This is a genomic window from Limnohabitans sp. (assembly GCF_036804465.1).
Classification (GTDB): domain Bacteria; phylum Pseudomonadota; class Gammaproteobacteria; order Burkholderiales; family Burkholderiaceae_C; genus Limnohabitans.
The window spans coordinates 1-57,671 of record NZ_DAIRSK010000002.1; the positions used below are offsets into that span (position 1 = coordinate 1).

A 57,671-nucleotide genomic window follows, 5' to 3' on the forward strand; every position below is an offset into this window, starting at 1 on the left:
AAAAGAATTTAGTCAGAGAAACCAAACCAGAAAACATCATTATTTCAGTCGACAGAAAAGGCGATATTTTTCTTTACGACACCAAAATGAAAAACACGTCCGACCTGCTAGAGCGTATGAAAAAATTCTCAGTCCTCACGCCTCAACCCGAAGTGCAAATCAGAGGTGATGGTCAAAGTGATTTCGAATCTGTAGGCCGCGTGATGTATGCCGTGCAACGCGCAGGCATCACAAAAGTTGGCTTCATCACTGAACCACCCAGCAACTAAGGGAGATATTAAATGGCCATGAATTTAGGAACAAGTTCCAGTGACGAGCCCGAAGTGATGATTGATATGAATACAACACCCTTGATTGATGTGATGTTGGTGCTGCTGATTATGCTGATCATCACAATCCCTTCACAGCTTCACTCAGTGAATTTAGACATGCCGACGCCAACAAACGCAGTCAAGAAAACGGATCCCATTGTGATCAAGATCAATGTAGACGATCAAAATACCATTTCTTGGAACGGCAAACCTATCAGCAGCAGAGCAGAGCTTGACGAAAAACTAAACTTAGCATCACAACAACAGCCCCAGCCTGAACTGCACATTCGCTCCCACGCCAAAGCCAAATATGAGGCAGTCGCACTCGTCATGGCTAGCGCTCAACGCATGGGCCTCAGCAAACTCGGCATCGTGGGGTCTGAACAGTTTGCCAATTAATCAGTTATAAATTATTTTCAAATTTTTTTATATTGAAAATTTTATCTACATCCCAAAAATACCATTTAAAGATCTGCCGCACAACACCAAGCCACTGACACACAGGCTTGCGTAGATCATTGGATTGATGTACTTGACTTGCATACGAATTGCACATTGGTGACCCAACCATACGCCCGCAAAAGCAAATGGGATAGAGACCAAGAAATTTCTCCAAATGTCCATGTGATCTAAACCTCCTGCCGCACCTATCATGAGCAGGGCAATGCAAGACAAGGCGCTGATGGTCATCGGCATGGTGGCTCTGATCAACAAGGGGTCTATCAATCTTTGTGAAAGCCATGACATCACCACTGGCCCAGCCACGCCAAACATAGATTCAACCAATCCCATGGTGAAACCTGCACCATGACGCATTGAAGCATTCATATGCACAGCAACTGGTGCAGCCTTCACGCCCTTGCATCCAATATAAAAAACATAGAGCCCTAAGACCAGCAGCAACCAGTCCCCCTGTGTGATTCTGATGAGATAAATGCCACACATCGCACCGAATAGGACCGAAGGAAGCAAGGGCGGCAACTCTCTCCAAATGACTTTTCGAAAATTCAATCCCGAATGAAGCATGGCAGCCAGGACATCAATCAAAAGAACCCATGGAACAACCACAGAAATCGGCCAAGTAAACGCTAACAATGGAACGATGATCAAGGCTGAACCAAAGCCCGCCACGCCCAAAACAAAATAGCCAACAAATACAACTGCGAATTCATAAATCCCAGCTTCCATGGAACTCCTTGAAAGTCAAAAAAAAACGCCACCGAAGTGGCGTTTTTGTGGAAAGGCTTCAATGCCTCTGAATTACCACTTGTAGTTCACCGACAGTCCCACCGTTCTGGGGGCTGACCAGTAAGCAACTTGGTAATAGCCGCCTATGTCCATCATGTTTTGCTTGACTTGTTTATCAGCCAAGTTCTTCACCCACAACGACACATCCATCTGACCTGGGCCACCAATCGCAATTTGATCCAGCGTCAAACGTGCGTTGATGGTCGCCAAGGATGGCATCAGTGAATCAGGTGCGAAGTTGCCGGCAATCGCATTGGCTGCAGTCATCGACTTGTTGGCTGGGTAGTTGTAATGAGAAGCGGTGTAACGGTATTCAACCATGCCCTTCAAACGACCCAAATCCGTGTTGGCCAGTCGGCTTTCTACATTGAGGTTAAACGTATGCTTGGGCGCATAGCCAACCACCAAATTGCTGGCCGCATCTACCTGAAGACCACTGATGCCAGTGCTCATGTACTTGTCAAACTGTGCCTCTAAATAACCATAACCCAGTTGAACTTTGGTGTCCTTTGTGACTTTCATGGCACCTTCAAATTCGATGCCTTTGTAGGTGGACTCCCCTGCGTTGGTCACAGTGGGTGAGGTTCCGCCCACTGGCAAATATGAAACTTGCTGGTTTTGCAGCTTGGTCAAGAAGGCCGTGACAGCATAAGAGGTGGACGCATCTGCCCCTTTGACACCGACCTCATAGCTTGTTGACTTCTCTGGGCTGAATGGTTTTTTAGCTTCAGCCAATGTGGGTGCCTCGAGAGGAAATCCACCACTTTTGAAACCTTTGGCGATTCGGCCAAATACCATTTGGTTGGGATTCAACTTATGGCTCAAAGCAACAGTGGGCGTTAGGTCATTGAATTTAGCTTTCTCGTTGACGTCGCCTGGTGCCATTCCAGCTTGCCAAACAGGCGCTGCCATTGGATAAGCAACAGTGGTGCTACGCCAAATTGATCCAGACTTTTCCTCTGTGGTGTAGCGCAGCCCTGTGGTCAACACGGTGTCTTTGGCCACTGGGAAATCAGCTTGGCCATACACCGCTTGCGCTTGCGTTCCTAAGCCAAAGTTGGTTTGGCGATGTCTGATGGCTGCTGGGCTAAAACTAAAGAATCCACCAATTTGATCTTGAATGGTTGAGCCATTGTCTTTGAAGAAATACAAGCCACCCACGTAGTTCACCCCACTTTGACTACCCACCAACTGCAACTCGTGAGATTGGGTGGTGTAGTTGGTGGCTCTGATACCAGAAAATACATTCACTGAGGTTCCGTCATAGTCGCCTTGGTCGTTGTACTTCATGTTGCGATAGCTGCCCATGTATTTGATCTGGTTGCTTGGATCAATGGCGGTCTCTGCACTCCATGAATGACCCGTGACCTTCAAACCTTGGATAGGCGCAAAGGTGGACGAGGTGCTGGTTGGCACACCGCTTTGAACAGATGGCCCCATCACCAAACCAAGTCCAGGATTGAAAAAGGATGGAAAGCAACCAATGCCCGTTGCTGCAGCCGCTGACAAATACGAACAATATCCTGTCTTACTTGTTAAAGACATAGGCGTGGTGGTTTCATTGATGTCGCTGCTGTCGTAAGAATAGAACAGCTTGGTATCTTTTGACACATCAAACTTGGCATTGACTTTGTATGACTCACGGTCACGATTGCCCCATCCAATCGAATGATTGGGGTTTGCCAGCCATCCGTCTTGTTTTTCTTTGCGGGCTGCAAAAGTCAAACTCAATGTGTCATTTATTTTGGGTGTGTCAATCGAGATTTTTTGTACAGACCGACCGTAGTTTCCAATCTCCATCCCCACATTGCCAGACAGCTGACCACTTGGCTGGCGTGTGACGAAGTTAATTGCGCCACCCAATGTGTTGCGGCCAAACAATGTGCCTTGTGGGCCTTTCAACACTTCGACCCGTTCCAAATCCAACAAGTCAAACAAGGCGCCTTGGTTCTTACCCACAAAAATACCATCGACATACATGCCAATGGCTGGATCCATCCAGATGGATGGTTGCCCTGTACCGATACCCCGAATAGAGGTAGCAGAGATCAAACCTGAGACCGGTGCTGCCACCACGTTCAAATTAGGAACCGCGCCTTGCAGATCAGCCGCACCTTCAATTTTTCGGCTCTCTAAGGCTTGACCTGAGATGGCTGAGATCGCCATTGGGACATCTTGAATGCGCTCTGTTCTTTTTTGCGCAGACACCACCACCTCATCAATGGCTTGCTGTGCATAAACTTGGCTTGAGCACAAGGCGGAAATCAAGAATGGGAGTGTTCTCACTGCAAAACTTCCTGAATTTTTCATCTTCATTTTTGTCTCCTGGTTGGTAAATTTATTAGAAATTCGACAGAACGAGTTTATTTTTTTGATGGTTCAAAGCATCGTCTAAAAGGATTAGGCCCCTCCATTTGCAGGCTAGAGCAAACCCGCCCCAGACAAACCCTTATCAATAAAACCGCGCCCACATCAAAGATGCAATGGCCCCCAAACCACGTGATGGGGCTGGCATCGGCGCTACTGCCAAAGCACGGAGTGGCTAACGATCAGTCGTCGAATTGGCAGTCAAATTGGCAGTCGAATCAGTACGCGAGTTTGAGATTTTTTTTGAGCATTTTTCCCGCTGGATTGCGCGGTAACAGCTCACGTCTCACATGCACCCTTTGGGGCACTTTGTAGGCCGCCAAACGACTGGCCACATGCGCTTGGACTTGCTCAGATGTGAGGTGTTGACCAGGCGCCAAGACCACCACGGCCACCACAGCTTCTCCCGTGAGTTCATCAGGCTGGCTGAACACCGCCGCCTCGATCAAGCCAGGGTGCTGCAGCAAACAGGACTCCACCTCGGCGGCAGCAATTTTTTCACCCGCTCGGTTGATCACATCTTTGATTCGGTCAACCACTTTGAGCAAGCCGTTGTCACTCAACATGCCAATGTCACCGGTGCGAAACCAGCCGCCATCAAGACGCGGTTGGCCCGCGTCTGTTGGCCCTAAATAGCCCTGCATCAGGCTGACACCACGCACCCACAACTCGCCGGCCTGGCCTGCGGGCAGATCGGTGCCATCCAGGTCCACCACGCGCAACTCAATGATCGGCGACACAGCGCCTGCTGCATCGGGATGCTGTTGAAATAGGCGCCCTGAGGCTGCCGCGCACACCCCATTGGTTTCGGTCAGGCCATAGCCAATGCCTGACATCGAGTTGCTGTAGCGGGAGACAACATCGTCAATCAAGCGCTGGGGCAGACCAGCCCCCCCAAATCCAATGCCGCCTAAGCTGCCCTTCAAGGCCTGGTCATCAAAACCTGGCTCAGCGAGCAACTGCATGACCATCGAGGGAGCACCGTTGAATTGCGTGATTTTTTCTGCTTGGATCAACTTCAGGGCTTGCTCGGGATTCCATCGGCGCATGAACACCAAGCGACGGCCATGGCGCAAGGCTGTCAACAACTGCGCATGCAAGCCACTGACGTGAAACAACGGCACGGCTGTCAACGTGGTGGGTTGCAAGCCTCGCGCCATCATGACGGCGATCGCCTCTGGAGAGGTCATGGCCGAGATGGCACCGATGTAATCGATATTGAACAAACCCTGACAGACCGCCAATTGGGTGGACACCACGCCTTTGGCTTGGCTGCTAGCGCCCGATGTAAACAAGATCAAGGCCACGTCGCTTGGGCTAAGGTCTGGTGCCTGCACTGCGGGTGCATCAGGCGCGATCAGGGCGGCCCAATCAGCAAGGCCTTGACCGGGCAATCCATCGAGGACGACAGCACCACAAGCCATCTCGTCCAGATCATGGGCAACATGCTCAAACCGTTTGGCGTCGCAAATCAACAAGCGGGGTTGGAGGTCACGCAAATTGGCCATCAATTCTTCGCGCAAACCATAGCTGTTCAAGGGGGAAGGTACAGCCCCGACCAACGCGACTGCGGCAAACGCCACCGCCCATTCAGGTCGGTTGGGCATCGCGATGGCCACCCGTTCACCTGCCCGCAAGCCGAGTTCAGACTGAAGACGCCCTGCCAGCGCGTCGACTGCATTGAAGAACCGCTCAAAAGTCCAACGCTCATCCTCGTACACCATGAACTCGCGTTCACCATGAACCCGCCCCGCATGGATCAGCGCAGGCAAACTAGAAAAGGCATGGCGATAGGCCAGCAATTGCGCCTCACCCACCTTGACTGGGACCCGCTCGAAAGGGCCACCAGGCGCGGTCAGCTGCGCGCGGCATGTGTCAAACAAGTTCCAAAATTCAGGGGGCGAGGTGGTGGATGAATGTGACATGGCGATCAAAAACCCTTCAGACTGGCATAGCGGTTGCGGTGAAAAACGCCATCGCCCAACAAATGCTGCAACACGCGCGCACGCTTGACGATGAGGCCCAGATCAAACTCATCCGTCACGCCAATACCGCCGTGCAGTTGAATGGCCTCGTTCATGAGCTTTTCGCACAGATCCGAGGCGCGCGCCTTGGCCAAACTCGCTAAGACCGCCACGTCTGGTACCTCAGAATCGAGCGCCACCAGCGCTGCGCGCACGCAGCTTTGCAGCATTTCTAATTCGGTGTAGAGCCTGGCCATGCGGTGTTGCAGCGCCTGAAAACTGCCAATTGGCACATCAAACTGCACCCGCTCTTTGAGGTAAGCATTGGTGCGTGCAAAAGCCTCCTGCAGCAGCCCAAGCCCTTCCGCGGCCAGACAGATGCGACCTCGGTCAAGCGCGGCATCCAAGGCTTGGCGGGGCTGGCAATGGGTGCCCGCCAATCGCATGTCGTCAGAGATTTGCACCCCAGACAATTGCAAGCGCGCATAGTTGCGGCTGTCAGCCAATCGGGTGGGCATCAAGCGCACCCCAGCCAGTGTGGTGTCCACCAAAAAAAGACCCGAACGATCATGTGTTTGATCGTCGCTGGGGTCGTCTGTTTGTGCGTACACCACGAGCCATGGGGCACCCATGCCATCCATCACAAACCATTTTTCTCCATTCAACACCCACCCATCGCCCACGCGGCTCGCCATGGTCTTGGTTTTTTCGGGGTTGTGTCTGCCTTGCTCGTCCATGGCCAGCGCCATGCGCTGGCTCCCGTCCATCAGGCTGGGTAGCCAACGCGCTTGCTGGCTGGGGTTGCCCGCCCGAAGCACCAGCTCACCACACAAAACCACCGATGAAAGCAAAGGCAGGGCAGCCAAGCTGCGGCCCATGGCCTCAAAAATACTTCCAAGCCCCTTGTAGCCGACGGCCAGCCCCCCCTGCGACTCGGGGAAAACGGCTGCGGGCCAACCCAAGTCAACCACTTGTTGCCACAGACTGAGCTCAAAGCCCAACTCGCTCTGGCTGTCACGCAAGTGGCGCTGCAAGCTCAAAGGGGACTGCGCCATCAAAAACTCGATGGCGCTATCGCTCAACTGACGCTGTTCTTCATTCAGCAAAAAACTCATGCCTAGATCTCCGGTGTTTGGATCAAATGAGGGGGTGCTGGCGTGATTCACCCTGGCAGGCCAAGTACACGCTTGGCAATGATGTTGAGTTGAATCTCGCTGCTGCCCCCGGAGATGACATAGGTTTTGGACAGCAGCCAGAGGCGGCAAATGTCATGCTCGTCCGCCGTGAACTCATCGCCCTCCCAGCTCATGCCACGCTGACCCATCAGTTGCACCAAGAACTCGTACTTGGCCACCTCTTGCTCGGTCTGAACCAGCTTCATGATCGAAGCGGGCCCGCTGATATCCATGCGCGCCAGCCCTTCTTCCTTGACACGTTGGTGCGTCAAAGAAAAAGCGTGCGAGTCCATCAACAACGCCGCCAAGCGGTCACGTAACACGGGTTCTTGCAATTGGCCATCCGCATCAAACAGGTAAGGACGCGCCACCAGCAGCGCATCATGCGAGGGCGCAGCGCCTTCACTGAACTTGGACATGGCGGCACGCTCATGCTGCAGCAACTTTTTGGCAATGGTCCAGCCTTCATTGAGTTTGCCAACCAACTGGTGCGCAGGCACGCGTACATCATCAAAAAATACTTCGCAAAAACTAGATTTGCCACTGATGAGCTCAATGGGCTTGACGGTCACGCCTGGGCTCTTCATGTCAATCAACAAGAAGCTGATGCCCTCTTGTTTGCGAACATCGACATCGGTTCGCACCAAGGCATACATCCAATCCGCAGCATCTCCGTAAGAGGTCCAAATTTTGGAGCCATTGACCACGAAGTTCCCGTCCTCGTCTTGCTTGGCCGAGGTCTTCAAGCTGGCCAGGTCAGACCCCGCATTGGGTTCGCTAAAGCCTTGACACCAGCGCACCCGCCCTTGCGCCATTGGCGGGAGATGTTCACGTTTTTGTGCTTCGGTCCCAATTTCTAGCAACACGGGCCCCAACATCCAGACCCCAAGGTTGAACTGAGGTTGGCGACAGCCCAGGCTCAGCATCTGCTCCTCGACAATGCGACTCTGTTGAGGTGTCAATCCGCCCCCGCCAAACTCGGTTGGCCAGCCAGGCGCAAACCAACCCCGCTCCCGCATGCGTTCAAACCAAATACGCTGGTCTTCGTTGCTAAATTTGACCTGAGATCCACCCCACACAATCTGCTCTTGGGTAATCGGCAGTCGCATGGATGCAGGGCAATTGGCTTGAAGCCATTGACGGGTCACAACACGAAATTCTTCAATGTCTTGCATGGCGAATGGATGCCTGTTGAAAGTTCAAATGATCTAATTTTTGCGGCGTCAGTGTCTTGGTGAGGGAAAAACGGTACTCCCCATCGTCATCAAGCACACGTTGCAACAGCCCCTCGTGGCGCATCCAAGAAAGGTGGGCAATCGACTCACCCAAGGCCAACATGTCATCGACCGGTCCGCGCAACCGCGGAAACAACCAAAGCATGGCTTGAAAGGCAGTGCAAGCGCCTTTTTTTTCAAGGTGCGCGCGCAACATTGAAAATTGTTTTTCGTGATGCTGACGCAACTCTTGTGTGCGCGCATGAAGACCGCGAAACACCCTTTCGTGCGAGGGCAACACCAGGGTGTCGGGTGCCAACTGATCCAGCGTATTCAAAGAGTTGAACCACAGCTGCAGCGGATTTGCCTCGGGCTCTATGCCAGTCACCAACACATTGGAGCTGATGCGCGGCAGTAGCTGATCACCCGCAATCAAGATTTGATCTTGCGCGCAGTACAAACAAGCATGTTCGGGCGAATGCCCCTCGCCGATGACCACTTGCCAGACTCTGTGACCAATCGTGATGGAGTCACCCCCACGAAGCCTTGAGAATGAGCGCGGCAAAGGCGCCATGAACGGATCCTTGCGCATGGCCCGCCACATGGCATCCGTGCGCTCTTGCGGCATCCCTGCACGCAAATAAAACAGCGCTTGCGCCTGCGACAGCGGATCGGGTTCGGGCTGGGACAGCGCGCGCTGCATGAAGTATTCGCCGTGTGTCATGTAGAGCGCAATGTCAAAGCGCTCACACAACCAACTGGCCAGCCCCGCGTGGTCATAGTGCATGTGCGTGCAGATCAAGCCCAATATAGGCAAACCCTGCAAATGCGTGGCTGCAATATGCTCCCAGCGCTCGCGGCAAATGTCCGTGTTGAGTCCGGTATCCACCAACAACCAGCCATCCGCATTGCGCAGCAAATAAACATTGATGTGATCTAGCGCCATGGGCATGGGCATGCGCGCCCACAAAATGCCTGGCGCGACCTCGACCACCGAACCGTCACTCGCTGGGGGTGTGAATGGATAGACCAGTTCTGCCTTGGCATTCATGCCACTCACCCCAAGCCCCTTGTCTCAGTGGCGCTGAGTCGAACATACGTCTTGAGTTGGTCTTGCCTGATGAACAAAGGATCTTGCACCATGGCAGCGTCATACCCCTCACGCTGCAAATCAATCTTGCGCAGTTTGTAGTTGCCCGTCATATCGGTGGTGGGTGAGAGTCGCAAATACAGCGGTGCGGCATAACTCGGCAAGCGGTTGAGCGCCAGCGCCCAAAACTTGGCGGGATCGAAGCTAACACCTGGTTGCAGCACCAACGCCGCCATGCCCGCCCGTCCCTCGGCACCAGGCACCTTGACGCCATACACCGTGATCGCTTCAAGGCCTGGGAAGTCACCCAAGACATCTGCGACTTCAGCGGTGGATACGTTCTCGCTGTTCCAGCGAAAAGTATCCCCAATGCGATCCACAAACCAACAGTAACCGTCCGCGTCGCAACGCAGCAAATCACCCGATGACCACCATGCATCGCCCTGGCGAAAGACGTTGCGAAGAATTTTTTTCTCTGTTTCTTGTGGCGAGGTGTAGCCCTCAAAACGTCCACCCACCACATCGGGCATGTCAATGATCATGCCAATGCCTTCGCCCACCTCGTCCACATCGCACAGTTGCAAAAAGCCGTTTGCGTCACGCGGGTGGCTGTCGGTCTCGATGTCATAGCGCACCAGCCTGAGATTGGTTTTTTCCCAAAAAGGGATGCGCCCACACGAACCCACACGGTTGTCTAAGTTGATGGTGTTGGTGTTGGCCTCGGTAGAGCCCCATCCTTCAAAAATATCGAATTCACCAAAGCGCTGCACCCATTGCTCCCAGACCTCAGGGGCCATGCCTGCGCCCACCATCTTTTTCAAGGTGTGGTCACGGTCGTTGTGTTTCGGGGGCACCGTGAGCAAGAACCGACAAATCTCACCCACGTATTGACAAATCGTGACGCCGTGTTGGCGCACATCTGACCAAAACTCAGAGCGGCTGAACTTGCGGCGCAGCAACAAACTAGCGCCAGCGGCAAATGCGGTAGCCCCTGCCGACAACGAAGCTGCCCCGTGGTAGAGGGGAAGAAAACAATAAAAACAATCATCTGGCTGCACGTCCATCGTGGCCTGCATCACATCGCCGGTGATGAGCCAGCGGGCATGGCTGATGACTGCGGCCTTGGGCAAACCTGTCGTCCCAGAGGTGAAGATATAGATGGCGGCATCCCCCGCCACCAAGCCGGCACGCCACTGCGCAGGCGGATTGCTTTGCGGGGCTTGCATCATGGCTTGCTCAAAATCAAGGCTGCAGCGCTCGCGCAGCGCGGGTGATGCAGGGCACTCGGCATCGGGCCACAACCAATAACGCAAGCCCACCAGATTCTCAGTGGCCGCCCATAAGCCAAGACACTCCTCACCAATGAGGATGAGTTTGGCCCCAGTCACCTCCAGCGCATGCAACAGAGGCTTGCCGCTGATGTTGGTGTTGAGAAACACCACCTTGACCCCAAGCTTGGCCAAGCCAAGCCAAGCAAACACAAAGGCTGGACGATTCTCCATGCACAAGGCCACCACATCCCCACAACGCAAACCTAGCGCCTGCGCGGCATGCGCAACCTGGTTGATGCGGGCATTGGTTTGGGCATAGCTCAATTGCTGGGCACCTGAGCGAATGCAAGGTCGCTCGGCAAACTCAACCGCGCTGGCCTCTACCCGCTCGGCGAGCGTGTAGGTCTGTGAGGCACGGTGGCGCTGTCCTGCCTTGGCTCTTTTGTCGAGCTTGGCTTGGGTCACTTCACGCGCAACGATGTGGGTTGTTTTCACGAGGTTTACCTTTCAGCGTGGTGCGGACTTGTGGCGTTGGCTGCAAAAAAACTTAACGTACTGGACGTGGCATTTGCAAGCCAAACTGGGCAATCAATTCGCGTTGAATTTCGTTGGTACCGCCGCCAAAAGTCATCAAGGTGCAGGCACGCACTTCGTATTCAAGCTCACCGAGCAACAAGGCGGCACTGGAGCCAGCTCGCACCAAGGCGCTAGAGCCCACAATGTCAATCAAGCGTCGTAAGACTTCGATCACGCTCTCAGAGCCGTAGACCTTGGTTGCCGAAGCCAGCGCCACATCCATGCGGCCCTGCTCCAGCTCTGCAGCGATACGAAAGTTAATCAAACGCATCGCTTCAAGACGGGCATAGCAATCGGCCAGAGAGCGACGAACCCAAGCCTGGTCGACAGCCCTGCGACCTTGTTCATCCATGGCCTTCGCCCATTGCAAGACCCGACTGAATGGCCCGAACACTTTGTCAGACCATGAGCCAAGCCCCAAGCGCTCATGGTTGAGCTGAGCCGTGATGAGTTTCCAGCCGCCATGCAACTCGCCTACCAAGCGGTCCGCAGGCACTTCGACGTTGTCGTAGTAGGTGGCTGCTGTGAAGTTACCCACCGTTTGAATCAGGGTGTGAGAAAACCCGGGTGCATCGGTGTCCAAGATCAAAATGGACACGCCTTTGTGGCGTGGCAAATCAGGACTGGTGCGGGCGGCCAGCCACACATGATCAGCTGACTCGATGCCCGATGTCCACAGCTTGCTGCCGTTGACAACAAATTTGCCAGTACCCAGGTCCCCTTGCAAGGTCGCTTGGGTCTTCAGCACGGCCAAATCTGAACCGGCTTGCGGCTCTGAGTACCCAATGGCAAAAATGGTTTCCCCCGCTGCAATGCCAGGCAAAAAGCGCGCTTTTTGGGCGGCTGTGCCCGACTCCATCAAGGCGGGGCCAACGGTGCTGATGGTCACAAATGGCAAGGGGGCACCAGCGATATTGGCTTCTTCAAAAAAGATGAGTTGTTCGGTGGCGCTCAGGCCTTGGCCGCCGTGCTCTTTGGGCCAGCCGACAGCCAGCCAGCCATCGCGGCCCATTTGGCGAATCGTTTGGCGGTACTCATCACCACTTTCAGCGCCTCGCAATTTGAAGCGCAAGTCTGGCGTCATCAAGTTTGTGAAATAGTCGCGCACCTTCAATCGCAAGGCATGTTGTTGAGGGGTCAGGTCGATAAACATGTTGTTCTTTCTTTATTCGGATTCAGGCATCGCCCAAAATCAAACCGCTGGTAGGCACGCCCGTCCCAGCAGTCACCAGCACGTTGTGGACATCGGCCACTTGATTCACCGCCGTGCCACGCACTTGGCGCACGCCTTCGGCAATTCCGTTCATGCCATGGATATAGGCCTCGCCCAATTGACCTCCGTGGGTATTGATAGGCAGCTTGCCCCCGCGGGCATGGTGGCCCGCGCGAATGAATTCTTTGGCCTCGCCGCGTTTGACGAAACCAAACTCTTCAAGCTGGGGCAATACAAAGGGCGTGAAATGGTCATAGATCACAGCGGTCTGAATGTCTTGTGGCGCCAATCGGCTTTGTTGCCAAAGCTGCTTGGCCACCCAACCCATCTCGGGCAGGCCTGTGATGTCTTCACGAAAGTAAGAGGTCATGATTTGCTGGCCATCGCTGATCCCTTGCGCTGCCCCCTTGATCACCACGGGTTTTGCGCACAGGTCGCGCGCGCGCTCGACTGAGGTGATGACCATGGCCACAGCACCATCCGACTCTTGACAGCAGTCCAACAAGTGCAGCGGCTCACATATCCAACGCGAGGCTTGGTGCTCGGCCAGCGTGATCGGTTTGCCATGAAAAAACGCGTTCGGATTGGTCGCGGCAAAGTCACGTGCTGCCACAGCAATTCGGCCAAAGTCTTCGCTCGTCGCGCCATAGGTATGCATGTAGCGCTGCGCAAACATGCCCACCCACGCAGCGGGCGTATGAAAACCATAGGGCATGTACCAGCCGTAGTTGACGTTTTCAAACAAGGGTGATGAACCGAAACCATAGTTGCCGTTGCCAAACCGATACCAGCTGCGCTCATTCATGGCCCGATAAACCACAACCGTCTTGGCCACCCCCGTGGCCACCGCCATGGCAGCATGCAACACAGGGGCACAAGCTGCGCCCCCGCCGTGCGGAATCTGGCTAAAAAAACTGATATTTTTGGCTCCCAACAGACGGGCAATTTCGTACTCGGGCACTTTGTCCACGCTGTAGGAAGAAAACCCGTCGACTTCGGCAGGATCAATACCCGCATCGGCCAGCGCCTGCAAGGTGGCTTGCATGGCCAGATGGAGTTCGGTGCGTCCAGAGTTTTTAGAAAACTCCGTCGCACCCAAGCCAACAATGGCCGCACGCCCAGAAATTGAGAATTCATGCATAAAAAAATTGTTCCTGGCTAGACGTCATCAGGGCAAATACACGCGCACCGTACCGGTGACGTGTGCCCCCATCGAATTGCTACCTTTGAGCGTGATCTCGACACTTTGATCTGATGCGCGCTTGTCGGTCACTGCGCCGCTCAAACTCAGGGTGTCACCTGGGTAGTTGGGTGCCCCCAATTTGATTTTCAGTTCGACCATACGGCCGATCGGTCCCGTCCAATGGTCAATGAAGCGCTGCACCATGCCATTGGTGGTCAAGATGTTCATGAAGATATGCGGCGACCCCAGCGCCTGCGCCGCCTCCAAGTCGTGATGCCCCGCAAAGAAATCGCGTGTGGCCATGCTGCCCCCCACGACCAAAGGCACCGTGATGGGCACACTGAGTGTTTGCAGCAGCTCACCCAACTGCACTTGTTCAAACCGACGCATGGCTCACGTCCTTTGTGTCTTCACTGGCGTCATATTTCCACCCCAATGTGTCGTTGTTGGCCAGCCAGTCGCCCAACTTGGCAAGATGATGCTCAGTGCCACCCAAGGCCGCCCCCAGCGCACGCGTCCAAAACAAGAAACGGTGAATCGGGTAAGTCAGGTCGACCCCAATGCCCCCGTGAACGTGCTGGGCCATGTGTCCAGCCCGGTGGCCTGTGTCATTGGCCAATGCGCGCGTTGCCCAGGCTTGGGGAGCTGCCCCTAGCCCAGCATCAAGGCGATACACCAGTTGCCATAGGGATGTGCGCAAAGCTTCAACGGCCATGTAGCCATCCGCCATCTGGCCTGCTACCAATTGGAAACTGCCAATCACACGGCCAAATTGCTGGCGTTCGCTGACGTAATCCACCGTACGGCGTAGCTGTTGTGAGGTCACACCCAATTGCAGCGACGCCAAACTGGCAATCGCATATTGCTCGGCCCAGTCAGTCGCAGCCTGAGGCAAGACGTGCTCGCCAGACAGCGCAAAAGCCTCAAACGCCACATCTGCCAAGGCTTGGTGGTGTTGACTGACACCTGCGGTGAGCTGCACACCCGCGTGTTGAAGATCCACCACCACCAAACGTAAGGCACCTTGATCGTCAGCTGGCAGCAGCGCGTAACGGGCCATGTTGCCGAGCGGGACGGCTGCAGCCAAACCATTCAAAGTCCAGCCCTCACCCACGCGCGTGAGTCGCAAGGAAGGGCCGCACGGATGAGACAGCGCTTCGAGCGAAAGCGCCAATGGGGCTTGACCCGACAAGACATGCTCAATCACTGGTGTGAGTGCGGCACCACCAAATCGAGCCATGGCGGCGGCACCCACTTGGGTTTCCCACAAAGGCACCAGCGCCAGCGCGCGGCCTTGTTGTTCCAACACGGCCATCAATTCGGTCATGCCCAAACCCAATCCGCCATGGGCCTCGGGTACCAGCACCGTATGCAAACCCGCCGTCACGCACTGCTGCCACAAGTCTTGCATGAAGGGCGCACCGCCAACATCATGGGCGCGAAGCTGGTCGTCGCTGCCATAGTCAGCAAACAGTCCGCTGGCCATTTCAGCAAAGGCGCGCTGGTCTGGGGTGAGATCAAAATTCATGCGATTGCTCCAGGGGTAGGGGCCACGGGCCGAAATTGCGGCAGCACCAGCTCACCGTTGTTAAAGCTGTTGAATTCCACCTGAACCGCATCACCAATACGCACTTGGCCAGGCGTGACGCCGACCAACTGCGAAATCAGGCGAGTGCCCTCTTCTAGTTCGATCAAGGCAATCGAATTCGGGTGGTCAAAAGGCGGCACCTCGGGGTAATGCATCACCACAAATGAATACACGGTGCCACGGCCCGAAGATGTCACGGTGTCCCATTCAAACGAATGGCAATGCGAACACACGGGGCCGGGCGGGTGTCGCAAGGTGGCGCAGCTTTTGCAGCGTTGAATCAACAACTTGCCGTCGTTGACGCCTTGCCAGAAAAACCGCGTGTCATCGCTGATACCAGGGGGCGGGCGTTTGGCTGGCGCAGGCATGGCCGGCTTTTGTGCCGACGTCGGCGCTTGCGCGGCACGAAACTTGAAGACTCGAAAAAGCAATTGCCCAACCTCTTCATCGCCTTCGGATTTTTGCGAGAAAAACCTCATCACCAAAGTCACGAAGAACCCAGTGCCCAGTGCCGTGGTTTTTTCTGGGCTGATCGCGTCCAGACGCGTTGTGTAATAAATGCGCTCGCCTTCGAACAAATCACGTCCAAAGCTCAGCTCGGAATTGACTGCCACCACCGACGCCAGGCCATGGGCCTCCATCATTTTGAGGGCTTCATAGGGATTTTCGGTGGTCGAGCCTGGCGGGTAGTTGTTGAGCGTGAAGCCCTCCATGCACCAGACCTGCAACATCGCTGGCGGTGCTGTGACAACCTCCCCTGCCAAGTAACGGGCATCGTCCACACCCATCACCTCGCACCATTGACGAATCATGGGCGCGTTGATCTTGTCCCAAGCGTAAACCCGTCCGTACTCCTTGCCCAACAGGGCGCGGATCTCATTCATCCATTCATATTCAGCCAAAGCTGCACTCCTAAAGTATTGAGTTTGAGGATTAATTGAAGCGCTTGCATCCTCAGGATTGACTTGCATGGACTGCCGCAAGAAAAGCCGGTTTTTCACCCCCACCGTGCAACAACAGATTGGTCCCACTCATGTAAGCCGCCTGAGGCGAGGCCACAAACAGACAGGCTTGTGCAATGTCAGACGGCTCAGCCAAACGGCCTGCTGGGATGGTCGCACCCACAGCGGCAATCCCCGCTTCGTCGCCGTAATGCAAATGGGATTGCTCAGTCCTGACCAAGCCAGGGCTCACCGCTACCACACGAACCTTGGGGGCCCACTCCACCGCCAAAGACGAGGCCAGACTCAACACGGCGGCTTTGGCAGCGCCATAAGCCGCGCTCCCCGGCGAGGGGCGCAAAGCGCTGACGCTGCCAATGAAGACGATCACGCCGCCAAGGACTTGTTGTTGCATGGCCGCGTTGGCCGCTTGCGCCATGTGCAGTGCGGCTGTCAAATTCAGCCGTATCACGCCCTCGTGAAAACGGGCAGACACGGTTGCTGCATCGACAGAGGGGCTGCCGCCAGCGTTGTGTATCAGCACATCTAAACGGCTATGGCGCTGCGTGATGGCAGCCACCAATGCCTTGACTGCATCGGCCTCGCGCACATCGCAAGGCATAAACTCGGCGCTGCGACCGTGGATATGAGGAACTTGTTCTGGGGCCGTGCGCGCACAAACCACCACCGTCGCACGTTGAGCCAAAAAGCCCTCGGCAATGCCACGGCCAATTCCCTTGGTGCCCCCAGTGACCAAAACCACACGCTGATCGAAATCGGTTGTCTGTTCCATGGCATCTAATCTACTGGCTGGCATGGCTCCCAGATACGTCCAAAAGGACGATGTAGCTGAGGCCTCTTAAAATCAACATCGAAGAACCAAAAATTGCAGGATCTGCGTATGCCCCACGACTCTTCTCCCTTGCCTGCGAAAACAGAACCGTCCACCACTGAGAGCGAACTGCTGGTCGAATGCCGACAAGATGGCGTTGCCTTGGTGCGCATGAACCGTCCCAAAGCCACCAATGCGCTCAGTTTGAATTTACAAGCCTTGCTGTCGCAGGCATTTACCCAGTTAGCCGCAGACCCTGCGGTTCGCGCCATCGTGCTGACCGGAGGCGACAAGGTGTTTGCCGCTGGGGGCGACATCAAGAGCCTGGAGGGGGCTGGGCCGATTGAGATCATGCAACGGCACACTGAGCGTGTCTGGGCCCCCATCGAGCGCTGCCCAAAACCCATCATTGCGGCGGTCTGCGGCTACGCGTTTGGCGGAGGGGCCGAACTGGCCATGCATTGCGACATCATCTTGGCAGGCGAAGGGGCCCGCTTTTCACAGCCCGAGATCCTCATTGGCATCATGCCTGGCATTGGCGGCACGCAAAGGCTGGTGCGCGCGGTTGGCAAGTTCAACGCCATGCACATGCTGTTGACCGGCCAAGCCGTCGTCGCCCAAGACGCTTGCCGCATGGGCCTCGTCAGTCAAGTGTTTCCCGATGACCAAGTCCTACCCGAAGCTCTCAAAATGGCAGCCCTGATTGCCGCCATGCCACCTTTGGCGGCCATGCAAATCAAAGAAGTGGTGCTTGCAGGGGTGGACGCGCCTCTAGAAACAGCTCTCATGTTAGAGCGCAAAGCGAATCAATTGCTATTTGCGACGCGCGACCAAAAAGAAGGCATGCAAGCCTTCATAGAAAAGCGCAAACCCAGTTTTGAGGGGCGCTGACATGCGGACTTTGGGTTTGGTCCTGGCCTTTTGTCTGACCCTACTCGCAACGCCAGTGGCAACGGCCAATTCTTCAGCACAGGTGAAATCGGCAGACAACACCGCGCAACTGTGCCGCAACTACTCAGGCCTGCCAGCAGCCAAGCGATCTGAAAAAAACGCCGATCCATCGGTACCGCCAGGCATGGTGGCCATCCGTGGCGGACGCTTTTTGATGGGGTCGGAGCGCTTTTATCCTGAAGAAAAACCGCGGCGGGAGGTTGAAGTTGCCCCCTTCTACATTCAACGACACGAAGTCACCAATGCGCAGTTTGCAGCCTTTGTGAACAGCACGGGTTACCGCACGGTGGCAGAGCGACCGCTGGATGCCCAACAATTTCCACAACTGAGCCCTGAGCAGCGTCGGGCGGGCTCATTGGTATTCCAAAAGCCCGCGCAAGTCAACGGCATGGGCGACATCCATCAATGGTGGATCTGGACACCTGGGGCTTCTTGGCGAGCACCCGAGGGGCCCGCAAGCCATTTGCGCGGACGCGCCAACCACCCTGTGGTTCATATTGCCTTTGAGGATGCAATGGCTTACACAAAATGGGCAGGTCAAGACCTGCCCACTGAAGCAGAGTGGGAGTTTGCTGCACGCGGCGGGCTCAACGATGCCGACTACACCTGGGGCAATGACAAAAACCTTCGTGACGCCAAAGGCAAACCCTTGGCCAACTATTGGCAAGGCCCGTTCCCGTTACAAGACTTTGCGCAAGACGGCCACCACGGCACTGCGCCCGTGGGCTGCTTTGCAGCCAATGGCTATGGCCTGTTTGACATGGCTGGCAATGCTTGGGAGTTGACCAAGGACGACTACCTTGACACTCGCAGCCCTCTTGGGGGCATGAAAGTAGCCAAGGGCGGTAGCTTTCTTTGCTCCGACGATTACTGCGGCCGCTACCGACCCGCCGCGCGCACCCCGCACGGCATCGACACAGGTATGCAGCATGTGGGCTTTAGAACCATCTGGCGCAAAAGCGACAATCCAAAAAAATAAGCTTCTTTAGGCCAGCTTTTTTTCTAAACCCCACCCTCACGGGCCGTCTTCAAAAGTTGGTCCGTTGCCAACAACACCAGTTCGCGTTTGAGCACTTTGTTGGACGCATTCAGCGGAAAGCTGTCGCACCACAGCACATGGCGTGGTACTTTGTAGTTGGCCATGCGTTCACGCGACCAATCTATGAGCGCTTGCGCCGTTAATGACGCTTCAGGCCTCAGAATCACACAGGCGCAACCCACCTCGCCCATGCGCTCATCGGGCAGGCCCACCACAGCCACTTGCGCAATGTCGGGGTGATCAGACAGCAAGCGTTCAATCTCGGCTGGATAACAATTAAAGCCTCCCATGATGTACATGTCCTTGAGACGATCAGTGATGCGCAAATAGCCGCGCTCGTCCAGCACACCCACATCGCCCGTGTGCAACCAACCTTCGGCATCGATGGCCTCGCGTGTGGCAGCTTCATCGCCAAAATAGCCTTGCATGACGTGGTAGCCGCGAATCAGCACCTCACCCGACTCACCCGTTGGCACACTTGTGCCTTGCGCGTCGACGCAGCGGACTTCAGTGCCTGGAATGGCGCGACCACAAGTCAAGGCGATGGTTTGCGCGCTATCACCAGGATCACAAATGGTGGCGCACCCCCCGCATTCGGTCAGCCCGTAAGCGGTGGTGACGTGGGGAATGCCCAATTCCTCGCGCATGCGGGTGATCAACACCGGCGGCACGTTGGCAGAACCAGTCACCGCCACACGCAGTGAAGAAATATCAAAGTCCTTGAGGCTTGGGTGAGACAACATGGTCAAAAACAAGGCTGGAGGTCCAGGCAAGAAACTGATACGGTCCTGGGCGATGCGATGCAGCACGGCCTGCGCATCAAACACCTGTTCGGGATAAACCGTCGCGCCCTGAAGGAAGGCCGCCACCCATCCTGCCTTGTAACCAAAAGAGTGAAAGAACGGGTTCACGATCAAGTAACGATCGTTGGCCTGCAAGCCCACCACCTGAGCCCAAACACTGAAGGCACGAATGGTTGCGCCATGCGCTGACATCACCCCCTTGGGCCTGCCCGTCGTGCCCGAGGTAAACATCAAATCTGCGGTGTTGTCGGCTTTCAGATTATTTTCTCTGGCAGTTACTTTCCATGCTGGGATGACAGAGCCCTCAGCCAGGAACAAACGCCAGCTCATCTCTTGCGGTCGCTCCGAGGGTGAATCGGCACCCTCGCGCATCACCACAATGTGTTGCAAGCTTGCAGGGCGTTGCCCTTGCAGTAGTGCTGGGTAGTACTGACCTAGAAAGTCGCCAATACAAAACAGCAGTTTTGTTTGACTGCGCTCTAAGATGTCGGCAGCCTCGGCGCCTTTCATGCGCGTGTTCAAGGGCACCAGCACTGCGCCCGAGGCATGAATGCCGCAAGCCGCCAAGATCCACTCGTACATATTGGGGGCCCAGATGGCCACGCGATCTCCCGTTTGCACACCCAGCGCAATCAACGACGCAGCCACCGCCTGACTGCGCGCCAGCAGATCGGCATAGTCAATGGTGACAGACCCGTCAATGATGGCGGCGCGTTGCGGGAACTTTTGGGCTGCCTCACGAATCATGGCAGGCAAGGTGGTGGGCAAATGGGTCTGAGCTGTCCATGCAGACGTCTCAGGCGGGGCGTTGAGGTGCCCCTGAACGCGGGAGGTCATGTCAAGTTACTCCGGAAATTTGATGCGCAGTCTGGGACTGGTCGGCACAGCTTGGCAAGCCAATGTCCAAGCCTTGGCCAGATCTTTGTCATCCAGCACATCGTTGTGGCGCAGGTGAACGCTGCCCTCCATCACCTGACACATGCAGGAGGCGCACATGCCAGCTTGACAAGAGTAGGGCACATTCAAGCCGGCCCTTAATGCGGCGTCAAGCAAGGTGTCTTGGCCGCCGCAGCGAAAGGTATGCACTTCACCCTGAAGCGAGAGCTCGATCTCGGCCTCTTCGACGCCCTGGGTGACAGCGGCTGAGGCATGCGCAGCGGCCTTGGCGTCAGCCAATGCCGCTTCGTCGGGCAGCGATACAAAGCGCTCAACATGCATTTGCTCACTGGGCATGTCAAGGGCTTGCAAAGCCGCGACAGCCGCCTCCATGAAGAGGCCTGGGCCGCAAATGAATGCCTGCGCTTGGGGTGAAGTTTGCACATGCGCACGCGCCCATTCGGTCAACTGCGACACACTGGGAATGCCCTGCACAGAATCCAGCCAATGCGTCACCTGCAGACGTGCGGGGTGGGCCAGAGCCAAGGTCTGGAGTTCGGCGCGAAAGATCACCGACTGTTCGTCTCGGTTGGCATACAACAAGGTGATGCGCCCCTGCCCCTTGTCGAGCACTGAACGCAAAATAGAGAAAACTGGCGTGACACCACTGCCCCCCGCCATCAATAAAAAATCGCCCTCTAGCGAGCGGGGCACAAAAACGCCAGAAGGCGCCATCACCTCCATGACATCACCTGCCTTGACCTGGTCGCAAACCCAATTAGAGCCACGGCCAAGCGGCACACGCTTGATGGTGACGCGGGGCGAGGCGTCTAAGCCAAACGCGCTGGACATGGAATAACAGCGCGGCACGAAGCGGCCGTCGATGGGGAGGCGAAGCGTCAAAAACTGCCCCGGCTGGTAACGAAACTCCTCGGCCAGCGCCGCGGGGACTTCAAACACCAAAGATTTGGCGTCGTGCGTTTCAGCGCGCACCGAACTCACGCGCAGCGAGTGGTAGCGGCTCATAAGCCCATGCCCAAAATTGCACTGTCAGCGCGAATTTCGGCGCCGCTGATGGCTTGTGAATCGTCAGAGGCCAAAAACAGCAGCACCTTGGCAATGTTTTCTGGCAACGTGGCGCGACCTTTGGGATTGCGCTTGGGATCAAACATCAGGTGATGCGCAGGCACACCCGGGGCACTCGCCATCATCATGGGGGTGTAGATGCCGTCAGGGTGCAAGGAGTTGACGCGGATGGCATAGCCATTTTTTCTGCAATACAAAGCGGTCGCACGCGTCAGCGCAGCCACAGCCGCCTTGCTGGCGCTGTAGCAGGCATAGCCCTCGATGGGCAACCAAGACGACACCGAGGACATGTTGACAATGCTGCCACCGCGCTCTTTCATGGCGGCCACACCTTGTTGGCAGCCCAAAAAGCAAGAATCAGCATTGACTTGCATGAGTTGACGAAACTGCCCCAGAGTGGCGGTCTCGATGTTGCCGGGCAACAAAATGCCAGCGTTGTTGATCAGAATATCCAGCGGCCCAAACCGTGCCTGAACGGTTTGCAATGCCTCCTTCCAGTCGCTCTCGCTGCTCACGTCGTGGCGCACAAACAGGGCGCGGTCACCGCACTCCTGAGCAAACGCCTGCCCCGCCTCAGCATTGATGTCACTGATGGCCACCAAAGCGCCCTCGCCGAGCAACAATTTCACGGTTTCACGACCCACCCCGCTGGCGCCTCCTGTGACCATGGCCAATTTGGCTTGTACACGTCCCATTCAGATTCCTTTGTTAGGCCGCAGCGACAGCACGACCTGCACGCCGACCAGAAAACACACAGTCTGCCAAGGAAAGCCCACTGACATAGCGCGACGATGGCAAACCCACCGCCGTGCGCCCCGCCGCAAACAGCCCCGCAATGGGCTGGCCCGAGGTGTCCAGCACCTGCCCATTGCGCTCGTCCAGCGTCAAGCCACCCAGTGTCAAAGTGGCAAGCGGGAAGGTGGGCGATCCGATCGAAATATCCAGCGCATAAAAAGGCCCACGCGAGGTGTCGTGGCGCATGTCGGCGGACTTGCCAAACGGATCGTCACGCTCGCCACGCGCCGCAGCGTTGGCGGCATCCAAACTGGCACGCAGCTTGACGGGATCGGCCTGAATACGTGCGGCCAGCGCCTCTGGCGAGCTGGCTTTTTTGGCGCTCAACAGCAGCATGGCCAAGGCTGGCAAAGCCTGAAATGCCCACAGACCCCCCACCAGACATTGCCCAATGGCTTGCCAGCGCAGCGTGCCATCGATCACCAGCCAACCCCGCCCGCCTTGGTGATCCAGCAGTTCGTGGCCCAACTTGGCCCCATACACTTGCTCGTTGCAAAAGCGTTCGCCCTGGGTGTTGACCACGATCCCCTTTGGCCACACTGAAGGCGGCGTGATGAAACGCCAAGCCGAGACATTGCCCAAGGCTTGCGTTGCCGCGCCCACGCTTTGCCCCAGTCGCACACCACTGCCGTCGCACCCTGCACCGCCCACGGGCCAACCGCGTTTGGCGTGTGGCGCGTGTTGGGCCATTAATTCGGGGTTGTAGATGAAGCCCCCAGTCGACAAGATCACGCCTTTGAATGCACGAATCAAACGAGGAACAGCGGTAGATTGCTCGATCAGCGCGGCCTCACGGCGGCATGCAGCGGCCTTGCCAGGCCTGAAGGTGCGCCACCGCGCAACTTGCCTTTGCAGCTCAGCATGCCGCAATGTTTCGGGTGCGCCAGCGGGCAGTTGCCAAACCTCTACACCCAAGACTGGGCCAGGCTGGCCGTTGGCAGCTTGCTGGCGCACCAGGCGTCGCACAGTGGCCTGCGTCAGAGGCTGCGCGCCTGCCCGAAGTGTGGCGGCATGCAAGGCCTCATACAGCACTTTGCCCGACTGACCTTTGGCCACCACGCGGTGCCCACGCGGTGCAGGCGCACCCAACTCACCCATGCAAGCGGGCACCACTTCATTGCCAGAGAAATACAAGAACTTGCCGTCTGGCGGATAAGACGTTTTGTGGTCAGGCATGGTGGCGGCAAAACGCGCACCTTGGGCCTCTAGCCAAGCCAAGTTGGCTGTGCTGTCTTGGCAAAATTTTTGCAGGGTGGCATCACTCACCACCCCGTTCACCTCATGCTTGAGGTAGTCGGCCATCGCCTCAGGTGTGTCCTCAAATCCAGCTTCGCGCTGATACGGCGTACCGCCCCCCGCATACACCACACCGCCTGACAAAGCACTGGCACCGCCTCCTTCAAAACGGTCAATCACCAGCACCGATGCACCTGCAGCACGCGCCTCGATGCAAGCACTGGCACCAGCAGCCCCCCAACCCACCACCACCACATCAGCACTTGCGCTCCAGTCAACAGCAAAAGGGTCAGCCACTTCCAGCGCGGGTTCAACCGGAGTGACGGTTGAGATTTTTGGCGATCGACTCAAGAAACGGGCTCCAACAAATCGACGCGCTCGAGTGGCAGAGGTTGTCCTTTGATGGCTGCAATGGCACGAAAAGCAAACGTCATGGCGGGACCCAAGGTAGAACCTGCACCTGGGTATGCTGGCCCCATCACAGAAGCCGAATTGTTACCCACACAATACAAACCAGCCACGACTTGACCCGCCGCATCCAACACGCGGGCGTCGCGGTCGGTCATCAACCCGCCCTTGGTTCCGATGTCGCCTGGAAACAGCTTCATGGCATAAAAAGGCCCTTGAGAGATAGGCGCCAAATTGGGGTTGGGTTGCACATGCACGTCGCCGTAGTAACGGTCAAACACGTTGCCACCCCGATCAAAGTCGAGGTCTTTGCCCGTGGTGGCAAATTCGGTCATGCGGGCGGCACTTGCCACCAGACCTGCAGGATCTACACCGATGTGGCCAGCCAGCTCTTGCAAAGTCTCGCCCTTCCAATAAACCGTGTGAAGCCAACTCTTGCGCAGGCGGCTGTCTGGCACGGCCGATGCGGGCATGAGCGGGCCAATCGGGTAATTGGCGCGAAAAGTTGCATCAAAAACAATCCATGCCGCGATGTCCCCACCCACGCTGGCGTGATTGGCAAACATGGCCTGCTGAAATTCAGGGTAAGGACCTGATTCGTTCAAGAACCGTTCGCCTCGCGCATTCACCACGATGCACCCGGGCAGTGAGCGCTCAACAAACATAGGACGAAATTTTTCTTCCTTGGGCACGAACAGGGTTGGCACGCCCCAAGTGTGGGCCATCAGATGCAATTGCCCGCCTACAGCAGCACCGGCGCGAATGGCATCGCCGGTATTGGCTTGTGGGGGCGTGGCCGTCCAAGCTTGATCCGTGGGTTGAGGCAAATAACTTTCGCGCATCTCTTGGTTACGCTCAAAGCCACCCGCCCCCAAGATCACCGCGTGACGAGCGCGCAGTGTGATGGCTTGGCCGTCTTTTTGCACCACCACACCGGTCACGCGACCGTTTTCCGTGACCAACGATTGCAGCGGTGTTTGCAACCAAAGCGCTATATCTCTCTGACGCAACGCCGTCAACAAGCCGCCAATCAGGGCTTGACCCCCGGTCAATCGACGGTCGCGCCGGGTCTTGTTGCGCCAGGGGTAGTCCAAGAAATAGCGGGCCATGATCCACAACAGCATGAACTTGGACTTGCGCTCGCGCACCAGCATGGAACGCGCCTGAAAAGCGTTGATGTTCATGCGGCCAAAAATCAACTGCCCTGGGTTGGTCGGTCGCATCAGACTCAGGCCATCTAGCCCAAGCCGTGAGGCGTTGAAATCCACCGGATCCATGGTGCGTCCGCCAGGCAAAGCGCCCACCACGCTCGGGTAATAGTCGGAGTAGTGGGGCATGCAGCGATAGGCAACACCGATGTGACTCAAATAACGCGCCATGTGGCGCGCCGTCTCAACATAGGCCAGAACCCGCTCATCACTGGCCAAGCCTTTGGCACACGCCTTGACATAGGCAAACGCCTGCTCAACGCTATCGCGCAAGCCAGCTTTGGGCATGTCGTGGTTGTCGGGTATCCAAATGCCCCCTCCAGAGATGGCAGAGGTGCCGCCCGCCAGTTCGGTTTTTTCAATCACAAGGGGCTTGAATCCTTCGTCGCTGGCCCGAATGGCAGCCAACAAAGCACCCGCTCCCGAGCCCACCACAATCACATCAAACTCTGGATCCAACTGTTGGTGCTGCACACCGTCTCCTTTGGTCATTGAGTTGACCGTTTAGACAAATGCATCGGCGTTTGGCAAGCCCAACATGACGGCACCGTGGCTGCGGGCATAAGCGTCGGTGTTGTTGGCAATGTGCCCACGGGCCACGTGCAAATCGCGGAAGATGCGCTCGATCGAATTGCTCTTGTAGACCCCGCCCGCAGCGCAAGCACGCATGATTTCATTGACCGCCTCGGCACACAGTTTGGGCACCTGTGCCGACTGGGCGCGCTGCATCAAGCGTTCTTCGACGGGCATTCTTTCTTGATTTTTGGCGCAATCCACGACACGCTGGTAGTTGCGAAACAGCACCAGTTTGAGCTGATCGGTGGTCATCATGGCCTCGCTGACGGCCAGTTGGGCATTCACGTCTTCGGCGGACTTGGTGCCGTGTTTGCCCACAAAGCTGGCTGCACGCTGTCGGAAACTGGCCACTGCGCCTTCTGTTGCACCAATGCAGGCCGTAGAGACGGCACGCTGGAACACTTGGGTAAAAGGAATGCGATACAGCCAACCTGGGTTGGTGGCTCGACCGGGGCAACCCGCATCGCTGTGGTCATTGGTTCGTTGTGTGCGGTATTCAGGCACAAAGGCGTCCTTGACCACAATGTCATGGCTGCCCGTGGCGCGCAGACCCAAGACGTCAAAGTTCTTCACGATCTCAAAATCAGCCTTGGGAAGCAAAAATGTGCAGTGCTCAATCTCGCCTGAGCCATTCTTCTTAGGCAGCAAACCGCCCAACAAGATCCATTCGCAGTGCTCAACGCCACTGCTCCAACCCCAGCGTCCGCTGAATCGGTAGCCACCATCGACCGGCTCGGCTTTGCCAACGGGCATGTAGGTCGACGCTGTGAGTGTCATGGGGTCTTCGCCCCACACATCCTTTTGAGCCTGCTCAGGAAACAGCGGCAGTTGCCAGTTGTGGACGCCCACAACACCATAAATCCAAGCGGTGGCCATGCAGCCCTCGGCCAGTGCCATCTGAACCGAGTAAAAAACTCGGGGGTCCATTTCGTAGCCGCCCCAGCGCTTGGGTTGCAATACTTTAAAAAATCCGGCCTCCTGCATTTCGGCGATCGTCTCGGCTGGCACCAAGCCAGCGTCTTCGGCGGCTCTCGCTCGTTCTGCCAAGCGAGGGGCCATTGAACGGGCACGCTCGATCAATTCAAGAGCTTCGGGCGTCAAATAATCTTCGGTATAACTAGCCATGGTGGTTCTCCGTAAGGGCTTTTGAGATGCAAATGATTAAAGCAAAATAGCAGAAAACGTTTTTTATAAGGGTAGATATTCCCATCCAGCGGCGTTGGACTCATCGTCCAATCAGACTAAAAGCCGCAACGCCAGCCCAAGCACTTGTCGCCTGCTTGGCCAGCGGGCCCATCTAGTCCGTGTGAAGGATTCACGCAGGCACAGCCCAAGGCAAGCTTGAGGGACCGCATTTGGAGCCCCCATGGACAAACCCTCCCCGCCATTCGACCCGAAGGACTTTCGCCGCGCGCTGGGTATGTTTGCCACGGGTGTCACCATCGTCACCACTTGCTCGGACGATGGCACCCAAGTCGGCGTGACCGCCAACAGCTTTAACTCCGTCTCCCTAGACCCGCCCATGGTGCTCTGGAGCCTGGCCAACAATGCCCGCAGCTTGCCCGTGTTCAGCACCTCCCAAGATTGGAATGTGCACATTTTGTCGAACGCGCAAGAGGCCTTGTCAAACCGTTTTGCACGCAGTGGTGAGGACAAATTTGCGGGCCTTTCGCTTGAGAAATCCATCAGCAAAGCACCGCTTTTGCCAGGCTGCAGCGCACGCTTTCAATGCCGCACCGCTTTCCAGTACGAGGGGGGCGACCACACGATTTTTGTCGGCGAAGTGTTGCAGTACGACAGCAGTTCGCTGCCGCCGCTGCTGTATGTGAAAGGGGGTTACGCCCTCGCGGCTCCGATGGCGGGGCCTGTTTCTACTGAGTCCCAGGCCAACCTCGAAGGGGCCTCTTATTCGGAAAACCTGTTGGGCTACTTATTTGGGCGCGCCCATTTTCAGTTTGTGCACGGTCTGCGTGGCACGCTGCAAGCGCGACAACTGTCGGATACAGACTTTTTTGTGCTCTCTTTGCTGAGCGTGCGCCAGCCCCTCACCACCGATGAGATCGCTGCACACATTGCCTACACCGGGGTTGACCTGGCTTCGGGCGCTTTGCAATCGATGGTGCAGCGCGGCTTGTTGCTTGAGCACGTGGGTGACGCAACGCAGTTGCGCCTAAGCCCCGCGGGCAGCGATGCGATTTTGCATGTGCTGGCGGCCGCCAAAGCGGTGGAGTCAGATTTGGTGCAGCGCATGGGCGAGTTGGAATCTGCTGGGTTGCGTAATTTATTGAAACAAGCCATCCTTGCCACCGACCCTGGCTTGCCAAAACTCTGGCAAGCACCCGTTCATTTTTGATTGTTTGACATGCAAACCTCTTACTCCATCCCTGAAGGTCATTACTTAGACATCGCCCCTGTTGCGGGCCTACCCCAGCGTGTGCACTACCACGACATGGGCGCTGGCGAGGTTGTTATCTTTTTACACGGCGCAGGGGGTGGCGCCAGCGGTTACAGCAATTTCAAAGGCAATTACCCCGTTTTTGCCCAAGCGGGTTACCGCACATTGGTGCCCGATTTGTTGGGCTACGGCTTGTCCAGCAAACCCGATCTGCCGCAATACGACCTGGATTTTTTCATCCACGGCGTCAAAGGCTTGGTGGATGGACTTGGCCTCACCCAGGTCACGCTGCTGGGCAACTCATTGGGCGGGGCTGTGGCGCTGGGCTACGCATTGGCCTACCCACAAGACGTGAGCCGCTTGATTTTGATGGCACCCGGCGGGGTCGAAGATCTGGACACTTACCTCGCCATGCCTGGCATTGCCAACATGTTTGAGATTTACAAGTCGGGCAAAACGGGGGCTGAGGCGATGCGTGCCGTCATGACCATGCAACTGTTCGATCCAAGTTTGTTGTCGGACGAGATCATCAACGAACGCGCCCCGATTGCAGCCACCCAGACGCAGGCGGCACGCTCTGTTCTCAAAGTACCCAACATGACCACGCAACTGCATGCGCTGCAATGCCCCGTGTTTGGCTTTTGGGGGGTCAATGATTTGTTCAACCCCGTCAGTGGGTCCACCAAGCTGATGGAAAACTGCCCGCGTGCGCGCATGGTGTTGGTGAACCGCTGTGGCCATTGGGTTCAAGTGGAACACCGTGATCTGTTTAACCGCAGTTGTATTGACTTTTTACAGAAAGGCTGACCCTTGGATGCCGCACTGATTCGCCAACTGGGCGACGATCTGTTTGACGCCCTCAGGGAGCGTCGAACATTGCCACCTCTGAGCACCCGTTATCCCGATTTATCGGTAGACGATGCCTACGCCATCTCATTGCAGTTTTTAGACCGCCGCTTGGCGGCTGGCGAGCGACTGATTGGGAAAAAAATTGGCGTCACCTCTCTAGCCGTGCAAGAGATGTTGGGTGTGTTTCAGCCAGATTTTGGATTTTTAACCCACGTCATGCAATGCGCCGATGGCGCGACTGTCTCCCTCCAGCAAGCGGGGCTGATTCAGCCCAGAGCAGAGGGCGAAATCGCCTTCATGCTCAAGTCTGACCTGCAAGGCCCCGGGGTCACACGCGACGACGTGCTGGCCGCCACCGAATGGGTCGCGCCTTGTTTTGAGATCGTTGACTCCCGCATTGACAACTGGAAAATCAAAATCCAAGACACCGTCGCCGACAACGCCTCGTGCGGTGTCTTTGTGGTGGGCACGCGTCACACCGATCCACACGCTTTGGACTTGGCGGCTGCTTCCATGCAGATGATGAAAAACAACCAACCGGCAGGCGCCGGGCTAGGCAGTGCCGTGCAAGGCCACCCCGCCGAAGCGGTGGCTTGGCTGGCCAACACCTTGGGTGCATTTGGCATTCCGTTCAAGGCCGGTGAGCTGATTTTGTCGGGCTCGCTCGCACCCCTGGTTCCAGCCGTGGCTGGAGACCGTTTTTCGATGCACATTGAGGGCCTGGGCGGCTGCTCTGTGGCTTTTTCAGAATAAGGAAACATCATGTCCTCCCCAAAAATCAAATGCGCCCTCATCGGGCCAGGCAACATCGGCACCGACTTGTTGGCCAAACTTCAACGCAGCGCAGTGCTCGAGCCCGTCTGGATGGTGGGCATTGACCCCGAATCCGATGGCTTAAAGCGCGCGCAAGCCATGGGCATCAAAACCACGGCCGAGGGCGTGGACGGGCTGTTGCCCCATGTGCTGGAAGATGGCGTGCAGATAGCCTTTGATGCAACCAGTGCGTATATCCATGCCGACAACAGCCGCAAGCTCAACGCCTTGGGCGTGCTGATGATTGACCTCACACCCGCTGCCATTGGCCCTTTTTGCGTGCCTCCAGTCAATCTGATGTCGCACATGGGCCAAGGGGCCATGAACGTCAACATGGTCACCTGCGGTGGGCAGGCCACCATCCCCATGGTGGCCGCTGTCAGTCGGGTTCAGCCCGTGCGCTATGGAGAAATTGTGGCCACGGTGGCCAGTCGCTCGGTGGGGCCGGGGACGCGAAAAAACATCGACGAATTCACACGCACGACCGCTGGTGCCGTCGAACAAATTGGTGGCGCTAAAAAGGGCAAGGCCATCATCGTCATCAACCCCGCCGAGCCTGCGCTGATGATGCGCGACACCGTGCACTGCCTGACCGAGACCACGCCAGACCAAACGGCCATCACCGCCTCGATTCACCAGATGATTGCCGAGGTGCAAAAGTATGTGCCCGGCTACAAATTGGTCAATGGCCCGATGTTCGATGGCAACCGCGTCTCTGTCTATCTGGAGGTCGAAGGCTTGGGCGATTACTTGCCCAAGTTTGCTGGCAACTTAGACATCATGACCGCCGCCGCCGCTCGCACAGCCGAGATGTTTGCTGAAGAAATCATCGCAGGTAGACTGGTTTTGAAATCCATCCCCGACCCTGCTGCCATCACGGCTAACGCCTGAACCCTAAGGAGTTGACACATGAGCTTAAAAGGAACAAAAGTTACCGTCCACGACATGACCCTGCGCGATGGCATGCATCCCAAACGTCACTTGATGACGCTGGAGCAAATGACCTCGATCGCGTCTGGCCTCGATGCCGCGGGTGTGCCCTTGATTGAAGTGACCCACGGGGATGGCTTGGGAGGCAGTTCTGTGAACTATGGCTTTCCGGCGCATTCAGACGAGGAATACCTCAGTGCCGTGATACCCATGTTGAAAACAGCCAAAGTGTCTGCCCTGCTGCTTCCAGGCATCGGCACGGTCGACCACCTGAAAATGGCCCATGGCCTCGGTGTGAACACCATCCGGGTGGCGACGCACTGCACCGAAGCCGATGTCTCCGAGCAGCACATTGGCATGGCACGTCAGCTCAACATGGACACCGTCGGCTTTTTGATGATGGCACACATGAACAGCCCGCAAGGCTTGGCGGAACAAGCCAAGCTGATGGAAAGCTACGGGGCCAATTGCCTCTACATCACCGACTCGGCTGGGCATTTATTGCCCGATGGCGTGAAATCACGCCTGAGTGCTGTGCGTGCTGTGCTCAAGCCCGAAACCGAACTGGGCTTTCATGGGCACCACAACTTGGCCATGGGTGTGGCCAACTCGATTGCGGCCATCGAAGTCGGCGCCAACCGCATTGATGCAGCCGCTGCAGGTCTGGGCGCAGGCGCAGGCAATACGCCCATGGAAGTCCTGATCGCTGTGCTCACCTTGATGGGCGTTGAGACAGGCGTCGATGTCGCCAAAATCACCGATGTCGCTGAAGACCTGGTGGTGCCCATGATGGACTTCCCCATCCGCATTGACCGCGATGCCTTGACGCTGGGCTACGCCGGTGTGTATGGCTCGTTCTTGCTGTTTGCCAAACGTGCCTCCGTCAAATACGGCGTTCCTGCGCGCGACATATTGGTGGAGATGGGGCGCAAGGGCATGGTGGGTGGTCAAGAAGACATGATTGACGACACGGCGATGACCATGGCGCGTGAACGCCAAATCAGCGCCCGCTAAAAAATATCCGGCCGTGTGCAAGACCCGGCCGGATATTTTGTCGATGGCGTGACTCGGGCTTGGCTTGAACTCAGGGCTTTAATCAGCCCGACGAAACAAATTCACCAACACAGGCAACAAGCTTGAGCCAAGCGCGAAGGACAACAAACCCACCACGTTGTCACCTGCATAAATTTGACCTGCCAGACCGGGTCCCGCCATCGAGCTGAACGCGAAAACGGCAGGCACCAACATCACAGCACGGCCACTGGGATCGCTGCGTGCAATCACCGCTGCATGAAACACACAACCGCAGGTGAAGGCAAACTCCCAAACCCAAGCCCCCATGGCAAAGCCCACAAAACCACTGGCACTGCCCAGCAACAACAAGCCCACAGCCACGGCCCCCAACACCCACCATGCAGCCCGCCCCGGTGCCACCCTCTCACCTACGGCTGCCACACTGAATGCGGCAACACCGCCCAACAACTTCAGCACGGCAAAGACCGTGCCCATTTTGGCGGGTGAGATTTGCAAGCTCGAACCAAGGCGCTCCAGAAAAGCCCACAGACCAATATTGCCGACCAAGAAAACAAAGAACACCGCCAATGCTTTCCAAGAAGCTGCGGGCAAATAGGCGCCCGTGGCCGATGCCTGCTGAACAGCCTCGTCGCCACCACGGGCAGCTCCATGTGGCACCCAAAAAGCCGACAAACCCAAGACAGCCACCACAGCCGCCAGTGCCAGCGCAGCACCGGGGTATTTGAAATACGCAATCACCAAAGGCGGCAGTGCAAACAGCACCGCAGCCGTGACCGACAACTCGACCCCTTGGCGCACACCAAATGCCCGCACCTTGTCGGGCAAGTCAGACAAAATCCGCATGCCCAAACAGGTCATGGTGGATGCAAAAAACCCAATCAGTGCCCAGATCACAAACAACAGTTGCACATTCACCACCAGCGAGCTCAAGGCAAACGACATGGCCGTGCCCAAGGCACTGATCACTGTGAGCAAACGCCAATTGAGGCGGTTCATCCAAAACGGCGCGCCCAGCGTGCCCACCAGATACCCGGCAAAGCAAGTCGAGCCGAGCAAGCCCGTGGTCTGCGCATCGAGACCGAACGAGTCGGCCAAGCTGCCCAGCATGACCGGCAACACATTGAATGGCAGCCCGCCGATGGTGGAGGCCAAACTGGCGGACAACATCAAGGCAATCAGCGTTTGGTTTTGTAGCTTGGTCATGCAGTTAACTCGCTTGTTGACAAATTCTCATACGTCCGTCTGTGTTCATGGCGCCAAGGTTTACATATACAACATGACCAATTCGTTGATCACCGATGGCCTGTCTTGGCCCACCACATGCACATTGATTTCCAGCGTCACCTGCACACCGCTTTTCACCACCTGCACCTGCTTGATGCGGCTGCGGGCCTGAATTCGACAACCCGAGGGCACGGGTGTTGGAAAGCGCAACTTGTCCGAGCCATAGTTGACGATGTTGGTGAAACCAGTCACCTCATAGTCCAGGGGCAATTTCATTCGGCTGATCAACACCTGGACCAACATGCCGTGGGCAATGGTGGTGCCAAACGGGCTCTGCGCACGGGCTTTCTCAGGGTCGGTATGAATCCAGTAGGTGTCGCCCGACAATTCTGCAAACTGATTGATCAACTCTTGAGACACTTCGACGGAGTTAGACCAGTCCGAAAAACTGTCAGACACCAAGCTCTGCATGGCATCAAGGTCTTTGAAGTTGATTTGGCGCTTGACGGGTTCATGCACAGCCACATCCACACTCACATCAGCGCTCAAGATCTCAGGGCTGGCGGCAATCACGCCAGGGTGCGTGGACTCGACGGGGGTGTAGCGCAGCAACGTGACCGAGCCCGGGCGTTCATCAAACACCGGGCGCAACCGCTGTCCAATCTGCACCGCATCGGCATGGACACCCACCAAAGTGGTGTTGATGTGGACGCCTTGGTCCAACGCCACCACGGCCAGCAGCTGTGGCATTTCGTCTGTGAATTCAGGCAAGGTGGGCACTCGGGCCACAGTGAAGCTGTAGAGCTTGCCCTGTCCTGAGACAGTGTGCCAAGCCAGTTTGCGGGTGCCGCAGCTTGGACAGTGTGAGCGCGGAAAGAAAAGCCAATGGCCGTGTTCGCATTGCTGCAAACGGACCTCGTGGGCGCGCAAACCATCCCAGTAAGGTGCAGAAATAGCGGTCGGTTGCGGCAGGGGTTTGTTCCAGCTCATATCAAGCACCCTGCAAAATCAAAGCACCCTGCTCACTCATCACGCCGCCAGTTCCCGAGACATAGGCCAAGTCATGGCGAGCCAATTGACGTTCGCCAGCCCGCCCCTGAATCTGGTGCAAGGCCTCTATGACCTGCGTCATGCCACCCGCGCTGCCGGTTTGACCAAAGCTGAGTTGTCCACCATGGGTGTTCATTGGAAAGTTACCCTTGAAAGTGAAATCATGTTCACGCAAAAACTTCATGCCCTCGCCCTTGGCACAAAAACCTGCGTCTTCCAGCGACAACACCACGGTGATGGTGTAGCAGTCATAGATTTGCGCCATGTGCATGTCTGCTGGCTTGTAAGCTGACATCGCAAATGCCCGGCGTGAAGCTGGGCCAATGGGCGTGGCCAACATGTCAGCTGCATAGGTGGGTGACTTGGTCTGAACATGCTCTGCGCAGCCAATGACCTTGACAGCACGGTGGTTGCAACTGCGCGCTTTGTCGGCCCGCGTCACCACCACGGCAGCGCCACCCGCAACCGGCATGACAATTTCTAGCATGCGCAGGGGCTCAGCCACCATACGAGAAGCCAACACGTCTTCGACCGTGATGGGCTGACCATAAAACATGGCCTGCGGGTTATGGCAGGCGTTGAAGCGTTGATCAACCGCAATGCGTGCCAAGGCGGCGGCATCGTAGCCGTGCACGGCCGCATAGCGTTGGGCAATCATGGCGTAGCCTGTGTTTTGCGCCATGTGGCCATAGGGCAAATCCATCTCGGCCTCGGGAGCGCCAAATCGGGTGCTGTGCCCCCCGTAGCGAGAGGCCTTCATGACCTCGGCAATGTGGTCGTCGTGCGGTGCGGTGGGGGCCATGCGGGCGGGTATCACGCACACCACGGTGTCGCACATTCCCAACTCAATGGCGGCAGCAGCACGCCAAACCATACCCACTGAGCTGGCACCCCCCAGGTCCACCACCTCTGCAAAGTTCAGGCGTACCCCTAAATATTCGCCCGCCATGGCAGGCACAAACATGCCAGCTTCATGAAACTGCGGGCCAACCGTGATCAGACCATCCACATCAGCCAACGACAGACCAGCATCGTCAAGGGCCTGTATGGCCAGATCGGCCACTTGCTCCAAGTGAAACATGCGAGGTGCGCTGGAATACTTTTCGGGCTTGTATTGCGCAGCACCCACCAGCGCTGCCTGTCCTTTGAGTCCCATGGGTTCCTTTTGGCAAATTTTTTACAGTTGTGAGTGTGCTGTTCTAGCCTTTGTGGTTCATCGTCCGAGCAGACTAATGCCATCGCAGGAAATGCATGACCGATGGCTTAACGAACCTCGCTCAGCCAAGCCACGCTGTTGAGAAAAATACGAACCAACTCGGTCTGACGGCGAACCCCCGTCTTGGAAAAAATGGAGCGCAAGTGGGCGCGCGCTGTGTTGCGTCGAATGTTGAGCGCCTCGGAAGCCTCTTCCAGCGACAAACCATTGGCCAACTGAATGGCCAAGGCGGTTTCAGCGGGGGTCAACTGAAACAGCTGCTGCGCCAGCCGCACAGGAGGATCAACGCGTCCTTCGGTATCACGTAAAAAAATCGCCACACAAGGACGTTGCTTGCCTTCGGTCCATTGATCCGACGCGATGCTTTGCACGATCAACCCCCAAGCCAAACGGCCAGAGGAACGAGACACAGACATCGCCTGATTGAGAGACGCTTTGGAGCCCACTGTTTTATCCATGGCCTCTAGCAACAGACTTTGCAGCTTTCGGTTGTCGTTGGGATAGTCAGCCTCTAAATGTTGCCCCACCAAGCGCAGACCATCTTTCATCTCCAAAAGGGCTGTCGCAGCTGGATTGCATTCAATCACTTGCAAGTCTTGGCCCAAAATCACCACCCCAACCATCAGTTGCGACATGGCCTGGCTGTAGAGCGAACTCACTTTGCGGTCCTCGTTGATGGACAAATGCAGATTCAAGGCCCGCTTGATGTGTGGAATCAGCAACTGGCAAAAATCAATTTCAACTTTCGAAAACCCCTCAGCCGTCTCAGGTCGGGTGATTCGCAGACCGTAAATACCCCCGTTGCGCGTCAAGATGTCTGCAGCCATGACATGGAACACATTCTGCGGCTTGCAATAACTTAAATAGTAATCAGAGTTGCGCCAATTTCGCTCTGAAATCACGTCGCCAAGCGTGACGATGTGGTCAGGCATCATGCCCGCGAATGGGCTCATCGCAATGTATGGATTGCCAGGATCTAAATTGGGTTGATCATCCCCTGCCGAAACAATGAGCCCAACGTCTTCGCTTGTCTCGGCTCGCACGATCAGCGATGCGTAGTTGGCGGAAAACCCCGATCGAATCGTGTCAAGACAATGTACCCAAGCGGCCTCGTCAAGCGCGGCATCGTAAACAGTCCCCAAAATTTGACTCAGGAACTCCTGAGACGTCTTGATGCCCGGCTTGAAAATCGATGGTGAGTCTGTCATTGATGCAGCCTAGGGGACCGATGAGTGTGACTGGAAATTGAGTGTAGCTTGAGAAGACTGGCGCGCAAGCATTTTTGACTCAAGCCAATTCGAACAACCCTGCTGCGCCCATGCCTCCGCCCACACACATGCTAACCACCACATAGCGAACGCCGCGTCTGCGCCCCTCAAGAAGTGCGTGACCCACAAGCCGTGCACCCGACATGCCAAAGGGGTGACCGATTGCAATGGCCCCACCGTTGACGTTGAGTTTTGCATCATCAATTCCAAGCTGATCCCTGCAGTGAATCACCTGACATGCAAAGGCTTCATTGATCTCCCACAGGCCGATGTCCGACACATCCAGACCGTGTCGTTGAAGTAACTTTGGAATGGCAAAGACTGGGCCTATGCCCATTTCGTCGGCAGCGCAACCAGCCAGCGCCAAGCCCCGGTAAGTTCCCAAGGGGGTCAGCCCACGTCGGCGGGCTTGGGCCGCACTCATCAACACACTCGCCGATGCGCCATCGGATAACTGAGAGGCATTGCCAGCGGTGATGAATTCCCCCTCGGCGACCCACTGACCCTTTTTCCAAACGGGCTTAAGTAGGCGCAAGCTCTCCAGCGAAGTGTCGGCACGGTTGCCTTCGTCATGGTGCAAAGTCACTGCTTCGTTGCCCACCAGCTGACCTTCTTTGTCAAACAACTGTTTGTGGGTGGCCAACGGCACGATCTCGTCGGCAAACAGCCCCGCTTTCTGGGCTGCTGCGGTGCGTTGTTGGCTACGTAGTGAATATTCGTCTTGCGCCTCACGCGAGATGCCGTAGCGCCGACTGACGATTTCAGCGGTTTCAATCATCTGGATGTATGCCGTTGGCATGGCCTTCAAGACCGACTCTGACTGCGCGCGGTAGCTGTTTTTGTGTTTGTTCTGGACCAGCGTAATTGACTCCAACCCGCCCGCCACAGCGATGTCCATTTCACCCGTCATGATGCCTTTGGCAGCAGTGGCAATACTCATCAAGCCTGAAGCACACATGCGGTCAATCGTCATGCCCCCTACGCTGTCTGGCAATCCAGCGGTGTAGCAGCACAAACGACCTAGGTTGTAGCCTTGGTTGCCTTGCTGGGCTGCAATACCCAAAATCACATCGTCTACTTCGTGACCAGCAACACCGACTTTGTCCAGCGCGTGGCGAATGACATGCCCGCCCAACACCGGCGCTTCGGTATCGTTAAAGGCACCGCGAAAAGCTTTGCCGATGGGCGTTCGCGCGGTAGAGACAATGACGGCTTCTTGTACATGCATGCTATTTTTCTCACTCAAAATAAAGACGGCTGATGGTGTCCACCACACAGCCGGGCTTGTCAGCCCCCTCCACCTCGACGCTGATGCGCACGACCACCTGGACCCCAGCTTGCTGCATAGACTCGGCGCGTAGCACTTGGCCCTGCCCCCTCAGACGCGAGCCCACCTTGACAGGCAAAGGGAAACGAACCTTGTCGCAGCCGTAGTTCACGCCTAGCGAGAGGCGTTGGTAAGTGACCAGTTGGGGTAAAAACAAATTGGCGAGCGACAGCAGCAAGTACCCATGCGCAATGCACGCGCCAAACGGTCCGCTCTTGGCGCGCTCGGGATCCACATGAATCCACTGATGGTCACCCGTTGCATCGGCAAAGGTGTTGATGCGCTGCTGGGTGAGCTCGATCCAGTCGGTCACCCCAAGCTCTTGCCCCACAGCAGCCAAGACTGAATCGACCGAGTCAAAGCACAGTCGGGAGTTGGAATGGGTGCTCATGCTCAGGCCCGTTGAGAACTGACGGATACGACCTCGCCGGTCATGTAAGAAGAGTAGTCACTGGCCAAGAAAATCATGACATTGGCCACCTCCCAGGGCTCTGCCCCTCGACCAAAGGCTTCTTTGGCCGACAACTCATTGAGCAATTCTTCAGAGGCAGATTTCTTCAAAAAGGCGTGGATGGCGATGGATGGCGCGACCGCATTGATGCGAATGCCGAACTCTGCAGCCTCGAGCGCCGCACAACGTGTCAATGCCATCACACCCGCCTTGGCAGCTGCATAGTGGGCTTGCTCAGTCTGTGCGCGCCAGCCCAGCACGGAGGCATTGTTGATGATGCACCCACGCCCCCGTGGCTGCATGACCCGCAAGGCCGCACGTGTGACACGGAAGGTGCCTGTCAGGGTTACGCCAATGACCTTGTTCCACTCGTCGTCGTCCATGTCCACGATGCGTTTGCTGGTCCCCATGCCAGCATTGTTGATGAGCACATCAATGCCGCCCATCTGCGCATGTGCGTTGTCAATTAAGTTTTGGACTTGGGCCTCTTGGCTCACGTCGCAAAGCAGGGCATGCACTTGCTGCAAACCTGTTTCGGTTTGAATGGCTTTGACAGCCTCATGCAGGCGTCGCTCATGCACATCAGAAATGAACAATGCACGGCATCCCTCTTCTGCAGCCCGCTTGGCCACCGCAAAGCCAATACCAGCGCCGGCAGCCGCCGTGACCAAGACCGACTTTCCAACCAGCAAACCGTGAGCGGGAACGTAATCGGGAGCGAGTTTCATGCGGCAAAGTCCATCCATTGAGTCATTTTGCATCATCCGCAATCAGCGCTCGCGTTGCATCGTCTGCTTGGACGATGAAGCCCAGCCATGACGCGCTAACGCCTTTGGGGTGGTTTTATCGGGGCATGTGCAAAGCGCGTTCAGCCATCAGGTTGCACTGAATCTCATTGCTTCCCGCGTAAATGGTGTCAGCGCGGCTGACCAGCCAGAGTTGCTGCATGGCTTGGCGAATGGGGTCTGGGGTGGCAATATCCCCCTCAGCGCCTAACACCTCCATGGCCAATTCGCCCAAAGAACGACGCCAGTTGGACCACGCGTATTTGCTGATGCTGGCCGCCCGAATATCAGCTTTTTCGCCAAAGGTGCGCAGTGCATGGCTTCGCAAAGTCTCTAGCCCCAAGGCCGCCTCAGCCAAGCGTTGGCGCAAACCAGGATCTTGGGCCGCTCCGTTTTGACGCGCCAATGTGAGCAAAAGATCCAACTCACGCCTGAAATGTGCCTGCTGACCCAGTGTCGAGACGCCTCGTTCGCAGCCCAACAAATACATGGCAACGGACCAACCTTGTCCAGGCGCACCTAAGTGCCATGTCCCCTCGGCTCGCGCGCCATCAAAAAACACTTCGTTGAATTCCGACTCCCCCGTGATCTGTCGAATCGGTCGCAAGCTCACCCCCGGCTGACGCAAGGGCACCAACAACAGCACCAAGCCCTTGTGCCGCACCGAGCCTGGCTCGCAACGCGCAAGCACAAAAATCCAGTCGGCCTCATGCGCCCAGGAGGTCCAGACTTTTTGCCCATCAATGACCCAGTCTCCCTGGACCGAATCCAGCCGTGCACGGGTTCGAACGGCGGCCAGATCAGAACCAGCGCCTGGCTCTGAGTACCCCTGCGCCCAATAAGTTTGACCCGCCAAAATCCCCGGTAAAAAGCGCGCCTGCAATTCGGGTGTGCCGTGAGCCATCAGGGTGGGGGCGAGCAAGGTTTCTCCGATGTGGCCCAGTCTTCCAGGACCCCCGCATCGCACATATTCCTCATGAAAGATCACTTGGTGCGCCAGCGGCAAATCTCGCCCACCATGCTGGCGGGGCCAACCCAGCCCCGTCCACCCGCCTGCGGCCAATTGTTGCTCCCAACGTTTGACCAAGCCGGCTGCATTGCCCGCGGCGCCCAAGGCGCCAGCATGCCTCAAAGGCTCAAACTCACCACGCAAGTGTTGCTGCATCCAATCACGCACACTGGCTCGAAAGTGACGTTCTTCGGTGGTTTCCAATAAGTTCATGCGGGCTCCTCTGGCGTGTCCAGCAATTGCCGCGCGACTTGCTCCAGCCACCACGACACAGCGCCCAAACGCTGGCTGGTGGCTTGCGCACGACGCAGGTAAAAATGCGGGTCAAATTCCCAGGTAAAACCCACGCCTCCATGCAACTGAATCGCCTCTCGCGAACAAAACAAAGCGGCCTGGGTGGCGCTGACTCGGGCTTGTGCCGCATAAAACAACAGGGCGGGCAAGTCGGGTTGTGTATCTGCCATACAGGCCGCGCCATAAACTGCCGAACGCGCGCTCTCCAAAGCCACCAACATCTGTGCACACCGATGCTTGACCGCCTGAAAACTAGCCAGCGGCTTGTCAAACTGGTGTCTTTGAAGGGTGTAGGCCAGTGTCAGGTCCAGGCATTGCTGGGCCACCCCCACCTGCTCCGCAGCCAAGGCGATGGCACCTTGACAGCGCACGCGACGCATCAATTCGTCCACGAGGGGGCCCCGCCCCACACACGCTGAGTCATCCAAGGTCAGCGCATGGGCTGTCACGCAAGCCACTCGGCGCGTGGCATCCAAGGTCTGCAAGGCTTGCACCTGTAAGCCCGGCGTATCGGCCGGCACCAGCCACAACAAGGATTCGCCCGATTCGGTTTGGGCGGGTAAAAGCATGGCATGCGCCATCGCCGCAGAGCCAACCCAAGGCCACTCGCCAGTCAGTGTCCACCGCGATGGATCGCCACCCAGCGGTTTGGCAAGCGGCTCAACATGAGGTCGAGCGTCGGAGGGGGCCCTGACCCCCGGGAGGCTGACTTCGGGCAAAGCCAAGGTCAAGATTGCTTGGCCGCTGGCCAAGCGCTCTAACCAAAGCCTAGCCATTGGGTGGTGAGCCACGCCATGCAAGGCATCGGCGGCCAACACAGCACTGTCAAAAAATGGCACACATGACAAACGGCGGCCCAATTGTTCCTGCAACAAAACGCGCTCTATTTGCCCCAGGCCCAGACCGCCCGTTGAATCGGGCACAGCAACACCGCACCAACCGAGTTCGGCCATTGCTTGCCAAAGCTTCAGGTCTAAGCCATCGGCCCCTTGACTGATGGCTCTGACAGACGGCATGGCGCTGGCTTTGGCCAAAAAAATCTCAGCACTGTCGGCGATGTGCTGCTGCTCTTCACTCAGAACCAATTCCATGCCACGCGCCCTTTCGCCTAAGGGATCGACAGCATCATCTGCGGCCTGCGATCGCTCCAAGGGGCCGCTTGCTCCAACTGCGCGGCCAAGGCCAGCAAAGTGGCTTCGCCACCAAATCGACCTGCAAACTGCGCCCCCACTGGCATGCCCTGCGCATTCCAGTGCAGAGGCACCGACATGGCTGGATGACCACTCATGTTGAACAGCGCGGTAAAAGGCGACGCCGTCATGACGACCTTGACAAAGTCTTCGTAAGGCTGATCAAGCGACATGGCGCCCAACAACGGGGCCGGTGCTGAGGTGACGGGAGACAAAATCAGATCGTAATCAGTCAAAAACAAATCCAAGGTGCGCGCCGCTTGGTCAAACACCAGCCTGGCTGTCAATGCTTGCTCAGCAGTGAAGTTGCGCGCCAATTGCAGACTTCGCCAGTTCAAGGGCTCAAACTCGTCTTCACGGGCTGGACGACCCAGCGCCTTTTCCCGCGCATTGACCGTGGTCAGCATGCCTACCGCGGTGGCCACCCCCATGCTGGCAAACATGTCGCCAATGGCCAGCTGAGGTGCTGCGATTTCGACGTGATGCCCCAGTGACTCACACCAACGAGCGGCAACTTGGGCAGCATCCAGACAAGTGGGGTGCACGGGTTCACCGAATGGGTTGTGCAGCATCAGGGCAATGCGCAGGCGCGGTGGGGGTTGCTCCAAGGCGGCCATGAGCTGAGCGACAGCAGGCCCTGTGCGACTCCCGAATTCGGGGCCTTGGGTCAGTTCCAGCAAAAGGGCCGTGTCACGCACGCTGCGACTGATCACGTTTTGCGCTGACAGGCCCAACCAGCCCTCGAGCATTTTGGGGCCCATGGGCACCAAGCCACGGCTGGGTTTGAGGCCAAACAAACCGCAGTGAGAGGCCGGTATGCGGATTGAGCCTCCGCCGTCGCTGGCATGCGCCACTGGCAAGATGCCAGCAGCCACAGCCGCTGCAGCACCGCCCGATGATCCACCCGCGCTCATGGCCTGATTCCAAGGATTGCGGGTCAGTCCGAACAAACGCGACTCGGTGGTGGCGGTCTGCCCGAATTCAGGGCTTGTGGTTTTGGCAAAAATATTCAAGCCCGCAGCTTGGTAGCGCTGGACCAGCGTCGAGTCGTGGTCTGCCACGGCGTCTTTGAAAAAGGCACAACCATGCGTTGTGACGGTTCCTTTCAAGGCAATCCCCAAATCCTTGAGTGCAAAAGGAACGCCCCAGAGCGATGCATGCTCGGTTTGCGTGGCACGCGCCGAAGCGCTGAGGCCAGACATTTTTTGGGCGGTGCGCAGCGCCATGTCATCGTGGCGCATGGCAATGGCGCCGATGTCGCTGCGAGCCGTGGCGCGCTCTTGGGCCGCAGTGAGTGCTTCCAGTGGTGTGATCTGCCCTGTGCGAATCAGGGCTGCCAACGCCATGGCATCTAGGCTCTCGTAGTGCGGCAAGGAAAGAGAGGGCATCTCAGCTGCCCCAGACCTTTTGTGCAGGCACAGCTTGCGACATCAACTGGGCCACGATGGGCCCCAGCTCTGCCGCCTCCCAGCGCGCTCCTTTGTCGACTGTGGCGTCGGTGCGCCAGCCGTCGCAAATGGAAATCCGACCACCTTGGCTTTCAAACACCTGACCCGTGACATGTGACGAATTCACACTGCCCAGCCAGACCACCAGCGGGGCTACGTTTTCTGGCGCCCAAGCATCAAAACTGCCATCTTGCGGCGCTTTGACCACATCGGGCATGGCGCTCTCAGTCATGGAGGTTCGGGCTGCAGGCGCAAGCGCATTGACAGTCACGCCATAGCGCGCCATTTCAGCGGCTTGCACCAGGGTGAGCGCAGCAATACCGCCCTTGGCGGCCGAATAGTTGGACTGCCCAATCGAGCCTTGCAAACCGGCTCCCGAACTGGTGTTGATGATGCGCGCGTCGATGGTGTTGCCTGCCTTGGCAGCGTCGCGCCAGCGGCGACCCAACACTTGAGCCAAGCAAAAATGGCCCTTCAGATGCACCCGCATGACTTGGTCCCAATCATCCTCCGTCAGGCTAATGAACATGCGGTCTCGCAAAATACCGGCGTTGTTCACCAGCACATGGACTTCCCCATAAGCCTCAAGCGCAGCATCCACAATGGATTGCGCCCCCGCCGTGGTCGTGATGTCGCCGTGGTTGGCAATCGCCTGCCCACCTGCAGCCACGACTTCGGCCACGACCGCCTGCGCGGCCTCTAGGCGGATATCGTTCACCACCACACGCGCGCCCTCAGCTGCAAATGCCAAGGCATACACGCGCCCCAAACCTGCGCCTGCGCCCGTGATGATGACAACTCTTTGATCGCAAATAGGCATGGGTTTAAAGTCTTTCAATGATGGTGACGTTGGCCTGTCCACCGCCTTCGCACATGGTTTGTAGACCGTAACGCCCGCCAGTGCGCTCGAGCTCGTGTAGCAAGGTGGTCATGAGCTTGACCCCCGAGGCACCTAGCGGGTGACCCAGCGCCAAGGCTCCCCCGTTCACATTGGTGCGCGCGTGCGGGTAACCGGTTTCCTTGAGCCAAGCCATGACCACCGAGGCAAACGCTTCGTTGATCTCCACCAAGTCAATCGCATCCAACTTCATGCCCGCTTTTTGAAGTGCGTGGGCGGTGGCTGCAATGGGTGCGGTCAGATGCCAAATCGGGTCATCGGCACGCACGCTGAGGTGGTGAATGCGGGCGCGTGGCTTGAGTTGATAGCGTTTGAGCGCTACTTCGGACACCACCAAGATGGCAGCGGCTGCATCGCAGGTCGAACTAGACACTGCGGCTGTTATTTTGGGATAGGTGGGGTCCACGGCTTGCAGGGTGGCCAATTTTTCTAGCGTGCTGGCGCGAGCTGTCTCGTCCATTTTGAAATCACCAAAGGGCAAAATTTCGCGATCAAAACGACCCTCTGCCATGGCATGCAAAGCCCGGTCATGGCTTTCTTTGGCAAACACCTCCATCGCCTCGCGGCTCAAACCCCAGTGATCAGCGATGCGTTGCGCGGCATAAAACTGATTGACTGGCGCCGATCCAAAACGATGTTGCCAACCCAAACTCTCAGCAAATGGTGTGCTAAAGCCCAGCGGCTGCCCTGCCAACATGGCGGAGCCAATGGGAATTCGGCTCATGGTTTGCACGCCCCCAGCCAGCACCACATCTTGCGTACCGCTCATGACGGCCTGCGCTGCAAAATGCACCGCTTGCTGGGAGGAACCACATTGCCGATCCACCGTGGTACCGGGCACATTCATGGGCAAGCCTGCGGCCAACCAAGAAGTGCGTGCAATGTCCCCCGCCAAGGCGCCAATCGTGTCCACACAACCAAAAATCACATCGTCGTATTCGTCTGCAGGGATGGCGTTGCGCTCGACAATGCCCCGAATCACATGCGCCCCTAAGTCAGCCCCGTGGACTGCAGCCAAGGAGCCGTTGCGTTTTCCTGTGGGCGAGCGCAAGGCATCGACAATAAAAGCTTCAGGCATAAGAATGGATAGGTCAGGGGTTGGTGACGAAAGTCGCGCCAGGGCCAAGCAAAGCGTCATCTGCCAACAAGGCGTGCGAGAGACGGTGCTTGTGAAAACCGCGGTCACCCCAAGCCGCGTCCAAGACCCAAGCCCGTTTCATGAACATCTGCAAATCGACCTCCCAGGTGTAGCCCATGGCACCATGGATCTGGATCGCCTTGCGGGCAGAAAACCAACCTGCGTCCGCGCAGGCGAGCTTGGCATGTGAGATGCGCACCGAACGCTGCGCTTCACTTTGGCTCATCGCACTGGCAGCTCGGTAGAGCACAGGCTTGGCAAATTCGATCTTGGTCACCACATCGGCCAATTGATGCTTCACGGCTTGGAAAGCGCCAATAGGCTTGCCAAACTGCTTGCGTTGCGCGGCATAGTCCACGGTCAAATCAAGCATGCGTTGCGCCAAACCCAGCAACTGGGCCGACGCGCAAAGGGCGCCTCGGTCCAACAGATCATCGGCCAACGCTTGACCTTGTGCGTCCTGCGCAATGAGCGTCTGTGGTGTGGGCGTCCACTCGACCGTGGCCAGACGGCGCGAGGAGTCAATGCTGGCGCACGGCGTGTGTTTGACTTGGTCCAGCGTGAGTGCATGCCACTGCGTGCCATGGGGTGTGGGGTGCGCCAACAAAAGTAAGTCTGCCAAGTGGGCATCGGCCACCCAAGGGTTGACCGGATGACCCAGCGCAATGCGTGCGCTGCCATCGGCGATTTGGGGCAGCCATGTGGCACGCAAGGCATGCGTGGGTGGCAACGCCGCCAGCAGTGCACAGGCCAAATAAGCAGTGTCAGCCAAGGAGTCAGGAATACCGAAATACCCCAACTCTTGATTCATCAGTGACCAGTCCATGTCGCCCAAGCCTAGGCCGCCCAAGGACTCAGGGACCGACATCGCCGTGAGGCCCTGCTCGGCTAACTTGGCGCGGAGTTCCGAAGAACGTCCTGCATCGGTTTGCCAAATTTCTCTCAGTTTTTCAGGTGCTGCTTCGACCATGAGGAAGCGACTGACCGAGTCGCGCAGAGCCTGCTGGTCTTCATTGAAAGTGAAATCCATGTTCAGCCTCGTTCAGTTTTTAGGCAGACCAAGCAAGCGCTCGGCAATGATGTTGCGCTGAATCTCGTTGCTACCAGCGTAAATGGGGCCCGCCTGCGCAAACAAAAAGCCCTCCAGCCAATCGTGTGTTTCTGGCGCATGGTGCAGCTCTGCACTCGGGCCCAAAATACGCATCGCCGTCTCGTGCATGTCCAGGTCCAGCTCTGACCAGAAAATCTTATTGGTGCTGGCCTCAGCGCCCACACGTCCGCCGCGTTGGATGCGTCCCACCGTGTGGTAGGAGGCCAAGTTGTAGGCTTCGGCTCCCATCCAAGCACGCATGACAGCCTCACGAATGGAAGGGTCTCGGTCAGCGCTGACTTGGTGTTTGCGATAGAGCTGCATCAATTTTTGAGCTGTGAGCTGATAGCGGGCCGGTGAGCGCAAAAGCAAGCCACGTTCAAAACCAGCAGTAGCCATGGCCACGTTCCAACCCTGGCCTTCTTCGCCGAGCAAGTTGCTGACTGGCACACGCACATCGTCAAAAAATATTTCGGCAAAGGCGGGCTTGCCGTTGAGCGCTTGGATGGGCCGAATCGTGAGGCCGGGCGCATCGAGTGGCACCAACACATAGCTCAAGCCATGGTGACGACTAGAACTCGGGTCGCTGCGAAACAAGCCAAAAAGCCAGTTAGCAAAAATAGCCCGCGTGGACCATGTTTTTTGGCCATTGATGACGTAATGATCACCGTCACGAATAGCTCGGCTGCTGATCGCAGCCATGTCCGAGCCGGCATTGGGCTCGCTCCAGCCTTGGGCCCACATGTCATCGCAACGCGCCATGCGCGGCAAAAATCGGGCTTTTTGCTCAGGCGTACCAAACTCCATCAAGGTGGGGCCGAGCAGCAAAATACCATTTTGGTTGATCCGAAAGGGGGCGTTTGCGATGGCATATTCTTCTTCGAAGATGAGCCATTCAGTCAAATCGCAACCGCGTCCGCCCAACTCTTTGGGCCAAGTCACGCTGCTCCAGCCCTGATCTGCCAAGAGGGCCTCCCACTGGCGGTGTTGCTCAAAACCTTCACGCGTTTCGTGACTGGCAAAGGTCTCATGCGGCACATGGGCTTGCAACCAGTCACGGACCTCGGCTCTGAATGCAGTTTGTGCAGGGGTGTATGTCAAATTCATCAGCGCTTCCTTGGCAATCAGAACTTCGCATCGCGTTTTTGCACAAACGCATTGCGGTTTTCGCCCGAATCGGGGCTCATATAAGCTTGGAGTGTGAAGCCTTGCTCCCAGCGGTATTTGTCTTCCAAATTACCGTCTTCAATGCCCGTCAAGGCCTCTTTGGCAATGCGAATCATGACTGGACTTTTGGCAGCAATCTTGGCCGCAATTTGCATTGCCGTGTCACGCAATTGCTCGCGCGGCACCACCCGCTCAATCGCGCCCAAACGGGCGGCTTCGGCGGCGCCAATCATCTCTCCTGTAAAAAACAGATAACGGGTTTTTTGCACCCCAAACATGCGTTGCAGGTGTGCTGCGCCGCCCATGGCGCCGCGGTCAACTTCGGGCAGACCAAAGCTTGCATCGTCGGCAGCAATCACAATGTCAGCGGCGCCGCAAATGCCAATGCCGCCGCCCAGAACAAAGCCATGCACAGCCACAATCACAGGCACTTTGTTCAAATGCACCGCTTTGAAAGTGGCGTAGTTGCCTGCATTCACATCGATGATGAGCTTGTCGTTGCTGGCCAGCTCTTTGATATCGACCCCCGCACAAAAACCGCGGCCTTCGGCGCGCACCACAATCACTCTGACATCGGGTTGCTCGCCATGCGCCTGAATTGCAACGGCGAGCGCGTTCCAGCCAGCCGCATTGAGTGCGTTCACTGGGGGCCGGTCGAGCACGATTTCTGCGATACCGTTGTCGTGCAGGTGGCAAGAAAATTGTTGGCTCATGTTTGCGATTCCTCAAGTGCCCACGGCGGCATTGAATTGATTGAGTTCGGCTTGTCGTTTGCTCGCCTGCCCCACGATGCCTGAGATCACGTCTTCGCAGGATTCCAGTCGATTGATCAAGGCCGCCACCTGACCCGAAGACATGACGCCTTCGACTGGGTTGCCATCGGTCATGGCGCGTTGCAACAACATGGGCGCATTGGCTGCCATCATGGTTTGCGCCGCACTGCCGGGGTCTTCGCGCAAACCTTGCCAAAGCACGCCGAGGGCGTGCTGAAAGGTCATGCCGGTTTGGGCCTTCCACGCCAGCGCCAAACCCACGGCAATCCGCAGGCGCTTGATGGGCGAGGCTTTTTCGAGCATGCTGAGGTATTCGTTGGGAATCATGCGCTGCGGCATGCCATCGACCAAGTAGGAGATCTGAATTTTTTCCGCATCCTTCGCATCCAAGTAGCGCTTGAGCGTGACTTCGGGTACGCCTGAATCACTGGTCATCAAAAAACGCGTGCCCATGGCGATGCCCTGCGCGCCATACGCCATGGCGGCTAAGAGGCCTCGCCCGTCGTAAAACCCACCCGCAGCTACCACGGGTACGTTCACCGCATCCACCACTTGGGGGATCAACACCGTCGAGGGCACCGAACCGGTGTGGCCACCCCCCTCTGCGCCCTGCACCGTGATGGCATTGGCCCCCATCTCGATGGCTTTTTGTGCATGCTTGAGCGCACCCACAGTGGGCATGCAGACAATGCCTGCGTCACGCAGTCGGCCAATGACTTTTTTGTCAGGCCCACGGCCATAACTGACTGCCCGCAACTTGTGCTCAATTGCCAAGTCCAGCAACTGGTGGGCGTTGGGCTGAAACATATGAAAGTTCAGCCCAAAGGGTTGGTCACCCGTCAATTCCTTGACTTTGATGATTTCAGCCTCTACCTGGTCTGCAGCAATCGTGGCGCCGGCCAGAAAACCAAAGCCACCCGCATTGGTGGTGGCTGCCACCAAAGATGAACCCGACACCCAGCCCATGGCCGTCTGGACGATGGGGTACTTGCACCCCAGCAAGTCACACAGTGGGGTTCGCAAAGCATGGGAGGTCGTCATGCCGAATTGTCCTTTTTGTTGGCTTGAACCATCGACTTGGCGTCGTGCCCACCCAGCGTCCCTGCACCCAAAATTTGGCTGTGCGCATGTGAAAAATGATGGTAGCCAAAGGCAACATCCATGGTGGCGCGCAAGCCTTGCAACTCTTCGGCGCGGTTGATCACGGTTTTGGTCAAGCTCAGGCCAAGACGGGGCTGCTTGGCAATGCGCGCGGCGATGTCGTAGGTCTGCGCTTGCAATTCGTCAAGCGGCACAACACGGTTGACCATGCCCATCATGTAGGCGCGATCGGCCTTCATGCGATCGCCCAAAAACAAAAATTCTTTGGCAATGCGCGGGTTGAGTTCATGCGCATGGGCAAAATACTCGACGCCCGGGATGCCCATACGAACCACAGGGTCCTGAAAAAACGCGTCATCGCTGGCAATGATCAGGTCACACACCCAAGCCAGCATCAACCCGCCCGCCACACATGCGCCTTGCACCATGGCAATGGTTGGCTTGGGAATGTCATGCCAGCGGCGGCACATGCCCAGATAGACCTCTTGTTCACGAACAAACAATTGCTCGGCGCCAGGCTTGTTGGTGTGGTCCCACCACAGGCTTTGTCTCTCAAAGGGCTTGTTGATATCGCGCCCTGGTGTGCCGATGTCGTGTCCCGCGCTGAAGTGCTTGCCCGCACCTCGCAACACGATCACTTTGACAGCATCGTCATCAACGGCTTGCTTGAATGCGGCATCCAGCGCATAGGTCATTTGCGAGTTTTGCGCATTGTTGAAGCTAGGGCGGTTCATCGTCACGGTGGCGATGCCATCGGCCACAGCGTACAAAACGGGCTCGGTGGTTTCGTAGACCGACTTGTCTTCTCGCTGAACGAAGTCGTTACCAGAGTCAGAGTGGTTCATAGTCAGGTCTCATCCCAATGCTGTCGCACGCAAGTTGTGAGGATCTAGTCTGGCCAACAGACTCAACTCAAGCTCTGTCGGGGCGGCTGTCTCAGGCACCTTCAAAGCCACATGCAATTCAAATCCAGTGGCCTCTTGCACCTGTTGGGCAGTCACGCCAGGGTGCAAAGAGCGCAACTGGATCTGATGCCCAGGACCCCCAAAATCAAGGACAGCCAGATTGGTCACAATCAAGCGCAGATCGATGTCATCCAGATGCCAGCCGCGCGCCACGCGGGCAGGGTTGTAGCCCGCAGAGGCCACCATGTCGACTTCGCCCGCCACAAACACCTTGGTGCTGTGGTTCGGCACAAAAAATGAGTTGGCATGGCTGATTGAATTACCAGGAAAACCGCGCACACCCAACATCATGGATTTTGGCTTGTGGTAGTCACTGCCAATCATCGAAATATTAGCCTGACCAAAGCGGTCCACTTGCGTAGGACCGACCATGGCGTGGCGTTTGCCACTCCAGACATTGTCAAAAATGCGGCTAAACCCCATCCAAGTTTCGCGCTTGGGTTGGTAGTTACCGCGCGGCCCAACTGGGACCGGCTCACGCACCAGCCATGCTTCTGAGTCGGTCATCATCAAATCGGGGTTGCTGCTGAGCATGCTCAGCGATGCTGCCAGACGGGGCACGATACCAATGCCAGTTGCCAGCACTTCACCATCATCTTTCCATGCTTGAGATGCGGCGCAGATGATTTGGTCTACCAGTGAAAAATCGTTCATGTCTGCCACCTTCAAAAGACGGGAAGCGGCAATTGGCGCACCGTCTCGATTCCGCCCACACGCGCGAGGTATTGCGACTCAGTGCAATGGACAAAGCGCTCGGCATAGGTTTGCCAACCACCCACCTCTTTGGCGCTGGCCACATAGTCTTTGAAGTGCTTCACATCAAAGCCATAAAGCGGCGCGCACGAACTCGGGTGTGCCCCTGCGGGCAAATGCACCACACCTGTGGTGTGGGCACGCTCCCAGTAAACATGGCGCGCTTCGTCCGCATTTTCAAAAAATTCGCTCTCCACCAATTCGTCGCAACTGACAAAACTTTTCTGCGCGGCACGCACAAACAATTCATCCATATAGAGGTCGGGGCCCTTGATCTGACAGACACCGCGCGAATCAGCCCGATCGACATGCACCAAAGCCACGTCGAGGGGCAATGCAGGCATGGCCACCCAGTCGCGTTGGTCGTAGGGCGATGCCACCAGCTTGAGGTCTGGGTTGCACACCAGCACATCGGTCCCCAATCCCACACGGGTAGGGATAAAGGGCACCCGCATGGCGGCCGCCTTCAGGCCCAGCAACATCATGCCTTCGTCAATTTCCATGACCTCGAGGGCTCCGCTTTGGCGGGCCTGTCGAAAGTAGGGCTCTAGCGGAATAAAGTCGAGAGAGACAAAAGCAAACACTAGTTTTTTAATCTTTCCCGCCGCGCACAACATGCCAACATCTGCGCCGCCATACGAAACCACCGTCAAGTCTTTGAGCGGACTGCGCAAAATTTCGCGGACCAGTGCCATGGGCTTGCGCCTTGGGCCCCAACCGCCAATGCCCACGGTCATGCCGTCTTGCAGGGTGGCCACGACATCGGCGGCAGTCATTTGTTTATTGGCCATATGCGCAGTTATGCCTTCTCATCCGTTGGGGCTTTTTGGCCAATACTGAAATCGTGCCCCCAAAGACTGACACGGGTAAATTCATGGGTGATGTGCTGCGACCAGTCGACCACCTCACCCCCGTAGCCATACTCAATATCAAAATTAGACGGGCTTTGCATGTAAAACGAGGTCACTTTGTCGTTGGTATGCTGACCCAATGTGGCAGTTTGTTTGACTTGATGGGCATACATTCGGTCCAGCGCACGGCCGACCTCTGGCATACCCTCGACTTCGACCATGACGTGCACACACCCACTGGGGACTGGAAACCCAGCCAAGGCCAAGCTGTGATGCCGCCCATTGTTGCAATGAAAAAAGTGAATGGGCAAACTGGGGCTATCCGGGGGGCCAGGTCGGAAATTAAAGATGTCTGAGAGGCCAAAACCCATCACCTGCGTCACAAAGTCAACCGTTTGCTCAAACACAGGTGCAGGCAGCACGGCGTGCCCCATGCCAATGTTGCCCGTCACAAAACCTGAAACACCGACTGGCGAGGCAAAGTGCACAAAATCTGAACGAAACCCCCAGACCAGCTCGTGACGGTTGCCTGATGGATCGCTGAAACCAGCCACTTGTTGCGCGCAACGGTGACGGCACAAATCGGCATTGCCCAAAACGACCTCGACGCCCGCCTGCTCAAGAACTGTCAGCGCATGCGCGAAATCAGCCTGGCAAGACACCTCCCAGCCAGACACGGCATAAGCATCACGTGCTCCCGCTTGAATGGCAAAACGGAATTGCCGCTCATCCATTCGCACATACAAACCGCCATCCGGCGACGCCGTGGTCATCATGCCCAGCACACCCTCGGCGTATTTTTTCCATCGGTCCAGATCTGTTGTTTCGGCCACGACATAGGCCAGTCCCGCGATTTTCATCATGATTTGTGCACCCAGCTTTTTAGAAATGAAACATCTGTTGGTCATTCTGATCAAACCAGCCACCCCAAGCATCGTCCGTAGAGACTAAACAATGGCCCAGGGGGACAGCTGCTTTAGCTGGAGACAGCAGGCGCGTTTTCGTAGCTGGTGTAGCCCAGCGCCCCCGGCGTGTAGAGGGTTTTACGGTCAAAACGGGTCAGGGGCTGACCCAGGCGAATTCGTTGGACCAAGTCTGGGTTGGCAATGAAGTGGCGGCCAAATGACAAAGCGGCACCCGGATGAGCCTGCAAGGCTGACTCAGCGTTGACGGGATCAAAGCCATCGTTCAAGATAAGACGCTGACCAAAATGAGTTTGCGCCAATGCAAAAGCGTCCAACTCAGGCATGGGAGCGCGCATCACATGCAGGTATGCCAAATCCAGCGTGGCGGCCTGGCGCATCAACTCGGCATGGGTCGACGCCGAATCTTCGTCGCGGGTGTCGTTGTACGTGTTGCCAGGATTCAAACGCAAACCCACCCTGGCAGCGCCAATCGCAGCGGCCATGTGGCGCAAACACTCGACAGCAAAGCGGGCCCGGTGGGCTGCCGATCCGCCGTACTCGTCGTTTCGCTGATTGGTCTCAGAGCTCAAAAATTGCATGGGCAAATAGCCGCTGGTGCCATGTAACTCGACGCCATCAAAACCGGCCTCGCGCGCATGAATGGCCGCTTGGGCGTGCTCTTGCACAATGGCTCGAACTTCTTGCGTGGTCAGTTCACGTGGGCAGTCATAAGCCTGCATACCGGCACGGTCGGTCATGACCTCCCCCGCCGCTTGCAAGGCGCTGGGTGCCACCGTTTCAACACCTGCGGGCTTGATGTAGTGACTGCCAATGCGTCCCCCGTGCATGATTTGCAACACGATCAAACCGCCTCGGGCATGGACCGCATCGGTGACAGCTTTCCATCCCGCGATCTGCGCTTTGGTCGCAATACCGGGTTGGCGGCAATAGGATTGTCCGACCGCACTGGGCCAAGTGCCCTCCGTCACGATCAAACCCGCTTCACTGCGCTGGGCGTAGTACTGCACCATCAACTCATTGGGCACACCATCGTGATCGGCACGGTTGCGGGTCATGGGGGCCATGACGATGCGGTTGGCCAGCCACAAATCGCCTAAAACCAAGGGTTCAAACAAGGGGTTCATCTCAGCGCACTCTCATTTTTGGCGACGGCGTGCCTCGGCGCATGGTGCGCAAAAACTGCTCCAGCGGGGCCGGGGCGGCCACCTCTGGCAATTGGTCCTTGTCTGGGCGTTTTGCCCAAAACTCATTCCAGCTCGGAAACAGGTCATGAAAACTGCCGTCATAGGGCTCGCGCCCCGGCCAACGCATTTTCATGTCGCCAATGGGTGGCTTGTTCAGATCGGTGGCATACCAGTAACAAGGCAATCGACGTCGGAAAAACCACTCACCCGCGATGCGCTCATAGTCGTCCCAGTAGAGCATCTGCATGATGACCCATTCGGCACCACACTCGTGTTCATTTTTGGAGTACACAAGACCTGTTGCATGCTGCGCATCGGCAAACTCGATCAGGTGCTGCCCCAGATGGTGTGAGGTGCCAGTGAATTGGTCGCGCAAGGTGTGGTCTTGCCAGGCTTTGAAATGCGCACGCCCGACTTTGTCTTTGCCAACGCGCACATCAGGCGCAAACAAGTTCACATGTGCATCCATGTCGCGCATGTCCAAGGACAGTGAATACTTGCCAGCCAGCTGACGAATCGACTCAATCGATTCCAGCCGGTCGATGCGCTCCTCAAGTGTGCAAGGCCAAGACATGACTTGCGCCTTCACAGCGCGGTGACCAACACGGCCGAACGCCCACCGTCTACGGGCAATGCCGCACCCGTGATGTAGCTTGCCTCGTCGCTGGCCAAAAACAAGATCGCATTGGCCAACTCTTCGGGTTGCCCCACACGTCCCATGGGTATGAGTTTTTCGGTTTGTTGTCGTGCCGCAGGGTCCGACAACATGCCCGCTGTCGCAGGCGTCTCGACCACAGCTGGAATCACCACATTGACCCGAATGCCGCTGAGCGCGCCCTCTGCAGCAGCGGCCCGAGAGAAGTTGATGATGGCGGCCTTGGCTGCAGAGTAACCCGCCATCCAAGAGGTGCCCAATAAACCACAAATAGACGAAAGATTGATGATGGAGCCGCCTCTGTCTTTCATCAGCTTCATGGCCGCGCGAGTGCCCCAAAACGTCCCATCGACCGAGGTGCTGAAATTGCTGTGCCAGTCGGCTGTACTGGTCGACTCTATCGCGCCCCAGCTATAGGCCATGGCGTTGTTGACCAGAATATCCAAGCGCCCGTGACGCTGAGCAGCGTCCTCGATGGCAGCCGTGAAAGCGGCTTCATCACTGACATCGACTTGTACCGCCTCAGCGCGGCCACCCGCCGCTTTGATTTGCGCCACCACGGCATTCAGTGGATCGAGGCGTCGACCGCAAATCACCACCACCGCACCCTCTTGGGCAAAACGAACAGCAGTGGCAGCACCAATGCCTGTCCCGCCACCCGTCACAAAGGCCACTTTGTCTTGAAGTCTAGCTTGCGTCATTCGATGAGTCCTTACAGAAAAGCGCTACCGCCGTTGACTGCCAAATTTTGTCCCGTCATAAAGCCGCTGTCGTCGCTGGCCAAAAACAAGGCAGCGCCAGCGATGTCTTCGGGCTCGGCCATACGGCCCATGGGCACGCCTTTGATGATGGCGTCTATCCACTCCTGCGGAATGCTCTGCATCATTGGGGTGTTGGTGGGGCCGGGCACCAGGGTGTTGACACGAATTCCTTGTGGCGCCAGCTCTTTGGCCATGCTGCGGGTCAAGCCCATCAGTGCGGCCTTGGAAGCGCAGTAATGCGCTGGGCCGTCACCCGAGGCGGCGGCCGTGCTGGCCACATGGATGATGGCACCGCGCGTGCCGACTTTTTGCATGGCTCGCACCACGGCACGTGCGCAATAAAAAGCCCCATTGAGGTTCACATTGATCACGCGTGCCCACGTTTCGTCAGGGATGTCGGCAAAAGCATCCACCGAGCCAACGCCAGCGTTGTTCACCAACACATCGACACGTCCAAAAAGCGCCACGACTTCATCGACCACCGCCGCCACAGCGGCACTCTCTCCCACGTTCAGACTTCGCGCAATGCTGCGCCCGCCAAGACCCGCCAGAGTTTCTTCGGCCGCAGCCAAGTTGAGGTCCAACGCCACCACCACGGCACCCTCCGCGGCAAAGCGACGTGCTATTGCTCGGCCCATGCCCTGTCCGGCACCGGTGACCAAAGCTACTTTGTCTTTGAGACGCATTGTTTATCTCCTTGATTCATCTGGCTCACAGCATAGGCAGACAACTGCACCCAACCATCGTCCAATGAGACTACTTGGCTGGTTGGCGGTGGCTTGTGAGCGGCCCTTGCAGATGCATGGCTGCATTTAAAACTGCGTCGGACGAGTGGCCGCATCGATGCCCCCGTCCACATAAAACTGTGCGCCGTGAACAAAGCTGGCCGCTGGACTCATGAGAAAAGCCACCACCGAAGCCACCTCGCTCGGCTCAGCCCGACGAGCCAATGGGGCAACAAAATTCTTGATAGCTTCGCTGAAGCGAGGGTCTTCTAAGCCCGCCTGCAGCAGGGGCGTTTCGGTTGCACCAGGCGCCAAGGTGTTCAGGCGCACACCCCGTTGTCCCCAAGCGACCGCGCGTTTGCGCACTGCCACCGTCAATGCATTTTTGGACCCTGCGTAGGCAAGATTGCCGCCCTGAGCTCCCGCTCCCATCACGATGGCACTGACCGTGGCTTCATCATGGGCCTCGCAGGCTGCGGCCAAGGGGTTTTTGTCCCAAGGCAGCATGGCCGATGCCACCGAGGAAATGACAACGGCCGCTGGATGGCTGCCTTTTTGGAGCGCGGGCAGCAAACCGTCCAACAACTCCACCGCTCCAAAATAATTGACCGAGGTCACCAAAGAGGCTGGTTGCGTCTGCCCGCCCAGCCCAGCGCACAACACCAAGCCATCTAACTTGCCGTGGCAGAGCACCAATGCTTGCGCGATGACGGCTTGTCGGCCCTCGGCTGTCGAGAGATCGCCCACGATGTCAGCTTGTCGCAGATCGACGCCGATGACGTGATGGCCTGCAGCCATGAGCGCTTGACGGGTGGCCGCACCGATGCCGGAGGCAGAGCCAGTTATTAAGGTGGTGGTCATGGTATTGATCCTTTGAATCACATCGGTTGAAATTGAAATGAACGCACTCAAAGTGCTGCAACCCACTCAGGCACTGCTGTAAACAAGTCAGCCTCTAGGCCGTAATCGGACACACTGAAAATTGGGGCCTCGGGGTCTTTGTTGATCGCAACAATCACCTTGGAATCCTTCATGCCCGCCAAGTGCTGAATCGCGCCGCTGATGCCGCAGGCAACATACAGTCCAGGCGCAACGATTTTGCCGGTCTGACCCACTTGCAAATCATTGGCCGCATAGCCAGCATCCACCGCCGCACGACTGGCGCCTATGGCTGCACCTAATTTAATGGCCAGCGGGGTCATGATCTCATTGAATTTCTCTGGCGAGCCCAGGGCCCGGCCTCCAGACACAATGATGTTGGCTGCGGTCAATTCGGGACGATCATTTTTGGCTATTTCACTGCCCAACAAACGGCTGTTGCCGCTGTCAGCCACTGCACTGGCCACACTCACCAAGGCATGACCGCCCGAGGGGGACACTGGATCAAAGGCGGTGGTGCGGACCGTCAGCACTTTGATGGCATCCAAACTTTGCACCGTGGCGATCGCG

At 57.0% G+C, this 57,671-nt stretch carries 54 protein-coding genes (1 of these 54 running past the window's edge); 9 read left to right on the plus strand and 45 right to left on the minus strand.

The window, feature by feature from the left end:
* Both V7Q41_RS01135 and V7Q41_RS01140 read left to right on the plus strand, forming a co-directional pair.
* Window positions 1–269 (plus strand): ExbD/TolR family protein (locus V7Q41_RS01135; protein ID WP_333841698.1); only part of this gene is annotated, 269 nt, incomplete at its 5' end.
* A 12-nt stretch (window positions 270–281) separates the two neighbouring features.
* Window positions 282–710: an ExbD/TolR family protein gene (locus V7Q41_RS01140; RefSeq protein WP_333841701.1), complete on the plus strand. Its 429-nt coding sequence runs from the start codon at window positions 282–284 to the stop codon at window positions 708–710.
* Window positions 711–755: 45 nt separating this feature from the next.
* Here the strand turns inward: V7Q41_RS01140 and V7Q41_RS01145 are convergent, their stop codons facing one another.
* The 13 genes from V7Q41_RS01145 to V7Q41_RS01205 form a co-directional block, all read right to left on the minus strand.
* Entirely contained in the window at window positions 756–1,499 is a 744-nt protein-coding gene (locus V7Q41_RS01145) for a sulfite exporter TauE/SafE family protein (RefSeq protein ID WP_333841703.1), read from the minus strand.
* A 72-nt stretch (window positions 1,500–1,571) separates the two neighbouring features.
* Window positions 1,572–3,845 (minus strand): TonB-dependent receptor, encoded by a 2,274-nt coding sequence (locus V7Q41_RS01150; RefSeq protein WP_333841706.1) that lies wholly within the window; start codon window positions 3,843–3,845, stop codon window positions 1,572–1,574.
* Window positions 3,846–4,144: 299 nt separating this feature from the next.
* Entirely contained in the window at window positions 4,145–5,851 is a 1,707-nt protein-coding gene (locus tag V7Q41_RS01155; RefSeq protein WP_333841708.1) for a class I adenylate-forming enzyme family protein, read from the minus strand.
* 5 nt (window positions 5,852–5,856) lie between these two features.
* Window positions 5,857–7,005, minus strand: a complete 1,149-nt coding sequence (locus tag V7Q41_RS01160; protein ID WP_333841710.1) for an acyl-CoA dehydrogenase family protein — start codon at window positions 7,003–7,005, stop codon at window positions 5,857–5,859.
* 47 nt (window positions 7,006–7,052) lie between these two features.
* Window positions 7,053–8,240: an acyl-CoA dehydrogenase family protein gene (locus tag V7Q41_RS01165; RefSeq protein WP_333841712.1), complete on the minus strand. Its 1,188-nt coding sequence runs from the start codon at window positions 8,238–8,240 to the stop codon at window positions 7,053–7,055.
* Window positions 8,227–9,330, minus strand: a complete 1,104-nt coding sequence (locus tag V7Q41_RS01170; protein WP_333841715.1) for an MBL fold metallo-hydrolase — start codon at window positions 9,328–9,330, stop codon at window positions 8,227–8,229. The genes V7Q41_RS01165 and V7Q41_RS01170 overlap by 14 nt, the downstream gene beginning before the upstream one ends.
* A 5-nt stretch (window positions 9,331–9,335) precedes the next feature.
* On the minus strand, window positions 9,336–11,135 hold the full coding sequence (locus V7Q41_RS01175; protein WP_333841717.1) for a long-chain-acyl-CoA synthetase: 1,800 nt from the start codon (window positions 11,133–11,135) through the stop codon (window positions 9,336–9,338).
* A 52-nt stretch (window positions 11,136–11,187) separates the two neighbouring features.
* Window positions 11,188–12,369: an acyl-CoA dehydrogenase family protein gene (locus V7Q41_RS01180; RefSeq protein ID WP_333841720.1), complete on the minus strand. Its 1,182-nt coding sequence runs from the start codon at window positions 12,367–12,369 to the stop codon at window positions 11,188–11,190.
* A 22-nt stretch (window positions 12,370–12,391) separates the two neighbouring features.
* Complete coding sequence (locus V7Q41_RS01185; RefSeq protein ID WP_333841723.1) at window positions 12,392–13,570, minus strand: lipid-transfer protein; 1,179 nt, start codon at window positions 13,568–13,570, stop codon at window positions 12,392–12,394.
* 27 nt (window positions 13,571–13,597) lie between these two features.
* Complete coding sequence (locus tag V7Q41_RS01190) at window positions 13,598–14,002, minus strand: acyl dehydratase (protein ID WP_333841726.1); 405 nt, start codon at window positions 14,000–14,002, stop codon at window positions 13,598–13,600.
* Entirely contained in the window at window positions 13,989–15,140 is a 1,152-nt protein-coding gene (locus V7Q41_RS01195; RefSeq protein WP_333841729.1) for an acyl-CoA dehydrogenase family protein, read from the minus strand. The genes V7Q41_RS01190 and V7Q41_RS01195 overlap by 14 nt, the downstream gene beginning before the upstream one ends.
* Complete coding sequence (locus V7Q41_RS01200; RefSeq protein ID WP_333841731.1) at window positions 15,137–16,102, minus strand: Zn-ribbon domain-containing OB-fold protein; 966 nt, start codon at window positions 16,100–16,102, stop codon at window positions 15,137–15,139. Before V7Q41_RS01200 ends, V7Q41_RS01195 begins: the two co-directional genes overlap by 4 nt.
* A 52-nt stretch (window positions 16,103–16,154) precedes the next feature.
* Window positions 16,155–16,934 carry an SDR family oxidoreductase gene (locus V7Q41_RS01205; protein WP_333841734.1) on the minus strand — a complete coding sequence of 260 codons (780 nt, stop codon included), beginning with the start codon at window positions 16,932–16,934 and terminating at the stop codon, window positions 16,155–16,157.
* A gap of 108 nt (window positions 16,935–17,042) precedes the next feature.
* Here V7Q41_RS01205 and V7Q41_RS01210 point away from each other — a divergent pair, with 108 nt between their 5' ends.
* On the plus strand, window positions 17,043–17,864 hold the full coding sequence (locus V7Q41_RS01210; RefSeq protein ID WP_333841737.1) for an enoyl-CoA hydratase: 822 nt from the start codon (window positions 17,043–17,045) through the stop codon (window positions 17,862–17,864).
* Between the two features lie 55 nt (window positions 17,865–17,919).
* Complete coding sequence (locus tag V7Q41_RS01215; RefSeq protein ID WP_333841740.1) at window positions 17,920–18,903, plus strand: formylglycine-generating enzyme family protein; 984 nt, start codon at window positions 17,920–17,922, stop codon at window positions 18,901–18,903.
* A gap of 23 nt (window positions 18,904–18,926) precedes the next feature.
* Here V7Q41_RS01215 and V7Q41_RS01220 read toward each other — a convergent pair whose 3' ends face one another.
* The 6 genes from V7Q41_RS01220 to V7Q41_RS01245 are packed head-to-tail and all read right to left on the minus strand — an operon-like array spanning window position 18,927 to window position 27,076.
* Entirely contained in the window at window positions 18,927–20,603 is a 1,677-nt protein-coding gene (locus tag V7Q41_RS01220) for a FadD3 family acyl-CoA ligase (protein ID WP_333841743.1), read from the minus strand.
* Window positions 20,604–20,609: 6 nt separating this feature from the next.
* On the minus strand, window positions 20,610–21,668 hold the full coding sequence (locus V7Q41_RS01225) for a ferredoxin--NADP reductase (RefSeq protein WP_333841745.1): 1,059 nt from the start codon (window positions 21,666–21,668) through the stop codon (window positions 20,610–20,612).
* Window positions 21,665–22,423, minus strand: coding sequence for an SDR family oxidoreductase (locus V7Q41_RS01230; protein WP_333841748.1), 759 nt, complete (start codon window positions 22,421–22,423; stop codon window positions 21,665–21,667). Before V7Q41_RS01230 ends, V7Q41_RS01225 begins: the two co-directional genes overlap by 4 nt.
* A gap of 13 nt (window positions 22,424–22,436) precedes the next feature.
* Window positions 22,437–24,110, minus strand: a complete 1,674-nt coding sequence (locus tag V7Q41_RS01235) for an FAD-binding protein (RefSeq protein WP_333841750.1) — start codon at window positions 24,108–24,110, stop codon at window positions 22,437–22,439.
* Entirely contained in the window at window positions 24,107–25,867 is a 1,761-nt protein-coding gene (locus V7Q41_RS01240) for an FAD-binding protein (protein WP_333841752.1), read from the minus strand. The genes V7Q41_RS01235 and V7Q41_RS01240 overlap by 4 nt, the downstream gene beginning before the upstream one ends.
* A gap of 12 nt (window positions 25,868–25,879) precedes the next feature.
* Entirely contained in the window at window positions 25,880–27,076 is a 1,197-nt protein-coding gene (locus V7Q41_RS01245) for an acyl-CoA dehydrogenase family protein (RefSeq protein WP_333841754.1), read from the minus strand.
* Window positions 27,077–27,317: 241 nt separating this feature from the next.
* On the opposite strand from V7Q41_RS01245, the gene V7Q41_RS01250 reads away from it, so the two are divergent.
* Genes V7Q41_RS01250 through dmpG form a run of 5 tightly spaced genes read left to right on the plus strand, consistent with a single transcriptional unit; the run spans window position 27,318 to window position 31,952 of the window.
* Window positions 27,318–28,304, plus strand: a complete 987-nt coding sequence (locus V7Q41_RS01250; RefSeq protein WP_333841756.1) for a flavin reductase — start codon at window positions 27,318–27,320, stop codon at window positions 28,302–28,304.
* Between the two features lie 9 nt (window positions 28,305–28,313).
* Window positions 28,314–29,153 carry an alpha/beta fold hydrolase gene (locus tag V7Q41_RS01255; RefSeq protein ID WP_333841759.1) on the plus strand — a complete coding sequence of 280 codons (840 nt, stop codon included), beginning with the start codon at window positions 28,314–28,316 and terminating at the stop codon, window positions 29,151–29,153.
* Window positions 29,154–29,156: 3 nt separating this feature from the next.
* Entirely contained in the window at window positions 29,157–29,948 is a 792-nt protein-coding gene (locus V7Q41_RS01260; RefSeq protein WP_333841761.1) for a fumarylacetoacetate hydrolase family protein, read from the plus strand.
* Window positions 29,949–29,957: 9 nt separating this feature from the next.
* Entirely contained in the window at window positions 29,958–30,899 is a 942-nt protein-coding gene (locus tag V7Q41_RS01265) for an acetaldehyde dehydrogenase (acetylating) (RefSeq protein WP_333841763.1), read from the plus strand.
* An 18-nt stretch (window positions 30,900–30,917) separates the two neighbouring features.
* A complete protein-coding gene (gene dmpG / locus V7Q41_RS01270; protein ID WP_333841765.1) occupies window positions 30,918–31,952 on the plus strand; it encodes a 4-hydroxy-2-oxovalerate aldolase in 1,035 nt (344 codons plus the stop codon).
* Between the two features lie 78 nt (window positions 31,953–32,030).
* Here the strand turns inward: dmpG and V7Q41_RS01275 are convergent, their stop codons facing one another.
* From V7Q41_RS01275 to V7Q41_RS01400, 26 genes are all read right to left on the minus strand, one after another.
* The gene (locus V7Q41_RS01275; protein ID WP_333841769.1) at window positions 32,031–33,176 is read right to left on the minus strand and encodes an MFS transporter; all 1,146 of its coding nucleotides are present in this window, start codon (window positions 33,174–33,176) and stop codon (window positions 32,031–32,033) included.
* A 60-nt stretch (window positions 33,177–33,236) separates the two neighbouring features.
* Window positions 33,237–34,187 carry a bifunctional OB-fold nucleic acid binding domain-containing protein/MaoC family dehydratase gene (locus tag V7Q41_RS01280; protein ID WP_333841772.1) on the minus strand — a complete coding sequence of 317 codons (951 nt, stop codon included), beginning with the start codon at window positions 34,185–34,187 and terminating at the stop codon, window positions 33,237–33,239.
* A gap of 1 nt (window position 34,188) precedes the next feature.
* A complete protein-coding gene (locus tag V7Q41_RS01285; RefSeq protein WP_333841774.1) occupies window positions 34,189–35,403 on the minus strand; it encodes a thiolase family protein in 1,215 nt (404 codons plus the stop codon).
* Window positions 35,404–35,510: 107 nt separating this feature from the next.
* Window positions 35,511–36,671, minus strand: a complete 1,161-nt coding sequence (locus tag V7Q41_RS01290; RefSeq protein WP_333841777.1) for a helix-turn-helix transcriptional regulator — start codon at window positions 36,669–36,671, stop codon at window positions 35,511–35,513.
* 79 nt (window positions 36,672–36,750) lie between these two features.
* Window positions 36,751–37,959, minus strand: coding sequence for an acetyl-CoA C-acyltransferase (locus tag V7Q41_RS01295; RefSeq protein ID WP_333841780.1), 1,209 nt, complete (start codon window positions 37,957–37,959; stop codon window positions 36,751–36,753).
* A 10-nt stretch (window positions 37,960–37,969) separates the two neighbouring features.
* The gene (locus V7Q41_RS01300; protein WP_333841783.1) at window positions 37,970–38,449 is read right to left on the minus strand and encodes a MaoC family dehydratase; all 480 of its coding nucleotides are present in this window, start codon (window positions 38,447–38,449) and stop codon (window positions 37,970–37,972) included.
* Window positions 38,450–38,451: 2 nt separating this feature from the next.
* Window positions 38,452–39,237 carry an SDR family oxidoreductase gene (locus V7Q41_RS01305; protein ID WP_333841786.1) on the minus strand — a complete coding sequence of 262 codons (786 nt, stop codon included), beginning with the start codon at window positions 39,235–39,237 and terminating at the stop codon, window positions 38,452–38,454.
* Window positions 39,238–39,352: 115 nt separating this feature from the next.
* The gene (locus V7Q41_RS01310; RefSeq protein ID WP_333841789.1) at window positions 39,353–40,516 is read right to left on the minus strand and encodes an acyl-CoA dehydrogenase family protein; all 1,164 of its coding nucleotides are present in this window, start codon (window positions 40,514–40,516) and stop codon (window positions 39,353–39,355) included.
* Window positions 40,513–41,688: an acyl-CoA dehydrogenase family protein gene (locus tag V7Q41_RS01315; protein ID WP_333841792.1), complete on the minus strand. Its 1,176-nt coding sequence runs from the start codon at window positions 41,686–41,688 to the stop codon at window positions 40,513–40,515. Before V7Q41_RS01315 ends, V7Q41_RS01310 begins: the two co-directional genes overlap by 4 nt.
* 17 nt (window positions 41,689–41,705) lie before the next feature.
* Entirely contained in the window at window positions 41,706–43,175 is a 1,470-nt protein-coding gene (locus V7Q41_RS01320; RefSeq protein WP_333841794.1) for an amidase, read from the minus strand.
* A 1-nt stretch (window position 43,176) separates the two neighbouring features.
* Window positions 43,177–44,055 (minus strand): SDR family oxidoreductase, encoded by an 879-nt coding sequence (locus tag V7Q41_RS01325; protein ID WP_333841797.1) that lies wholly within the window; start codon window positions 44,053–44,055, stop codon window positions 43,177–43,179.
* A 4-nt stretch (window positions 44,056–44,059) separates the two neighbouring features.
* Window positions 44,060–45,211 carry an acetyl-CoA C-acetyltransferase gene (locus V7Q41_RS01330; RefSeq protein WP_333841800.1) on the minus strand — a complete coding sequence of 384 codons (1,152 nt, stop codon included), beginning with the start codon at window positions 45,209–45,211 and terminating at the stop codon, window positions 44,060–44,062.
* A gap of 13 nt (window positions 45,212–45,224) precedes the next feature.
* Window positions 45,225–46,301, minus strand: coding sequence for an acyl-CoA dehydrogenase family protein (locus V7Q41_RS01335; protein WP_333841803.1), 1,077 nt, complete (start codon window positions 46,299–46,301; stop codon window positions 45,225–45,227).
* A gap of 12 nt (window positions 46,302–46,313) precedes the next feature.
* On the minus strand, window positions 46,314–47,468 hold the full coding sequence (locus V7Q41_RS01340; RefSeq protein WP_333841805.1) for an acyl-CoA dehydrogenase family protein: 1,155 nt from the start codon (window positions 47,466–47,468) through the stop codon (window positions 46,314–46,316).
* A gap of 17 nt (window positions 47,469–47,485) precedes the next feature.
* Window positions 47,486–48,241 (minus strand): enoyl-CoA hydratase family protein, encoded by a 756-nt coding sequence (locus V7Q41_RS01345; RefSeq protein ID WP_333841807.1) that lies wholly within the window; start codon window positions 48,239–48,241, stop codon window positions 47,486–47,488.
* Between the two features lie 12 nt (window positions 48,242–48,253).
* The gene (locus V7Q41_RS01350) at window positions 48,254–49,342 is read right to left on the minus strand and encodes an NAD(P)H-dependent flavin oxidoreductase (RefSeq protein ID WP_333841809.1); all 1,089 of its coding nucleotides are present in this window, start codon (window positions 49,340–49,342) and stop codon (window positions 48,254–48,256) included.
* Window positions 49,339–50,247 (minus strand): enoyl-CoA hydratase, encoded by a 909-nt coding sequence (locus V7Q41_RS01355; RefSeq protein WP_333841811.1) that lies wholly within the window; start codon window positions 50,245–50,247, stop codon window positions 49,339–49,341. The genes V7Q41_RS01350 and V7Q41_RS01355 overlap by 4 nt, the downstream gene beginning before the upstream one ends.
* 9 nt (window positions 50,248–50,256) lie before the next feature.
* Window positions 50,257–51,021, minus strand: coding sequence for a CoA-transferase subunit beta (locus V7Q41_RS01360; RefSeq protein WP_333841814.1), 765 nt, complete (start codon window positions 51,019–51,021; stop codon window positions 50,257–50,259).
* Between the two features lie 11 nt (window positions 51,022–51,032).
* Complete coding sequence (locus V7Q41_RS01365) at window positions 51,033–51,911, minus strand: CoA transferase subunit A (protein WP_333841817.1); 879 nt, start codon at window positions 51,909–51,911, stop codon at window positions 51,033–51,035.
* A gap of 8 nt (window positions 51,912–51,919) precedes the next feature.
* Window positions 51,920–52,834 carry a VOC family protein gene (locus V7Q41_RS01370; protein WP_333841820.1) on the minus strand — a complete coding sequence of 305 codons (915 nt, stop codon included), beginning with the start codon at window positions 52,832–52,834 and terminating at the stop codon, window positions 51,920–51,922.
* Between the two features lie 113 nt (window positions 52,835–52,947).
* Window positions 52,948–54,021: an alkene reductase gene (locus V7Q41_RS01375; RefSeq protein WP_333841822.1), complete on the minus strand. Its 1,074-nt coding sequence runs from the start codon at window positions 54,019–54,021 to the stop codon at window positions 52,948–52,950.
* A 1-nt stretch (window position 54,022) separates the two neighbouring features.
* Window positions 54,023–54,655: a nuclear transport factor 2 family protein gene (locus tag V7Q41_RS01380; protein WP_333841825.1), complete on the minus strand. Its 633-nt coding sequence runs from the start codon at window positions 54,653–54,655 to the stop codon at window positions 54,023–54,025.
* 11 nt (window positions 54,656–54,666) lie between these two features.
* A complete protein-coding gene (locus V7Q41_RS01385) occupies window positions 54,667–55,437 on the minus strand; it encodes an SDR family NAD(P)-dependent oxidoreductase (RefSeq protein WP_333841828.1) in 771 nt (256 codons plus the stop codon).
* An 11-nt stretch (window positions 55,438–55,448) separates the two neighbouring features.
* Window positions 55,449–56,183: an SDR family NAD(P)-dependent oxidoreductase gene (locus V7Q41_RS01390; protein WP_333841832.1), complete on the minus strand. Its 735-nt coding sequence runs from the start codon at window positions 56,181–56,183 to the stop codon at window positions 55,449–55,451.
* A gap of 126 nt (window positions 56,184–56,309) precedes the next feature.
* Entirely contained in the window at window positions 56,310–57,083 is a 774-nt protein-coding gene (locus tag V7Q41_RS01395) for an SDR family oxidoreductase (RefSeq protein ID WP_333841834.1), read from the minus strand.
* Window positions 57,084–57,130: 47 nt separating this feature from the next.
* A protein-coding gene (locus V7Q41_RS01400; protein WP_333841836.1) for an electron transfer flavoprotein subunit alpha/FixB family protein crosses the window boundary here: on the minus strand, window positions 57,131–57,671 show its 3' portion. The gene runs 404 nt beyond the window's last position; the window shows 541 of its 945 coding nt (coding positions 405–945); its start codon lies beyond the right edge, outside the window — the gene reads right to left on this strand; it ends in the stop codon at window positions 57,131–57,133.

What these genes read in the sequence shown, in the direction of transcription:
- V7Q41_RS01165 (WP_333841712.1), bottom strand. Translation starts at nt 8,240, where the DNA reads ATGCAAGACATTGAAGAATTTCGTGTTGTGACCCGTCAATGGCTTCAA.
- V7Q41_RS01225 (WP_333841745.1), bottom strand. Translation starts at nt 21,668, where the DNA reads ATGAGCCGCTACCACTCGCTGCGCGTGAGTTCGGTGCGCGCTGAAACG.
- V7Q41_RS01265 (WP_333841763.1), top strand. Translation starts at nt 29,958, where the DNA reads ATGTCCTCCCCAAAAATCAAATGCGCCCTCATCGGGCCAGGCAACATC.
- V7Q41_RS01305 (WP_333841786.1), bottom strand. Translation starts at nt 39,237, where the DNA reads ATGAAACTCGCTCCCGATTACGTTCCCGCTCACGGTTTGCTGGTTGGA.
- V7Q41_RS01330 (WP_333841800.1), bottom strand. Translation starts at nt 45,211, where the DNA reads ATGCCTGAAGCTTTTATTGTCGATGCCTTGCGCTCGCCCACAGGAAAA.
- V7Q41_RS01340 (WP_333841805.1), bottom strand. Translation starts at nt 47,468, where the DNA reads ATGAATTTGACATACACCCCTGCACAAACTGCATTCAGAGCCGAGGTC.
- V7Q41_RS01390 (WP_333841832.1), bottom strand. Translation starts at nt 56,183, where the DNA reads ATGCGTCTCAAAGACAAAGTAGCTTTGGTCACCGGTGCCGGACAGGGC.
- V7Q41_RS01300 (WP_333841783.1), bottom strand. Translation starts at nt 38,449, where the DNA reads ATGAGCACCCATTCCAACTCCCGACTGTGCTTTGACTCGGTCGATTCA.
- V7Q41_RS01325 (WP_333841797.1), bottom strand. Translation starts at nt 44,055, where the DNA reads ATGCCTATTTGCGATCAAAGAGTTGTCATCATCACGGGCGCAGGCGCA.
- V7Q41_RS01350 (WP_333841809.1), bottom strand. Translation starts at nt 49,342, where the DNA reads ATGACGACCTCCCATGCTTTGCGAACCCCACTGTGTGACTTGCTGGGG.
- V7Q41_RS01290 (WP_333841777.1), bottom strand. Translation starts at nt 36,671, where the DNA reads ATGACAGACTCACCATCGATTTTCAAGCCGGGCATCAAGACGTCTCAG.
- V7Q41_RS01315 (WP_333841792.1), bottom strand. Translation starts at nt 41,688, where the DNA reads ATGGAATTGGTTCTGAGTGAAGAGCAGCAGCACATCGCCGACAGTGCT.
- V7Q41_RS01190 (WP_333841726.1), bottom strand. Translation starts at nt 14,002, where the DNA reads ATGCGTCGGTTTGAACAAGTGCAGTTGGGTGAGCTGCTGCAAACACTC.
- V7Q41_RS01155 (WP_333841708.1), bottom strand. Translation starts at nt 5,851, where the DNA reads ATGTCACATTCATCCACCACCTCGCCCCCTGAATTTTGGAACTTGTTT.
- V7Q41_RS01205 (WP_333841734.1), bottom strand. Translation starts at nt 16,934, where the DNA reads ATGGAACAGACAACCGATTTCGATCAGCGTGTGGTTTTGGTCACTGGG.
- V7Q41_RS01210 (WP_333841737.1), top strand. Translation starts at nt 17,043, where the DNA reads ATGCCCCACGACTCTTCTCCCTTGCCTGCGAAAACAGAACCGTCCACC.
- V7Q41_RS01145 (WP_333841703.1), bottom strand. Translation starts at nt 1,499, where the DNA reads ATGGAAGCTGGGATTTATGAATTCGCAGTTGTATTTGTTGGCTATTTT.
- V7Q41_RS01275 (WP_333841769.1), bottom strand. Translation starts at nt 33,176, where the DNA reads ATGACCAAGCTACAAAACCAAACGCTGATTGCCTTGATGTTGTCCGCC.
- V7Q41_RS01360 (WP_333841814.1), bottom strand. Translation starts at nt 51,021, where the DNA reads ATGAACGATTTTTCACTGGTAGACCAAATCATCTGCGCCGCATCTCAA.
- V7Q41_RS01310 (WP_333841789.1), bottom strand. Translation starts at nt 40,516, where the DNA reads ATGAACTTATTGGAAACCACCGAAGAACGTCACTTTCGAGCCAGTGTG.
- V7Q41_RS01160 (WP_333841710.1), bottom strand. Translation starts at nt 7,005, where the DNA reads ATGAGTTTTTTGCTGAATGAAGAACAGCGTCAGTTGAGCGATAGCGCC.
- V7Q41_RS01245 (WP_333841754.1), bottom strand. Translation starts at nt 27,076, where the DNA reads ATGGCTAGTTATACCGAAGATTATTTGACGCCCGAAGCTCTTGAATTG.
- V7Q41_RS01385 (WP_333841828.1), bottom strand. Translation starts at nt 55,437, where the DNA reads ATGACGCAAGCTAGACTTCAAGACAAAGTGGCCTTTGTGACGGGTGGC.
- V7Q41_RS01230 (WP_333841748.1), bottom strand. Translation starts at nt 22,423, where the DNA reads ATGGGACGTGTACAAGCCAAATTGGCCATGGTCACAGGAGGCGCCAGC.
- V7Q41_RS01335 (WP_333841803.1), bottom strand. Translation starts at nt 46,301, where the DNA reads ATGGATTTCACTTTCAATGAAGACCAGCAGGCTCTGCGCGACTCGGTC.
- V7Q41_RS01395 (WP_333841834.1), bottom strand. Translation starts at nt 57,083, where the DNA reads ATGACCACCACCTTAATAACTGGCTCTGCCTCCGGCATCGGTGCGGCC.
- V7Q41_RS01220 (WP_333841743.1), bottom strand. Translation starts at nt 20,603, where the DNA reads ATGACCTCCCGCGTTCAGGGGCACCTCAACGCCCCGCCTGAGACGTCT.
- V7Q41_RS01365 (WP_333841817.1), bottom strand. Translation starts at nt 51,911, where the DNA reads ATGGCCAATAAACAAATGACTGCCGCCGATGTCGTGGCCACCCTGCAA.
- V7Q41_RS01180 (WP_333841720.1), bottom strand. Translation starts at nt 12,369, where the DNA reads ATGTTTATCGACCTGACCCCTCAACAACATGCCTTGCGATTGAAGGTG.
- V7Q41_RS01140 (WP_333841701.1), top strand. Translation starts at nt 282, where the DNA reads ATGGCCATGAATTTAGGAACAAGTTCCAGTGACGAGCCCGAAGTGATG.
- V7Q41_RS01370 (WP_333841820.1), bottom strand. Translation starts at nt 52,834, where the DNA reads ATGATGAAAATCGCGGGACTGGCCTATGTCGTGGCCGAAACAACAGAT.
- V7Q41_RS01380 (WP_333841825.1), bottom strand. Translation starts at nt 54,655, where the DNA reads ATGTCTTGGCCTTGCACACTTGAGGAGCGCATCGACCGGCTGGAATCG.
- V7Q41_RS01280 (WP_333841772.1), bottom strand. Translation starts at nt 34,187, where the DNA reads ATGAGCTGGAACAAACCCCTGCCGCAACCGACCGCTATTTCTGCACCT.
- V7Q41_RS01295 (WP_333841780.1), bottom strand. Translation starts at nt 37,959, where the DNA reads ATGCATGTACAAGAAGCCGTCATTGTCTCTACCGCGCGAACGCCCATC.
- V7Q41_RS01375 (WP_333841822.1), bottom strand. Translation starts at nt 54,021, where the DNA reads ATGAACCCCTTGTTTGAACCCTTGGTTTTAGGCGATTTGTGGCTGGCC.
- V7Q41_RS01185 (WP_333841723.1), bottom strand. Translation starts at nt 13,570, where the DNA reads ATGCATGAATTCTCAATTTCTGGGCGTGCGGCCATTGTTGGCTTGGGT.
- V7Q41_RS01285 (WP_333841774.1), bottom strand. Translation starts at nt 35,403, where the DNA reads ATGGGACTCAAAGGACAGGCAGCGCTGGTGGGTGCTGCGCAATACAAG.
- V7Q41_RS01250 (WP_333841756.1), top strand. Translation starts at nt 27,318, where the DNA reads ATGGACAAACCCTCCCCGCCATTCGACCCGAAGGACTTTCGCCGCGCG.
- V7Q41_RS01345 (WP_333841807.1), bottom strand. Translation starts at nt 48,241, where the DNA reads ATGAGCCAACAATTTTCTTGCCACCTGCACGACAACGGTATCGCAGAA.
- V7Q41_RS01320 (WP_333841794.1), bottom strand. Translation starts at nt 43,175, where the DNA reads ATGCCCTCTCTTTCCTTGCCGCACTACGAGAGCCTAGATGCCATGGCG.
- V7Q41_RS01240 (WP_333841752.1), bottom strand. Translation starts at nt 25,867, where the DNA reads ATGACCAAAGGAGACGGTGTGCAGCACCAACAGTTGGATCCAGAGTTT.
- dmpG (WP_333841765.1), top strand. Translation starts at nt 30,918, where the DNA reads ATGAGCTTAAAAGGAACAAAAGTTACCGTCCACGACATGACCCTGCGC.
- V7Q41_RS01195 (WP_333841729.1), bottom strand. Translation starts at nt 15,140, where the DNA reads ATGAATTTTGATCTCACCCCAGACCAGCGCGCCTTTGCTGAAATGGCC.
- V7Q41_RS01255 (WP_333841759.1), top strand. Translation starts at nt 28,314, where the DNA reads ATGCAAACCTCTTACTCCATCCCTGAAGGTCATTACTTAGACATCGCC.
- V7Q41_RS01355 (WP_333841811.1), bottom strand. Translation starts at nt 50,247, where the DNA reads ATGAACCACTCTGACTCTGGTAACGACTTCGTTCAGCGAGAAGACAAG.
- V7Q41_RS01170 (WP_333841715.1), bottom strand. Translation starts at nt 9,330, where the DNA reads ATGAATGCCAAGGCAGAACTGGTCTATCCATTCACACCCCCAGCGAGT.